The following is a 57,671-nucleotide window of genomic DNA, read 5'->3' as shown; positions in this document are numbered from 1 at the left end:
TAATTTAAAAGCAATTCTAGTTAATGATTATAAAACTAATATATCTTTAGGTGTTGGAAAAAATATAAATCCAACATTATATTCCATTTTGGATAAGAGAATAAATGCACTTAATAAAGATGAGTATTCAGAAATTATTGCAAAGCATACAATTTTTCAAGACTATAAAATTAGTTTATCACAGTATATTCATCAGCATCCAGTTCAAACAGTTTTAATTTCTTTTTGTTTCTTTTTAGTTATAATAGCAGTACTTTCTTATGTTATTGCAATCAACAAAAGACATTCCAATCATATTTTTGATTTGGCATTTAAAGATGTAGAGAATGGAGTTTGGAATTACAATGGATTTGAAGATCAAGCACCACGAATTCTAGAAAAGCATAGAGAAAAATTTTATACAGTAATTGCTTTTGATATATCTAAGTTTGCTATCATAAATGAAAATTATGGTAGAGATTCTGGAGATATGATTATAAAAGAAGTTGCATCAGTTTTGAATAGAGTTATTGGAGACAGGGCATTAATAGCTCATGTAAAAGCAGACCATTTCCTTTTACTCCTACCCTATGATTTAAAAGAAGATTTGGAATTAACTCTTATTGATATAAGTAAAAGTATTTCATACTTTGAAGTTAAGGGGATTGGCATTAAAGTAAAGGCAAATTTTGGAGTATATATTATCAAAGAGCAAGACATTGTTATTACAAAGGCTATTGATTATGCTGAAATTGCTAGAAGAAAAGCAAAAAGAAGTAATTCATCTATTATATATTTTGATGAATCTCTTAGAGAAAGTCTTAACAAAGAAAAAGAGATTGTTGATAGGATAGATTATGCATTAGAACATAATGAATTTCAGATTTATTATCAACCTAAGTTTGATATGAGAACAAATAACATTATTGGTGCAGAAGCACTTGTTAGGTGGAATCATAAAGAACTTGGATTTATGAATCCAGGAGAATTTATACCTATACTTGAAAAGAGTGGTGGAATTATAGATGTTGATTTTTTTGTGTTAGAAGAAGTATGTAAGTTGACAAGATTTTGGATAAGTTCTGGAGTTAAACCCATTTCAATCTCTGTAAATCAATCAAGAGTACATTTTCAGAAAAAAGATTATATAAATAGATTACAAAGTTTGCTTACTAAATATGATATACCTAAAAGCATCATTGAACTTGAGATAACTGAAAGTCTATTTGAAAATGATAGTATATCAAATGATATGATAAATGAGATTAAGGAACTTGGTTTTTTAATTTCTGTTGACGATTTTGGTTCTGGATATTCTTCATTACATCTTCTTAATCAAGTTTCTGTAGATATTCTTAAAATAGATAAATCTCTCTTAGATAATTCTGAAGGAAAAGGTAAGGTAGGTAAGATTATTAGTAAAGTAGTTGAGATGGCAAATGACTTGGGATTAGAGGTGATTTGTGAGGGTGTTGAGAGGATAGAACAAGCAGAATTTTTAATGAGTATTGATTGTTACTATGCACAAGGTTATTTGTATGCAAAGCCTATGCCAAAAGATACATTTCTTAAAGAAGTAGATAAATTTAAAGGTATGTAAAAGGATACATATAATATATGTATATAGAGAAATACATATATTATTAATACTAAGTAATGATTGTAATTTTATAAATATATAAATTATAATCATTACTTTTTTTATAAAATAAAAAAGTTTGTTACTATAAAATAATAATTCGAAGAGTATTAGCTTTACACTTAGAAAAATTTAGTTGATATACAATAAAAATACTAATTTTAATTTAGTTTAAATATTTTAAGTGTGTCATGTATGTTGTATTTAATTAGTTTAAAAATTTAATGATAAATACTATATTTCATTAAATTTTATTGAAATAATTTAAATTATTTACTTATTTTAAATTATTAGATAAAATCATATTAAATAATTAAGGAGGTGAATAGACATAGACGAGATAGATTTAAAAATAATTAATTCTCTAAAAAAGAACAGTAGAGCCTCAACTTCTGAAATAAGTAGACAAGTTAATCTATCAATACCAGCAGTTTCAGAGCGTATAAAGAAAATTGAACAGTCAAATATAATTCAAAAGTATACTATTCAAATCAATCGAGAAAAAACAAAGTATAAACTTTTAGCTTTCGTATTTATCAATACAGATTTATCTAAAAGTATAGAAGAGTTTAAGAAGACTATGTTGGAGTATGACACTGTATTAGAATGTCATCACATTTCAGGAGAATATGATTATTTAATAAAAGTATTAGCAGAGGATACAAATGAACTTGAAGAATTTATATCAATAACTTTGAAAAAAATTAGAGGAATCCAGAAAGCTAATACAACCATTGTTTTATCAACAATTAAAGAGGAAATTAATACAATCAAAGATATTTTTTAGATAAGCATATACTAAAATATTGATTATATTAATACCTACTTTCTTACATATTTTTAGGAGGAAAATACAATATGAAAGTTTTAGTTTTTTTAGCAAAAGGTTTTGAAACTATGGAATTTAGTGTATTTGTAGATGTTATGGGATGGGCTAGAAATGATTATGATTACGATATAGATGTAGTAACTGGTGGATTTAAAAAGCAAGTTGTAAGCACATTTAATGTTCCAGTATTAGTTGACAAAACAATAGATGAAATATGTGTAGATGATTATGATGCATTAGCTATTCCTGGAGGATTTGAAGAGTTTGGATTTTATGACGAAGCATATGATATATCTTTTTTAGACTTAATAAGAGAGTTTGATGCAAAAGGGAAGATAATTGCTACTATTTGTGTAGCAGCTTTACCTGTTGGTAAAAGTGGTGTTTTAAAAAATCGTAAAGCTACTACATATCATTTAAAAGATGGTCAAAGACAAAAACAGTTAAGTAAATTTGATGTAAATGTAGTCAATGAGCCAATTGTTGTAGATAGAAACATTATAACTTCATATTGTCCAGAAACCGCACCACATGTAGCTTTTAAGCTTTTAGAAATGTTGACATCTAAGGAACATATGGAAGTTGTAAAATTAGCTATGGGATTTAAATTATAATAAATTAAAGATTATTTAAGTAATCAGAACCCCAATCACACATAACATCTAAAATAGGAATAATGCTTTTTCCAAAATCAGATAATGAATATTCAACTTTTGGAGGTACAACAGGATAAACAACTCTTACAATTAAGCCATCTGTTTCTAATTCACGTAATTGTTGAGTTAGCATTTTAGCAGTTGCTTTAGGTATTAATTTTTTAAGTTCATTAAACCTTAATGTGGTATCTTTAAGATGCCAAAGAATAAGTGTCTTGTATTTACCACCAATCAATGCAAGGGTTGCTTCTATAGGACAACTGTAATTACTTGAACATTTTTTCATTTTTTTAGACCTCTCAATATATTTTGAAGTACCCTTTTTGGTACTATGTTACAAAAAAGTACATTATTGTAATATATAATTATAGTGATAAGATTATAGCATAGGTTAAATAAATCATCAACTTAGCCTAATAAAATGATAGGGGGGAAATAAATGAATTTTGTTGAAATCGCAAAAAAAAGATATTCTTGTCGTAATTATCAGGATAAAAAGGTTGAAAAAGAAAAACTTGAGAAAATTTTAGAAGTTGCTAGAGTAGCTCCAACAGGGGGGAATCGTCAGCCTCAAAGATTAATTGTAATACAAGAAAAAGAAGGTCTTAATAAAGTTTCTAAGGCTGCGAATATATATGATGCACCATTAGCAATTATCGTATGTGGGGATAAGTATAAAGCTTGGACAAGGCCTTTTGATGGTAAACAACTTACAGATATTGATACAAGTATAGTTACTGATCACATGATGTTACAAGCAACTGAACTTGGATTAGCGAGTGTATGGGTATGCTATTTCAATCCAGATGTAATTAGAGAAGAATTTAATTTGTCAGATAATATTGAGCCAGTAAATATATTACTAATAGGATACGAAGTTGGAACACCAGAAAGTCCAAATAGACATGATAAAACTCGTCTTCCTTTAAATGAAATTGTTTCTTATGAAACTCTTTAGATATAAAATTAAACTATCTATATGAGATATATAATGAGTTATTTTTTTAAATAAAGTTTTAAAAAAAGTTAATACTTATATAAAATTAATTTTAGTGAAGTATATATCTAGTTGAACAATGATGTATACTTCACTATTTTAATTACTTAGAATACCCACTAATACTTTGAATATCTGCTAAGCTTAAATTTTCATTATATTAACTAAAATACATTGATATTAATTAAAATATATTTATATTAATTAAAATACATCAATTAAATCAATTTTCGAGTCTGGAAAACCACTTAAAATATAATCCTTTATATCACTTAGGTGGTTATAAATTTGTTTTTCATAAATTCCATCAGGAGCATATACAAAGTATAGAATATTTTTAGTTTTTTTTGTAATTTGTGTACGATTATCTGGTCCATTAAGAATACTAGATAGTATACCAAGGTTATCTGATAAAAATAAATCGTCTTTTGTTAGAGTTTGCTTTCTTTCTCCTATACCATAAAAATGTTCATTTTCATTTGCTAAATCTATTTTTAAAGGCAATTCTATCTTATCAAGGTCATGTCCTGCTGTTAGAAGAAGATTTTTTAATTCTGCTAAAAACATTGCTTGAATAGGCAGATTTACATTTGGAATACCTTTTGATTTTAGTAAAAGGGATTCTAATTGAAGTAATACAGGATAAGTTTTTTTAAATTTTTTATAATACTTTATGTAGTTGGAAAGAGGCTCTGTTTTAATTTTTTCTTTGCGATTGTATTCAGGGTTTTGTGCAATAATATTTTCAATTTCAGAGTTTTTAAGAAGTAAAAAATTTTCTTCATTAGGTGTTGAATAGGTCATATTTACAATCATAACTCCAAATTTAATATTGGGATAAATTTCCTTTGTGTTACTTGATATTTCTAACATAATTTAGACTCCTTTTAATTTTTTGTTTTATGGTATAATCTTAGCAAGTAAAAAATGGATTTTGTAGTTCCATTTTTATAGTAATTTTATAGAACCACTTTTGGAGGTATTAAAATGTGGATTACAATTAATAGAAATAGTGGCATATCATTGTCAAGACAAATTTATTGTGAGATAAAAGACATGATTTTAAGCGGGAGCTTAAATTTTGAACAAAAACTACCTTCATCTAGAACTTTGGCAAAAGAACTTTCTGTATCACGAAATACAGTGTTAGATGCATATAATCAATTAATTGCAGAGGGATATTTGGAAACAAGGCATGGCTATGGCACAACTATAGCCAAAGTAATATTAGACCATCAAATTGACTTTAAGTTAGACTATACTTCTGAAATTAGAGATAGTTTACATGAGTATAAACAAAATAATTATATAGATTTCTGTTCTGGAATTCCAGAATTAAAGCTATTTCCACGCAAAGAATTATCAAAGTTATATAAACAAATACTACATGATTTGTCACACTTAGATTTTAGATATAATAGTACTGCAGGGGTGTGGAAATTGAGAGAAGAAATATCACAATATTTATTTCGTATTAGAGGAATTAGATGTAGTCCACGAAATATTATGATTGTTTCTGGTTCAACACAAGGGCTATCTTTAATATCACAAGTTTTATATAAAAATAATCAAAAAGTTATTGTGGAGGATCCTATTCACAAAGGATTGTTAAAGGTAATTTCTACTGTGGGATATTCAGTTGTTGGGATTCAAGTGGATGATAAAGGTATAAATACTAACCTAATAAAATCTATAAAGGATGTTTCTTTTATATATACAACACCTTCACATCAATATCCATTAGGTGGTATTTTACCAATTCAAAGAAGACTAGAACTTATTAAATATGCAGTAGAGAATAATTGCTATATAGTTGAAGACGATTATGACAGTGAATTTAGATATGAAGGTCAACCAATTAGTTCCCTCTATGAACTTAATCCAAATAAAGTAATTTATATAGGTTCGTTTAGTAAAATACTATCTCCAGCCATTCGTATGGGATTTATGTTGTTGCCAGATGATATAATAGATGATTATAAATCCTTAAAAATGTATTCTGATGTTCATACAGAATCTATATCTCAGTATGTTCTAGCTGAATTTATTAAAAATGGAGGTTTGGAAAAACATATATTTAAAATGAAGAAGTTATATAATAGAAAGCGTAAATATCTTATTGATATTTTGAATATTGAATTTATAAATGAATTTAAAATAAAGGGTCAAGTAGCTGGGCTTCACATAGTTGTTCATTTTTATAATGTTATTTTTACTGAAAAACTAATCAATCAAATTTATAAAGCAAATATCAGGGTTTATCCTATACAGCAATATGCAATTGAGAATAAAGCAGAATATGACCATGAAGTTGTCCTAGGATATGCTCATCTTAATTTTGATGAAATTGAACAGGGAGTAAGAATGCTTAGAAAAATAATACATACAAATTAAGATGTATTAGGAAAGGTTTTTTACAATATCTTATTTTTAGGTATGTATTTTACTTTAGTTTTTTTACAACTCACATATTCATTTATACTACATACTTCCAGTTGTATTGTGTGGACAAATTACTTATTGTATTCTGAAATCATCAATTAAGGAAGGTAGATGAAATGTATGAATAAGATAATAGAAGTAATTAATTTGCAAAAAAGCTATGATACTTTTAAAGCTGTGAAAGGGATTGATTTTTATGTAGAGGAAGGGAATTTGTTTGCATTACTGGGAGCTAATGGTGCTGGAAAATCTACAACAATTGATATTCTTTGTACGTTATTGAGTTATGATAGCGGAGAAGTGATTATAGATGGGCATAAATTAGGTGTAGAGGATAATAAAATTAAAGAAAAAATTGGAGTAGTATTTCAAGAAAGTATACTAGATTCACTTTTGACAGTAAGAGAGAATCTTACAATTCGTGCAAAATTTTATATCAAGAATAAAGATAAAGTAAGACAAATTGTGCATAAATCTGCTTTATCTGTAGGAGCTATGGAATTTATAGATAGACCATATGGTAAATTGTCTGGAGGTCAAAAGCGTAGGGCCGATATAGCAAGAGCTCTTTTAAATACTCCTAAAATACTGTTTCTAGATGAGCCTACAACAGGGCTTGACCCAGAATCTAGAAAATGTGTATGGGATACTATATTAAAATTACAAAAACAATATGGTTTTTCTATAGTTCTTACAACCCATTATATGGAGGAGGCTTCAAAAGCTGATTATATTGTAATGCTTGACTATGGTGTTATAACAGCAAAAGGTTCACCTCATGAACTAAAATATAAATACAAAGCAAATAATTTAGATGATGTATTTTTGAATATAGTTAGAAATAGAGGTGAAAAAAATGTTTAATATAGCACAAAGAAATATAATGATTTTTTTAAGAAATAAAAGAGGAGTATTTTCATCTTTTTTAGGTGCAATAATTGTAATCGGCATCTATGTTATTTTTTTAGGAGAAAATTTAAAGGAAGGTTATCCAAATATTAAAGATATAGACATATTAATGAATAGTTGGGCAATGGCAGGAATTATTTCTGTTGTTTCTGTAACTACAACAATGGGTTCTTTTGGAGTTACAGTATTGGATAAGGAGTTAAAAAGAAACAAAGATTTTTATTGTTCACCTGTTAAAACAAGAGAGCTGGTAGGAGGATATATTTTAAGTTCATATTTAATTGGTGTAATTATGAGTATATTTACATTTATACTTGCAGAGATATATATTGTATCAAGTGGGGGACAATTTTTACCTATGCTTTCTATTATAAAGGTTATTGGTGTAATTTTATTAACCGTTTTATCATCTAGTGCAATGATATTTTTTATTGTAAATTTGTTAAATAGCATAGATACATTTTCAACTGCTTCTACGATTATAGGTACTCTTATTGGATTCTTGACAGGAATTTATATACCTATTGGAAGCTTACCTCAAGCAGTGCAAACCCTTATAAAGTTATTTCCAATTTCACATGGGACTGTATTGCTTAGACAAATTATTACGGAGCCTCCATCAAAAGTAACATTTGTGGATTCAACAAATGCATTAACTGAATTTAATGAGCATATGGGAGTAACATTTGGTGGTATTGGAAGTTTGTCTGAAAATTCAATTCATATTATGTTTCTAGTTATTTCTGCAATAGTATTTTATTTTGTTACTATACTTATGGTATCAAGAAAAAAAGCTAGAAATTAATAGTAGGAAAATATACTATAGTCTTTTTATAGAAATCAAAAGAAAGGATGTGTTAGAGTGAAGGTAATAATTGAAACTCCCTTAGACGGAGAAGAGGATGAAATTATAATAAGATGCAGAAATATTGATGATGAAATACTTAAATTGATTTTTAACATCAAGATGCAAAGAGAGTCTCTTATAGCATATAAAAATGAACAACTCTATCGTATCAATCCTTTAGATGTCTATTACTTCGAATCTGTAGATAACCACACTTATCTTTATTGTAAAAATGATGTTTATGAGTTTAAGAAGAAGCTTTATCAGATTGAGGAAATTTTTTTTAATAGTGACTTTCTTAGAATATCTAAGTCTGTAATATTAAATCTTACAAAAATAGACTCAATTGTACCAGCGTTTAATGGTAGATTTGAAGTAATACTAGATAATGGTGAAAAGACAATTATTTCACGCCAATATGTACCAATGTTGAAGAAAAAACTAAAGATATAAAGGAGTTGATTGAATATGAATTTAATAAATACACTAAAGTATGTAGTTCGTTATTTTTGTATGATAACTACAGGAGTTTTAATATCTGTTTTTACTTCTTGTTTAGTATTTAGCCCTGATGAGACATTTAGTATAAATATTTTCCAACAGATTTTATTAATTGCATTGGTCACATCTCTATCCACATTAATTTTTTATTCAAAACGAGAACTAGGTAGAAAAGAGTTACTAATTCGCCAAGTAATTCATATAATTTTTCTATTTGTTTTCGTTCTGTGGTTTTCATTTAAAAGTAATTGGATTGATAGTGGTCATATTTTTCAAACTCTGTTTATAGCACTATCTATATTTATTATCTATCTTTGTATAACACTTGCTACTTGTAAAAGAGATAAGGAAGAATCTATTTTATTAAATAAAGGTTTGAAAGAATATAGGAAAAATAAAATTAGTAAATAATAGCTAAGACAATTCAACAAATTATAAATTTATTATTAATTGAGTTTTTATATCAGTCATTAATTTAAGATAGCAATTTATATTAAGAAGAAAATTCTTGTATGAGTTATAATACTTAAAAGGAGATGATGAGGTTGAAAACAAATACAGATGTAATTATGGAAATCATTGATTATATAGAAGAACATCTTACAGAAAATCTAAATCTAGATAAAATGGCTGATGTTGCTAGTTATTCAAAATATCACTTACACAGAATGTTTACAAACATTGTGGGATGTACTATGTATCAATATATTAAAAGAAGGAGACTTACTGAAGCAGCTAGACAACTTGTATTTACAGATAAATACATTATAGATATAGCTCTTACAGTTGGATATGCTACACACCAGTCTTTCACATTAGCATTTAAAACTTTATATAAAGAATCTCCACAAGTATATAGAAGTAAAGATGAATTTTATCCTATTCAACAAAGATTTGTTTTAAATCCAAATCATCAAATCCAAAATGTAGATTGTATTTCTTATACAAGTATTAGTTATGAACGAAGAAGAGATGAAATCAATTCTTATCTCAACTTTAATATTAATTGTGAGGTGAAAGTAGCATGAGTTTAGTACCACATGTAATTGAACAGACAGGTCAAGGTGAAAGGTCTTATGATATATATTCAAAACTATTAAAAGATAGAATTATATTTATAGGCGAAGAAATTAATGATGCTATTGCAAGTTTAGTAGTAGCTCAATTACTATTCTTAGAATCAGAAGACCCAGATGCAGATATAACTATATATATAAATAGCCCAGGAGGGGCTGTAACATCAGGGTTTGCTATATACGATACTATGAACTATGTAAGATGTGATGTATCAACTATTTGTATTGGTATGGCTGCAAGTATGAGCGCTTTTTTACTTTCTGGAGGTACAAAAGGAAAAAGATATGCCTTACCTAATGCAGAAATTATGATACATCAACCTATGGGTGGAGCTAAAGGGCAAGCAACAGATGTAAAAATAGCAGTAGATAATATGTTGAGAACAAAGGAAAAATTAGATAGAATTCTTTCTGAGAATACTGGAAAATCAATAGAAGATATTAGAGTAGATACAGATAGAGATAATTTTATGACTGCAAAGGAAGCTAAAGAATATGGATTGATTGATCATATAATGGAGAAGTGTGAGTAGAGTATTATTTTAAAAGCTTAATTTATAGTATATAACTAATGTCAAAATAATCATGTTTAAATGAACATGATTATTTTTTTGTTTAAAAAAAGAAGTTTTTTAAAATGTCAAGTAAATAAGTAATAAATAGTAATTTTACGTATCAGTTTAGAGATTTTCTAGAGATATTAACCAATGTGGTTGCAATGATATGATAACTTATAGACCACACTGGTTAATTTGCATAAGGGGTTAATTTAGATGTAAATCCTATGAACTTATGATAAAAGATAAAGAAGATTATAAATATAAGTTTATAATATATAATTGCATACTATTATGCAGATAATAAATACAAAAAATTGATATAAAAAGTTCAGTAGAAAATATTAATTTTTTTAATCAACTAATAATAAGCCAAAGTGGTTTTGAATTTCTCCTTTTTCTCGTAAAGTATTTATTTCAAGTCCATTTGACCTTACTGTAGCAAAAACATCAATACCACATGCTTCCATTGATGGAGCAGTCTTGTTAGGAAAACTACAAGTATCAGGATTACATTTAGCACACTTTGTACAAGGGCCACTTCCAAAAGCAATTGATTTATAATATCCATCTAAAAAAAGTTCTCTTGCTATTTCAACAGCTAAAGGAGTAACAATACTCATTTTATGACATCGAAATAAAATAGCTTTTTTGTAACAATCTATTATTGCTTGCGTCTGTTGATAGGTTGGAGTATTGGGTGGACAACAATGACTATGACCATATGTATTACAACCAAACTGACACTTATAAATTGTCCATGCTGCTGTGACAATCGTTTTAGGGTCTATTGAAACTGCAATGTCAGCTCCACTAGATTTTAATATTTCAAAGTATTTTTTCATAATTTACCTCCTATCAAAAATAGTTTTATTTTTTATCTTGTATGAATGGTTAAATTTTACGTATTCTTATACTTATGGTAACGCAAAAATAAATATCAATCAAATCGATATATTTAAATTATGAATTAAATAAAAATGAACTATAAACATATATGATAAATAAACTTACCTACTAATTTTTTGTCGTTAAAAATTTTCCATATTTCAATAACAAAATAAGAGTAAATACCATATATTACTTATGTCTGTAATATATAAAAGACAAAGGAGTTGTACATTATGATTACAATAAGTTTGTGCATGATTGTTAAAAATGAAGAAGAAGTTATAGGCAGATGTTTAGAGTGTGTAAAGGATCTAGTAGATGAAATTATAGTTGTAGATACTGGTTCCACAGATTCCACAAAAGAAATAGTTTCAAAATATACAGACATGGTGTACGATTTCGAATGGATAGATGACTTCTCTGCTGCGAGAAATTTTTCATTTTCTAAAGCTTCTAAAGACTATATAATGTGGCTTGATGCAGATGACATAATTTTAGAAGAGGATAGAAAAGAACTATCAAAAGTTAAAGAAAATTTAGATACTTCTATTGATATGGTCATGGCAAAATACAATGTATCATTTGATGAAAACGGAAAACCAACTTTATCATATTATAGAGAACGCTTATTTAAGAGAAGTTCTAATTATAAATGGGTTGACCCTATTCATGAAGTAATACCTCTTGTTGGAGAAATATTTTATTCTGACATTGCAATATCACATAAAAAACTTCATAGACAGGACCCTTTAAGAAATCTCAGAATTTTTGAAAAAATGATTTCAGAAGGTAGGATATTGGAGCCAAGACATCAGTTTTATTACTCAAGAGAATTGTATTATAATGCAAGATATAAAGATGCTATAGAAGGTTTTACTAAGTTTTTAGACTCTTCAAAAGGGTGGATTGAGGATTGTATAAGTGCTTGCAGAGATTTAGCCACATGTTATTACTTAATTAATGATGAAAAAAGTGCCTTATATTCTTTATTTAGAAGCTTTGAATTTGATGAGCCAAGAGCAGAAGTTTGCTGTGATATAGGAAAGCACTTGTTTGATAGACAAAGATATAAAGAAGCTATTTTTTGGTATAAAGTAGCATTAACTAGAGATAAAAATGACATTAATGGAGGATTTAAGTCAAATGATTGTTATGGATACTTACCATATATACAATTAAGTGTATGCTATGACAAACTAGGAGAAATGGATAAAGCGATATCTTATCATGAAAAAGCAAAAGAAATCAAACCTAACGATAGTGCTATTTTGTACAATGAAAATTATTTTAGTAAATATAAAAGTTATTGATAAGTCACAATAATACTAATTTTGACATATTATATAGAGAGCATGAAAGCTCAAATATATTAGGAGGTGCTTTAAGTAATGAGTAGAAATAAATATTTTGGCCCATTTGATGGTAATAACCATGATAACAACTATGATGATTGCAATAGCAGTTGTGATAGTTGTAATAGTTGTGACTGTCATCATGGTTGCCCACCATCATGTATAGGTCCAACCGGACCAATGGGTCCAAGAGGTAGAACAGGTCCAACAGGCCCAACAGGTCCAACCGGACCAATGGGTCCAACAGGCCCAACAGGAAACACAGGAGTAACAGGAAACACAGGAGCAACAGGGTTAATAGGTCCAACAGGTCCAACAGGGTCAGTAGGTCCAACAGGAGCAACAGGAGCAACAGGATTTGGAGTAACAGGCCCAACAGGTCCAACGGGAGCAACAGGAAATACAGGAGCAGATGGAGTAACAGGCCCAACAGGTCCAACAGGAGTAACAGGAGCAAATGGAATAACAGGTCCAACAGGGATAACAGGAGCAACAGGATTTGGAGTAACAGGCCCAACAGGTCCAACAGGAGCAACAGGAGTAGGAATAACAGGAGCAACAGGTTTAATAGGTCCAACAGGAGCAACAGGAACACCTGGAGCAACAGGTCCAACAGGCCCAACAGGAGCAACAGGAGCAAATGGATTGATAGGCCCAACAGGAGCAACAGGAAATACAGGGGCAGATGGAGCAACAGGTCCAACAGGTCCAACAGGAGCAACAGGAGATACAGGAGCAAATGGATTAGTAGGTCCAACAGGTCCAACAGGAGCAGCAGGAGCAGCTGGAGCAACAGGTCCAACAGGTCCAACAGGAGCAACAGGGGTAGGAATAACAGGAGTGACAGGAGCAACAGGAGCAACAGGCCCAACAGGAGCAGATGGATTAGTAGGTCCAACAGGAGCAACAGGAAACACAGGAGCAGATGGAGTACCAGGTCCAACAGGTCCAACAGGAGCAACAGGAAATACAGGAGCAGATGGAGCAACAGGCCCAACAGGAGCAACAGGAAATACAGGGGCAGACGGATTGGTAGGTCCAACAGGAGCAACAGGAAATACAGGAGCAGCTGGAGCAACAGGAGTAACAGGCCCAACAGGAGCAACAGGAAATACAGGAGCAGATGGAGCAACAGGCCCAACAGGGGCAACAGGAAATACAGGAGCAGATGGAGCAACAGGCCCAACAGGAGCAACAGGAAATACAGGAGCAGCTGGAGCAACAGGAGTAACAGGTCCAACAGGAGTAACAGGTCCAACAGGAGTAACAGGTCCAACAGGAGTAACAGGTCCAACAGGAGCAACAGGTCCAACAGGGGCAACAGGAATACCAGGAGCTAGTGCTATAATACCTTTTGCATCAGGTATACCACTAGCACTTACAACTATAGCTGGTGGATTAGTGGGTACACCAGGATTTGTAGGTTTTGGAAGTTCAGCTCCAGGCCTAAGTATAGTTGGTGGAGTAATAGACCTTACAAATGCAGCAGGAACATTGACTAACTTTGCATTTTCAATGCCAAGAGCTGGAACAATAACATCTATTTCAGCATATTTTAGTACAACAGCAGCGCTTTCACTTATTGGTTCAACAGTCACAATTACAGCTACACTTTATGAATCAACTGCACCAAACAACTCATTTACAGCTGTACCAGGAGCAACAGTTACACTGGCTCCACCACTTACAGGTATATTATCACTTGGTTCAGTTTCTAATGGAATTGTAACAGGATTAAATATATCAGTAACAGCACAAACTAGATTCTTACTAGTATTTACAGCGACAGCGTCAGGACTTTCATTAGTTAATACTGTAGCAGGATATGCAAGTGCAGGAATTTCGATTAACTAAATTATATAATTAAAAAAAGGCTTCTAGTATCTGATTGATATTAGAAGCTTTTTTATATTAATTGATGAGCAGAATATAGCATACTATTATATAATATAAAATAATAGTATTAAATTAGAAAGAGATACTTTTTTGGGGGGATATTATGAAAAATAGAATTGAAAAATTAATGAATAACTTTGTAAAAGATTATTATAATTCAAATGATGTGACTCAAAAGTGGCAAGAGCTTTTATTTGCCTATGCTTCTGCTGAAGATGAAATGTTTTATCAGTTAAAAAATATTGTAGGAACATCTCATGCTATGCCAAAAGATTTTTTAAAAGATGGTAAGACTATAATTACATATTTTATACCCTTTGATAAAAACATAAATAATAGTAATATTGGAGGGCTCGAATGTTCAGAAAGTTGGGCAAGAGCTTATATAGAAACTAATAAATTGATTTCCGATTTAAATAATTTTTTATGTGAAGAGCTAGGCAACATGGGATTTGACTCCTATGCTATTCCTGGGTCATATAATTTTGATAATGATAAATTGATTAGTGATTGGTCACAAAGACATGTAGCATTCATAGCAGGTCTTGGAACTTTTGGTCTAAACAATATGCTTATTACAGAAAAAGGATGTTGTGGAAGGATAGGAAGTATAATCACAAGCTTAAAGTTAGAACCAACTAAAAGACCAGAAAAGGAATACTGCTTGTATAAACAGAATAATAGTTGTAAAAAGTGTGTAAGTAAATGTGTGAAAGAAGCTTTAAAAGAAGATGGGTTTGATAGAAATAAGTGTTATGAAATGTGTATGATAAATGAGAAAAAATATTCTTATATAGGTGGATGTGATATCTGTGGAAAATGTATAGTTGGAGTTCCATGTTCAGTAATAAACCCATCAATGTAAAAGTTTCTTTTAATTAACAATTCTAATTTGATATATAATAAACTACAAATATAAATAAAAAATAAAGAAATTATGTTGATTGACAACTATTTGTGCTATTGATAGACTTATATGTATCGCTGTGATATAAGGAGGGGTGAGACTTTATGCTTGATTTAATCTTTATTTTTGCATAGCAAGGGCTATTGCAACTATAAAATTTAATATACAGATAGCCCTTTGCTATTCCTAATAAAAAATTACTGTTTAATAGGAGAGCAAAATGAGCTATAAAAAAGCAATACATATATTACCAGAAGAATTACTTGAATTGATACAAGAATATGTGGATGGAGAATGTATTTATATTCCCAGAAAATCAAACAATAAAAGAGAATGGGGAAGTAATACATCTACTCGTGAAGATTTAACAATTAGAAATATGCAAATTTATGAAGATTATCAAGTTGGTCATGATTTGCAGTATTTATCAGAAAAATATTATCTGTCTTTGAAGAGTATTCAAAGAATTATATTACAAGAAAAAAGAAAAGATATTTAAATGTAAGCCAGTATAGTTCTATAACTATACTGGCTTATTTTCTTTTGTTAAAAATGTTTAAGGTATAGTTTTTTTTTAGTGGATGCTATAATTTAATTAATTTCAGAAGCTTATATAATAAGAAAATTCAGCAGTAGTGTCGATATTAAGAGAAAATAATTTATTATATAAGTGTGTAATTGAAATTTAAATTTATTAAAAATTAGGAGGTACTGTTTTGAAAAAAATGCTTGATTATATTCCACCTTTTCACGACTTTCTATTTTAGCAATATTATAGAAAGGAAAATGTATTTATGCAAAAAATTACTTGGGAGATTGAGTATAAATCCCAATTGCCAGTAATTAGGTACTGTAAAAAATGTGGGAAAAAGACTGAATACATTTGTTCAGATTTATTTAGAGTGAATGCCCAACATAAGTATTTAGATATTTGGTTAATATATAAATGCTCAAATTGTGATTCAACATGGAATTCAACCATATATTCTCGTATTAATCCAAAAAACTTAAATCCAGAGATATTAGAACAATTTTATACGAATGATTATAATCTTGTTAAACAATATGCTATGAATGTTGAGTTTTTACATAGAAATGGGGCGAAAGTTGGCATCCCAGAATATAAAATAGTAGGTCAAGATATTTGTATTGATGACTCTACACAAATTCGTATTGCAAGTAAGTATCCATGTCAATTAAAGGTATCCACGTTATTACGTGAGAAGCTTGGCATATCTAGAAAGGTCTTTGAAGACATGTTAGACTGTGGGATGATAAAAAGTATATCTGGAGTTGACCTAAGGAGAAGTAAGTTAAATTATGAGATTGTGTTACAAATTGGAAAGAGTAAACAATAATATTTAAATCGGTTAGACCAGCCAGTTTAACATGTTTTATGTAACATCATTTTAAATAAGTATAGCAGCTTTAAAAAATACAAAGAAGCTATACTTATTTGTGTATAATAACATTATCTTTTTTCTAGATTTTCTAATATCTCATAGTAGTGTGTTGTAGCTAGTGTACTTGGCTTACCTTATCTGATAAATATTGATTTTCTACGTTCATTTCTTAATTCCATTTCATATTAGATTCTGACTAAATTTATCAAGAATTCTACTACAATAGTATCAATGTTTATAATTGATTTACTTTATTCAAAATTGCATCTATAGCTGTGTCAGGAACAACTGCTAAGTCTTCTGCATTAAAATAATAAATTATATTAGAGTCAAATAATATATTTGAATTTGGTGGAAATTCATCATCTCCAAACCAAAGTATAAATATCATAGAAGTATTACCTATGTATGTAAACTTATAAGCTAGGTCACCCATCTTTACTTTTTCAGCTCCAATATTCTCCATGACCAGTTTATATTTATCTATTTTAGATGTAAAGATTTCTGAAAGTCTTGCTAGAGTTCTATTTAGAAAGTTAGGATAATAGACATTGCCTCCAGGAACTTCTTTAAAAGTTATATATTTATTTGTAAGAGGTATACCTTTAGAATTACACAAATACCTAAGCATTAGAATCTTAAGTTCGAAATTTTTACAGAGACTTCCATTACTATTCCAAACTTCTCCACTCGGATAATCAACTATATACTGTCTATCAAAAAAATCAATAGTAAATTTGCTTGAATCACTATTAAAGTCAATATTACTTAAATTACTAATTGTATGAGGGTCCAATTCTTTGAGTTTTTTTCGTGCATAATCAAATGGGACATTATAATTACTTGTTTTGATATTTTTATCCATAATATTTTCCTCCGATTTAAAGACCTATTTATATATTTATAAAAAGTTTTCTTATTATTGATTTTATTATATATCCAGAATATTACAATATTAAATTAATAAATAAATTTTGCTATTTAAAGGAATCTATGTAAAATAAATATTAAGTGTTTAAAATATAAATTTTTTATGTTTGAAGTGTTAAAATGATTCTACTATAAAATATTAATTAATTGCTTTAAGTTATAATATAATAGTATGAGATTTTATATAAATTTATAAAGATATAACTAAATATATAAATTAAGGTGTCATTAAATATGTAATGGAGGTGTTAGTATGTCTAAGATACTAGTAGTAGATGATGAATTAGATATGTTAAAGTTAATTGAAAATATATTAAAAAGAGATGGGCATGAAGTAAAGGTAATTAGTGATGTAGAAAACATTTTTGATATTGATTATAATCCTTTTAATCTAATAATATTAGATGTAATGATGCCCAAAATGGATGGTTTTGAAGTATGTAAAATTATAAGAAATAAGGTTGATTGTCCAATATTGTTTTTGACAGCTAAAAATATGGAAAGTGATGTTATGTATGGTCTTGGTATAGGGGCAGATGATTATATTACAAAGCCTTTTGGTGTAGGTGAGTTAAGAGCCAGAATAAATGCTCATTTGAGAAGAGAAAATAGAGAGAAAAAAAATTCATTAACTATATCAAATGTTCAATTTAATTTTTTGGGAAAAGAAATTTCTGTTGATAATAATAAGATAAATTTTACTAAGAGTGAGTACCTAATATGTGAATTTCTAGCAAAAAATAAGGGACAAGTCTTTTCAAAAGAAAGAATATATGAGCATATATATGGATTTGATGGAGAAAGTGATATAAGTGTTATTACAGAACACATAAAAAATATACGAAGCAAGTTGAAATCTTATGATATTTATACAATAGAGACTGTATGGGGGATAGGATATAAGTGGATATAATAAAGTATTACTCAGTGCAAATACATTATATATCTACAAAATGTTTGTAAAATATTAATCTATATATTAAAATTTAATTTATAGATTAATATTTTTTGTAAATTACAAAATTGTAAGGTATTTTGTTATAAAATATTAATATTAGTAGTGTATACTAATAATATGGTGTTTAATATAAATCTTGAGCAAAGGATGGTTTTTCTAATGGATAAACTAAAAAATATTAGAAAGAGTCTACTACAGTATACATTTTTATTTTTATTAATAGGTATAACAATTTACTTGGTATTTAAAACATTAGATATTAAGATGTTATCAAATGTTATAACTATGGTAGATAAAAAGTTTTTATTTGTAGGGGCTTTGGCAATAATGTCTCACATAATGCTTGAAGGATTAGTAATGAAGATAATTATAGAAAGTACTCACAAAGTCAATATTAGATTTATTGGTTTCAAGCTAGCCATTATGGGATTTTATTATAATCTAATAACTCCATTTGCTTCAGGAAGCCAACCAGTACAAATATATGTACTTAAAAAATGCAAAATGCCACTTAGTAAAGCAAGTGCAGTTGTTACAAATAAGTCTATTATTTTTCAAATAGTAGTTACTGTTTATTGCACAATATTAGTATTAATGAATCTAGCTATGCTAGAAAAACAAATGAAAGTAATCATGCCCTTAGTGTTTCTAGGAATAGCAATTAATTCATTTGTTTTAATTATGATAATTTTAGTTATTTTAAATCCTCAAAAAATAAAATATTTTATGAGAGTTTCAGTAAAATATTTATCAAAATTTAAGTTTTTAAGATTCCTAGAGAGTAAAGTAGACTCTATAGAAAATTTTATAGATGATTATAGTAAAGCAATAAGTTTTTTTGCTAAAAATAAAAAAGTATTGATTTTAACTATTATAGTGACTTTTATTCAATTAAGTGCTTACTTTAGTGTATCATTTTGGATATATAAAGCATTTAATTTACAAGGTTATAGTTATATTTATATATTAACACTACAAGCTTTTTTATATATGGCAATATCTCCAATACCAACACCTGGTAATGTAGGAGCTAATGAATTAGCATTTTTCACTATATTTAAATCAGTATTTCCTCAACCTCTAATGGGTTATGCAGTATTTTTATATGGTGGATTTATGTACTATTTGATTCTGATTGGAAGTGGTATCTTTACTGTAATCACTCACTATAGAATGAAAAATAGAATTGGTAGAAATGCCATTTTAAGTGAAAATTAGATAAATCTAAATAAGCATATAGTAAAAAATATGTCATAAGAACTATAATATTTTAATTAGGCGATTAAAATATAAGGATTGTTATGACATATTTTTTTTAAAATTTAAAAGGAATTGTGAGAAAATTGTTGAATTTAATAGATAATATTGCAAAATATTTGTAAATTTTGCATATTATAAAAGTACTTTATTATCTTTAAGGTAAATTTTACTCATCAGGGGATAAATCTAAGGGGGGAAATGTATGGAGAAGAAAATTTTAACAGTTTGTCCATACTGTGGAGCTGGATGCCAATTATATCTAGTAGTAAAAGATAACAAGATATTAAAAGCGGAGCCAGCTGATGGTAGAACAAATCAAGGAAGTTTATGTTTAAAAGGTCGTTATGGATGGGATTTTCTAAATGACCCTAAAATTTTAACACCTAGGCTAAAAAAACCAATGATAAGAAAACAAGGTGTGTTAGAAGAGGTTGAATGGGATGAAGCTATAAGTTATACAGCTTCAAGATTAAACGAAATTAAAGAAAAATATGGTCCTGATTCTATTATGGGAACAGGCTCTGCAAGAGGGCCTGGTAATGAAGCAAATTATATAATGCAAAAATTTATGAGAGCTACAATAGGAACTAATAATGTTGACCATTGTGCTCGTGTCTGACATGCACCATCTGTAGCCGGTCTGGCTTACTCATTAGGTAGTGGTGCAATGTCTAATTCTATACCAGAAATAGAAAACGCAGATGTTTTATTCATATTTGGATATAATGGAGCAGATTCACATCCAATAGTTGCAAATAGAATAATTAAAGCTAAGAAAAATGGAGCTAAGTTAATTGTTACTGACCCTAGATTAACTGAGTCTGCAAGAATTGCTGATATACATCTACCTATAAAGGGTGGAACAAATATGGTTTTAGTAAATGCTTTTGGAAACGTTTTAATAGAAGAAGGTCTTTACAATAAAGACTTTGTTCAAAACCATACACAAGGATTTGATGAGTACAAAGAAATTGTTAAACCATATACAGCTAAATATGCTGAGAAGCTGACAGGAATTCCAGAAGAACTTATAAGAAGAGCTATGAGAGAATATGCAAAAGGTAAGAAGGCAATGATACTTTATGGAATGGGTGTCTGCCAATTTGGTCAAGCTGTTGATGTAGTTAAAGGGCTTGCATCAATTGCTCTACTTACAGGTAATTTTGGTAGAGAAAGCGTTGGAATAGGACCTGTACGTGGACAAAATAATGTTCAAGGAGCTTGTGATATGGGGGCTCTTCCTAATGTATATCCTGGTTATCAAAATGTAACTGATGATAAGATAAGAGAAAAATTTGAAAATGCTTGGGGAGTAAAGTTATCTCCTAATAATGGATATAGTTTAACTCAAGTTCCAAATTTAGTGTTAAAAGAGAAGAAGCTTAAAGCTTATTATATATTTGGGGAAGACCCAGTACAAAGTGACCCAGATGCATCAGAAGTTAGAGAGGCTTTAGATGAGTTAGAGTTTGTTGTTGTTCAAGATATATTTATGAATAAGACAGCACTTCATGCTGATGTTATACTTCCAGCTACTTCTTGGGGCGAACATGATGGAGTATATACATGTGCAGATAGAGGATTCCAATTGATGAGAAAAGCTATAGAGCCACAAGGAGATGTAAAACCAGACTGGCAAATTATAAGTGAAATTTCTACAGCAATGGGATATCCTATGAACTACAAAAATACTAGAGAAATATGGGATGAACTAAGAGCATTATGTCCAAATTTCTTAGGCGCTACTTATGAAAAAATAGAGGCTCAAGGTTCTGTTCAATGGCCTTGTAAGAGTGAAAGTATGGAAGACAAAGGAACTATGTATCTATATGAAGGACAAAAATTCTCTACTCCTAATGGAAGAGGTAATTTATTTGCTGCAGAATGGAGACCTCCTATGGAAGTTGAAGATGATGAGTATCCATTTAGTTTATGTACTGTGAGAGAAGTTGGTCACTATTCAGTAAGAACTATGACTGGTAACTGTAGAACACTTAGTTCATTAGAAGATGAGCCAGGTCGTGTTCAAATAAATTGTAATGATGCAGATAGATTAGGAATTGAAGATGATGAACTAGTTAGAATTAGTTCAAGAAGAGGAAGTGTAATAACAAGAGCAACAGTAACTGACAGAGTTAAAGAAGGAGCAACATATATGACTTATCAGTGGTGGGTTGGAGCTTGTAATGAGCTTACAATAGCAAACTTAGACCCTATATCTAAAACACCAGAATACAAATATTGTGCTGTTAAACTTGAAAAACTTGATGACCAAGAGTTAGCAGAGAAATGTGTAAGAGAAGAATATCAAAGTCTTAAAGATAAAATGACTGCCACAAATGTTTAGTAGTTATTAGATTAAAGATTTATAAAAAGCGGAAGGGCAAATATCTTATGGAGAATATATACTCAAAAACTAAGTCCCAAGAAAATAGTAAAGGTGAAGTTTTTGAAAACAGTTATAGTTTAGTAGATTATGAATACATGAATTCTTTTAAATTAGAAATAAGCAAAATAAATGAACATGATTTATCAAATGAATATGAAGAAATAATTGCAGAATATCCACTTAGCTTTATTTTAAATGATAAATACATAAATACATTTTTATGTACACCATATAATTTAAAAGAGCTTGTAGTTGGTTTTTTGAGAACAAAGGGATATATAGAAAATAAAAAAGACATATTAGATATAGAAATAAATGATAAGGAACGTGTTACAAAAGTAACTATTCAAGAGAGACATAAGGATGAAGAGGAACAAATTATATTTTTAAACTCACTAGACTATATAAGTTGTGCTCCTGTAGAGAGTAATATAAAAATAAATTATGATGCGATTTACAGTATAATGGATAAAAACTTAAATTCGTCAGAATTATTTAAAAATACAGGTGGAGTACATAGTGTATCCATATTTGATAATGATAAAAAAATAGTGACCTGTGAAGATGTAGCAAGGCATAACGCAATGGATAAAGCAATAGGGTTTTGTGTTTTAAATGAAATATCACTAAAAGATAAAACTGTAGTTGTAAGTGGGAGAATATCTTTAGAGATGATACTAAAGGCAGCTATGACTCAAATTCCTATTGTAATATCAAAATCAGCACCAACTAATTTATCAATAGAGCTTTCTAAAAAATTAAATATAACTCTTATTGGATTTGTAAGAGGAAGACGAATGAATATCTATGCAAATTCACAGAGAGTTATCAAAAAGTGAGACTGAAGCGTATGTATGCTAATAAAGAAGAAAAAAAATATTCAAGATGTGAAGTGTGTGGAGTAGTAATTGATGATACTGACAAAGTATATGCCAATAAATATAATTTGTGTAAAAAATGCAAGCGAAATATAAGTATTGAAAAAACACTAAAATATATAAATATATATAATAAAAATAACTAGGGACTTAGAAATATACAAATTGAAAGGTGGGATAATATGAATAATAAAATAGGCTCTTTTGTAATAGCAGACCCAAGTAAATGTACAGGTTGCAGATCTTGTGAAGTAGCTTGTTTTACAATGCATAACCAACATAATAATGTAGGATATACGGTTGGGACAGTTGACATACCAGTTATACCTAGACTCTATTTAGTAAAAGGTGATACTTTCTGTATGCCAATACAATGTAGACATTGCGAAGATGCTCCTTGTCTAAATTCATGTCCACAAAAAGCTATAAACAAAGAGAACAATGTCATGTTTGTTAATGAAGAAAAGTGTATAGGGTGTAAAACTTGTCTCCTAGCATGTCCTTTTGGAGCTATAGATTTACTTCCACAATATAAAGATGGTAAAGAAGTAGAACAAGTAATTTTGGAAGAAAATAAAAAAATAGCGTATAAGTGCGATTTATGTAAAGACAATGAAAAAATAGCTTGTATAAGCGCATGTCCTCAAGATGCATTAAAACTTGTTACTCCAATAGATGACAAAAAAGCTAAGAATAGACAAGCTGCACTTAGTTTATTGTTGACAAATAAATAAAGGATAAAGGGGTGACGTTTATGATAATAAATATAGATAAAGATTTATGTACTGGATGCAGAGAATGTTCAAAGGTATGTCCAGTAAATGCTATTGAGGGGGAAGAAGGAAAACCACAAGAGATAAACCTAGATAGATGTGTTATGTGTGGTCAATGTGTTCAAACTTGTAAATCGTATGCTTCAGTTATAGATGAAGGATTTGAGTTTTTGAAAGATAAAAAACAAGAACGAAAAATACCAGAATCAATAAATGAACCTATATTCGCAGCACATAATGTATGCGATGTAGATAGGGTAAAAAAAGCTTTAAGTGACCCAGATGTATTTACTATGGTTCAATGTGCACCAGCAGTTAGAGTAGCTTTGGGAGAGGATTTTGGATACTATCTAGGATATTTAGGTGCTGGAAAAATGGCAGCAGCGCTTAGAGCATTAAAATTTGATAGAGTTTATGATACTAATTTCGCAGCTGATTTAACTATAATGGAAGAAGGTAGTGAGTTAATTAAGAGGGTTACAGAAGGTGGAACTCTTCCAATGTTTACATCTTGTTGTCCAGCTTGGGTTAAATTTATGGAAAAAAATTATCCTAAGTTAACTAATCACTTGTCTTCTTGTAAATCACCTCAACAGATGGGTGGCGCAATATTTAAGACATATGGCGCAGAAATAAATAATGTGGATGTATCTAAAATATTTAGTGTTTCTATAATGCCATGCACATGTAAAAAGTATGAATGTGATAGAGAAGAGATGGATTCTAGTGGATATAGAGATGTAGATGTAGTGTTAACTACTAGAGAACTAGCTTACCTAATAAAAGACATGGGAATTGATTTTAAAAATTTAAGAGAAGAAAAGTTTGACAGCCCTTTAGGTAGTTACAGTGGAGCTGGAACTATATTTGGTGTTACTGGTGGAGTTATGGAAGCAGCTATAAGAACAGGTTATGAGCTTATAACTGGAGAAAGCATACCTAATGTAGAAGTAAAACAAGTACGAGGAGAAAGTGGTTTTAGAAAATCAACTATTAAGGTAGGAGATTTAGACTTAAGAGTTGGTGTAGTAAGTGGACTGCAAAATGTAATACCAGTACTTGAAGATTTAGAAAAAGGAAAGTTGGATATAGATTTTATAGAGGTTATGACTTGTCCTGTTGGATGTGTAAGTGGTGGAGGTCAGCCAAAAATTTTACTAGAAGAATATAAAGAATTAGCCTATGAAAATAGAACAAAAGCAACATATGTGCATGATGAACACTTGGCAATTAGAAAATCTCATGAAAATTCTGACATTAAAAAATTATATGATGAATATCTAGTGGAGCCATTAGGAGAAAAATCTCATCATTTATTACACACTACATACTGTATAGGAAAGGAAGTGGCTAAGTAATGAATTATTTTGTTATAGCAGACCCTGATAAGTGCATAGGATGTAGAACTTGTATGATAGGATGTGTGGTTGCACATTCAGATGAAGATATTTTTTACAAAAGTCCAGACGAGATAAACTTTAATCCAAAACTTTCTGTCATAAAAACAAAGGAAGTTAGTGCTCCAATACAATGTAGACATTGTGAGGATGCTCCTTGTGCAAAGGCCTGTCCAAATGGTGGTATAGTTAGGGTGGGTAATACAATAAAAATAAATGAAGAAAATTGTATAGGATGTAAGACTTGTATGCTGGCATGTCCTATAGGAGCAATAGATATAGTTACACTAAAAGATATAGACAAAGGAAAGCTTTGCTTTAGAGAAAGAATGACAGCAAACAAATGTGATTTTTGCATAGATTCACCAGAAGGACCAGCATGTGTAAATGTATGTCCAACAAAAGCATTTACTATAGTTAAAGATGAGGATATAGATAATACTGTTAAAAATAAAAGAAAGTTAGCTATATTATAATATAATTAATAAAAAGATGGAGTTCTAGTTGTTATTAGAGTCTCCATCTTTTTTGTATAATTTTTATAGGGATTAAGAATTAATTATTGTGCCAATTTATCTAACCTTTTCTTATTTAACTTTGTCATTCCCATAGAAGCTGTGATAAGTAAAGCATAGGCGACTATAACTGATAAAATTATAATAGACCAAGAGAATTTATAGCCAAAATTATCAACGAGTAATCCAAATAATGTTGAACCAAGTGCAAATCCAATTGCAAAAATTAACTGAACAATGCCAAAAATACTGCCAAACTCCTTTTGACCAAAAAAAGCACCAGTTAAATAAGCAGGTCCTATCATATAAGCAAATACAGAAAGACCCTTTAAAATAGCAAATACAAATGCAAGATTAGAAGATTTATCGACAAATAGTAATGATAAAGTAGCTATAAGTACAAATATAAAAGATATAATCAGTGGTTTTATTTGACCAAATTTATCAAACAATAATCCTCCAAATAAATTACCAATAAGAGCAAATAATGCAAAAGTGGAACCTACTGTTCCTATTAAAATTGGATTTATATAATTTCTAAGGTAGGTCGGATATTGTACAGATAATGATGAAACATATATACCTACAAAAGCAAATCCAATTGTCATAATCCAAAAATATTTATTCTTTTTAGCCTCTTTTAACGTATAACCCCATACTGAAGGGGATATTTTATTAGGTGTTTCATCATTTTTTATTTTAGAGTTTATTTTCTCATTAGTATCTTTAGGCATTTTAAGCATAAATAATGTCACAGGTATACCAACTATTAGTGCTACAATTCCAAATGTTAGATAAGAACGGCTATATCCTTGAGATGCTAATGAACGAACTACAAGTTGTTGTAGAAATATACTACCAATAGAGCCACCAGCAAAAGCAAAGCCCATAGCTTTTCCTTTACTTTTTTCATCAAACCAAGCACTTATTAAAATTGGTATTCCTATCGCAGATATAATTGTAGCTCCAATTTGTACGATGCATGATACTGTATAAAATTGCCATAGTTCAGTACATATAGAAAATGTAGCAAAACCAATGCTAGAAATTATACAGCCTAATAAATATAATATCTTAACATTGACCTTGGAAAATAATTTACCTATAAATGGTGAAGCAATTGCTGAAGCAATAGTACCAAAAGTAAATATTAGAGAAAAAGATGCTAATCTAAAACCTTCTCCTTCTACAACATAACTTATAAACTGAGGCTGTATACTTGCTACAATACTAAATGGTATAGCTTGTATCAACATGCAACCAAGTACTATAATCCAAGCAGATGAAAAGTTTTTAATGCTAAAATTTTTGTTTAGTAGTATCTTCATGGTATGATATCTCTCCTTTAGATTATAATTTGTAAATATTAATCTAATTATTCTAAATTTATATATTAGTTTTGGATAGATGAATTAGTTGTATGTAATTTGGGGTATTAATATAAAAATTATCTGTAAAAATTGATTATTTTAAATAGATAGGGTAAATTAAAATATATAGATAAATGAAAGGATGGATAAAATGTCATTTGAAAAAATAAATAATAATAATCTAGATAAAATACACAGCAGGAAATGTATTATGTTTGTAAATTTTAATCAAAAAGAATTATCATTAATTAAAAATGTTAGTAATTTTGCTGGAATAAGAGACCATATCATTTTAAGTGATAAAAATGGTGAAAACATAGTAAGAGATATTTTGGATGGGAATATATCAAGTGAATGTGATAATGGAATTAAAAGTAAGTCTGTAATATTTAATAATATTTCCAGCACACAAGTAAATGCATTTTTAGAAGGATTGAAAAAAGTAAGAATAAATAGACCTTTTACAGCAATGGTAACAGAGACATCTATTGATTGGACATTAAATAATTTAATAGAAAATTTAGTTCAAGAACGCAATGCTATGTCTTCAGGAAAAACAATTGAGCATAAGTAAATTAGTTTTTAGAACCATCTTCTAATAAATTTAACTAATATGTGTTAAGTATCATATTATACTGTAAGATATAAAAATCTTAATATAAGTGGATGGAGGAAAGTAAAATGAAAGTATTATTTACAATAAATTATGGAGAAGAAAAATTTAAAAAAATAAATGAATTAGGATATGATGTTATACATTATTCTGAAGATAGTATAGAAAATAATGAAGATGTAAACACTGCAGATGTGCTAGTTACATATAATCCTTTTGACAGACTAGATATTTCCAAAATGGAAAATTTAAAATATATACAAACAACAAGTGTAGGTATAGACCAAATACCAAAAGAAGATGTGTTAAAAAGAGATATCAAAATAGCTAACAATAGAGGCGGGTATAGTATACCTATTGGTGAAAGCATTGTTATGTATATTTTAGAAATTTATAAAAATAGTGCAAAATTTTTTAAACAACAGAAAAATAAAGAATGGAAAATGGATTTTTCTGTATCAGAATTATATGGTCAAAGGGTTGGATTTCTTGGAACAGGAACTATATCATCAGAAGCAGCTAAAAGGTTAAAGGCCTTTGGTGTAGAAATATGGGGAGTCAATACTGATGGAAGTAATAAAAAATACTTTGACAAGTGTTTTTCTACTGAAGATATGGATGTTGTATTTAAGGAATGTGACATAATAGTCGTAGCAATGCCTTCTACAAAGAGTACAGACGGAATAGTAAATAAAGATATGTTTAATCTTATGAAAGAAGGTTCTGTATTTATTAATGTAGGTAGAGGAAACACCATTAATCAGAAAGATTTAGAAGATTGTGTAGAGAAGTTTAGAGGTGTAGCGTTAGATGTATTTGAAAGTGAGCCTTTAAGTAAAGATAATAAACTATGGGAGCTTGAAAATGTTATAGTAACTCCTCATAACTCTTGGGTGTCTGATAAAAATAAAGAGAGAACATTTAATATGGTCTATAATAATTTAAAACATTATATAATAGAAAATAAACCTGTAGATAATGTTGTAGATATATCAAAAGGTTATTAAATATATAAAAATTCTAATGAAAATAAAAAACTCTTATTGGTATTGTTAGAGATACTATAAGAGTTTTTTTTGTAATAAATTTAAAGTCAAAAAAGTGATATACTAAAAAATATATAAATAGGAAATAATTAATTATAGGGAAATTTTAAAATGATTCAATTTAAAAAATATGAAGAGGTGCTAAGAGTGAGCGTTAAAAATGAAATTAATAAACTTATAGAACAAATAAACTATCATAATGAAAGGTATTATAACCAAGATAGCCCAGAAATATCGGACTACGAATATGACAAGCTAATGAAAGAACTAATATCTTTGGAAGAACAAAATCCAGAACTAAAGAGAGTTGATTCTCCAACAAATAGAGTAGGAGGTAAGCCATTAGATAAATTTAATCAAATTGTACATAAAACTCCTATGCTAAGTTTATCAAATGCTTTTTCAGAACAAGATTTGAGAGATTTTGATAAGAGAGTTCAAGATTATGTGGGAGACAATGTTGAATACGTTGTTGAATTTAAAATAGATGGGCTTTCAGTAGGTCTTACCTATGATAATGGAGCGTTTGAAAAAGGAGCAACTAGAGGTGATGGGATTGTGGGAGAAGATATTTCTCAAAATTTAATGACGGTCAAAAGCATACCTCTTAAAATAGATGAAAAAAAAGAGTTAATAGTTAGAGGAGAAGTCTATATATCAAAAGATAACTTTAGAAAAGTGAATGAACAACAAGAAGAACAGGAACAACCACTATTTGCTAATCCAAGAAATCTTGCAGCAGGTTCATTAAGACAATTAGACTCAAAATTAACTGCAAAGAGACCACTAGATATATTTGTATTCAATATGGAAAATATAGAAGATTATGACTTAAAAAGTCACAGCGAATCCTTAGAATATTTAGAAAAGCTAGGCTTTTCAGTAAGTCAAAATTATAAAGTTTGTAAAAATATAGATGAAGTTATCGAACATATTGAACATTGGACAGAAAATAGAGGTAATTTAGAATACGAGATAGATGGAATGGTAATAAAAGTAAATAATATAAAACAAAGGGAAGAGATGGGATATACGGCAAAGAGCCCAAGATGGGCAATTGCATATAAATTTCCAGCAGAAAAGAAAAAAACTAAAATAGTAGATATAATAGTAGAAGTTGGAAGAACTGGTACAATAACACCATCAGCAGTACTTGAACCAATTAGACTTGCTGGTACTACTGTAAGTAGAGCAACACTTCATAATGAAGACTATATAAAAGAGAAGGACATAAAAATAAATGATACAGTATTGGTTCAAAAAGCAGGAGATATAATACCTCAAGTTTTAGAAGTTATAAAAGAAGCTCGTACTGGGGAGGAAGTAGATTTTAAAATGCCAGAAAAATGCCCTGTTTGTTCAGAACCAACAGTAAGATTAGAAGGAGAAGCTGCTGTAAAGTGTATAAATATGTCTTGTCCAGCTCAAATAAGAAGGGGAATTATACATTTTGTATCAAGAGACGCGATGAATATAGATGGTTTAGGAGAATCTATAATTACATTGTTGCTAAATGAAAAAATAATTCAAGATGTGTCTGATTTATATTATATAAAACAGGAAGATGTAGTTGATTTAGAAAGAATGGGTGAAAAATCTGCTGATAATTTAATAAATTCAATAGAAAAGTCAAAAGAAAATGATTTATGGAGACTTATAAATGGTTTAGGAATTAAATTTATAGGCGTTAAGGCAGCTAAGATACTTGCTTCAAAATTTAAAGATTTAGATGATGTGATTTCTGCAACAATTGAGCAATTAGAAGATTTAGAGGAATTTGGGAGTATAATGGCAAATAGTGTTGTTGAGTTTTTTAAGGAAGATAAAAATATAAATGTCATAGAAAAACTAAAAAGTGTAGGAGTAAATACAAAATCATTAGAAAATACAGGTGAAACAGTAGAAAGAATATTTGAAGGAATGAAAATAGTATTGACTGGTACACTTCCTACATTAAAAAGAAATGATGCAAAAGATATGATAGAAAAAAGAGGTGGAAAAGCTACATCTAGTGTAAGTAAATCGACAACTTTTGTTTTAGCTGGAGAAGAAGCTGGCTCTAAACTTACAAAAGCAAATGATTTAGGAATTAAAGTTATAGATGAAGAGAGATTTTTAGAATTATTAACTTTATTATCGAAAGATGAAGTAAAAGCTGTATTAGAGGGCTAAAAAGTCACTTAATTTAGTAGAAAACTACTATAATTAATGATAGAATAGTTCAGTAAGCTATCGAATTATGAAAAATGACATTATATGAGATTAATAAAATTAAAACTTATAAAAATAAATTTATAAAATATATAAGGATTAGGAAAGGATATAAAAAATGACCAGAAGTTATGATAGAACTAATGAACAGATAAGACCTGTAAAGATTACTAGAAATTATACAAAGTACGCAGAAGGTTCTGTTCTTATAGAAATGGGAGAGACAAAGGTTATATGTACTGCATCAGTGGAAGAAAAAGTACCTCCTTTTTTGAGAAATAGTGGTACTGGGTGGATAAATGCTGAATATTCAATGTTACCAAGGGCAACTCAACAGAGAAAAATAAGGGACGCATCTAGAGGAAAAATCGACGGAAGAACTCAAGAGATACAAAGGTTAATAGGAAGAGCGATAAGGTCTGTTATAGACTTAAATAAATTAGGAGAAAGAACTATTTGGGTAGATTGTGATGTGATTCAAGCTGATGGTGGAACTAGAACTGCATCTATAACTGGGGCGTTTGTAGCAGTTGCAGAAGCAATCTATAAATTATATAAAGCAAAAACATTAAAAGAAATGCCAATAACAAATTTTGTATCTGCAATTAGTGTCGGAATAGTAAATGAAACTCATATGCTAGATTTATGTTACGAAGAAGATTCTAAAGCACAAGTAGATATGAATATAATAATGACTGATAAGTGTGAGTTTGTAGAAGTACAGGGGACTGGTGAAGAGAAACCTTTTTCAAGAAAAGATTTAAATTTATTGTTAGAGTTAGGAGAAAAAGGGAATAAAGAACTAATAAGGCATCAAAGGGATGTTTTAGGTGAAATAGCAGATGATATATTAGGTATGGATTATGGCAATGAAGTTGTTATTGCTACTAATAATGCTCATAAGTTAGAAGAAATAGGTGCAATCTTAAAGGACTTTGAATATACTGTATATTCTCTAAAAGATGTTGATTTAGCAGGTATAGAAATAATAGAGGATGGAAAAACCTTTGAGCATAATGCATTGATAAAAGCTAGAACAATAGCTAGAAAAACTAAACTTATAGCTATAGCAGATGATTCTGGTTTAGAGGTAGATGCATTAGGCAAAAAACCAGGTGTTTATTCAGCTAGATATGCAGGAGAGCATGCTACAGATGAAGAAAATAGAGAAAAGCTATTAAAAGCCATGCAAAATGTGCCAATGAGTAAAAGAAATGCAAGATTTGTCTCTGCAATAGCAGTAGTTTTTCCAGATGGAAAAGAATTTGTAGTAAGAGGAATTTGTGAAGGAATGATAGGCTTTGAAGAAAAGGGCAAAAATGGTTTTGGATATGATAGCTTGTTTATAGTAAAGGGATATAATAAAACTTTTGGTGAAATACCTAGTGTTATAAAAAATTCAATCAGCCACAGAGCAAATGGACTAAAGATTATGAAACAAGAGTTTATGAAAAGGGTAGTGAAGTAATGAGAATAGGCATAATAAGTGATACACATATGATGATTAAAAATATGGAAAAGACAATACCATATTTAGAAGAATGTGACTTAATAATTCATGCAGGAGACAACTTTACAGACTCAAGATATCTTCATAATATGACTAAAGTGGGAATTATTGCAGTTAAAGGAAATTGTGATTTTGATGCTATAGAAGAAGAACTTGTCTTTGAAGTAGCAAATAAGACTATATTTTTATGCCATGGTGATAAGTATGGTGTAAAATATGGAACACAAATGTTAGAAAATAAAGCTACTGAAGTTAATGCTGACATAGTTATATTCGGTCATACTCATACTCCATTTAGAGAAATTAAAAATGGTGTGCTTTACATAAATCCTGGAAGTACTTCACTTCCAAGAGGAGTATCGTATAAGAGTTTTGTAATTATGGAGATAGAAGAAGATGATATAAATATAGAGGAAATACGCATATAAAGGTGTATTTATCTAAAAAAATAGCAAAAAACACTCAAAAAATTAAATTTTATCAAATAAGTACAACGATATTAATGGAACACTTGTAAATAAAAAAACTTATGTGATATAATTAAGTGGTTGAATTATAAATAGAATGAATTATGATACCATTATCGGGTATTACATAAATATCACTAGGAGGATTAGAAGGATGAAAGCAGAACTAATTAAAAAAGAGGGTAATAAAGTTACTTTAAAAATAACAGTAGATAACAATAAATTTGAAGCAGCAGTAAATAAGGCTTATAATAAAAGCAAAAGCAAATATAATATACCTGGATTCAGAAAAGGTAAAGCTCCAAGAATTGTTATAGAAACTCAATATGGAAAAGGTATCTTCTATAATGATGCTATAGAAGTGTTATTCCCAGAAGTTTATCCAGAAGCTATCAAGGAATTAGATATAGATCCAATAGACAATCCAGATTTAGATATAGAAGAAATAAGCAAAGACAATGGATTAGTTATGGTTCTTAATGTTGAAGTTAAACCAGAGTTTGAATTAGGAAACTATAAGGGTATAGAAGTAGCTAAGGTTGAGAATACTGTAAGTGATGAAAATGTTGAAGCTAAATTACAAGAAATGGTTGAAAAAAATGCTAGATTAGTAAGTGTTGAAGACAAAGCTTTAGAAGATGGAGATACAGCTATAATAGACTTTGAAGGTTTTGACAATGGTGTAGCTTTTGATGGTGGTAAAGGTGAAAATTATAACTTAGTTATAGGTTCAAACACATTTATACCAGGATTTGAAGAGCAATTAGTAGGTAAAAAAGCTGGTGAAGAAGTTGAAGTTAATGTTACTTTCCCAGAAGAATACCACTCAGAAGATTTAGCTGGAAAGCCAGTTGTATTTAATGTAAAAGTAAATGATGTAAAAGTAAAAGAATTATCTGTATTAGATGATGAATTTGCTAAAGATACTAGTGAATTTGATACTTTAGATGAATTAAAAGCAGATGTAAGAGCTAAATTAGAAGAAGAAGCTAAAAATAAAGCAGATGCAGAAATTAGAAATTCAGTAGTAGAAAAAGTTGCTGAAAATACAGAAATAGAAATACCAGAAGTTATGGTAGAACATCAAATAGATAATATGTTAAACGAACTTAACTACCAATTACAATATCAAGGATTTGGATTACAACAATTACTAGAGATGACTGGTAGAACTATGGAAGAATTAAGAGAAGAAAGAAAAGAAGATGCTAAAAAATTAGTTAAATCTTCTCTAGTATTGGAAGCAATAACTAAAGCTGAAGGAATTGAAGCAACAGAAGAAGAATTTAAAGCTGAATTAGAAAAAATGGCTTCTGCTTACAATATGGAAGTAGAAAAAATAGAAACTACTTTAAGAGATGCTGATAAGGAAGATATAAAAGGACAAATAAAAATAAGAAAGACAATAGACTTATTAGTTGAAAGTGCGACAATAGCTTAATAAAATAACCGCTATAACTAATATAGTTGACGTTATAGAATGTTTAGTATATAATGTTGTGCAAATATAATTTAGTTAAATGCGTAAAATAATTTACAGTAGCTTAAAAAAGCTACTGTAAATTATATAGAATAAAGGGGGTATGAAACCATGGCATTAGTACCTGTAGTTGTTGAACAAACAGGAAGAGGAGAAAGATCTTATGACATCTTCTCTAGACTATTAAAGGACAGAATAATCTTCTTAGGAGATCAAGTTAATGATGCCACAGCAGGGCTTATAGTAGCACAGCTATTATTCTTAGAAGCTGAAGACCCAGACAAAGATATACATTTATATATAAATTCTCCAGGAGGAAGTATAACTTCTGGAATGGCTATATATGATACTATGCAATACATCAAACCAGATGTAAGTACTATATGTATAGGTATGGCTGCTTCTATGGGAGCATTCTTGTTGGCAGCAGGAGCAAAAGGAAAAAGACTAGCACTACCAAATAGTGAGATAATGATACATCAACCACTAGGTGGAGCTCAAGGTCAAGCAACAGATATAGAAATTCACGCAAAGAGAATTTTAAAAATAAAAGAAACTTTAAATGAAATATTATCTGAAAGAACTGGTCAGCCATTAGAGAAAATCAAAATGGATACTGAACGTGATAACTTCATGAGTGCATCAGAAGCTAAGGAATATGGCTTAATAGATGAAGTATTTACAAAGAGACCGTAGATAGAGAGAGGTGTTAATATGTCTAAATACGAAGAGAAACGACAATTAAAGTGTTCATTCTGCGGTAAAAATCAAGATCAAGTAAGAAGATTAATTGCAGGTCCAAATGTATACATTTGTGATGAGTGTGTTGAACTTTGTGACGAAATTATTCAAGAAGAAATAGAAGATACTATAGATGAAGATACTACATCTTTACCAAAACCAAAAGAAATGATGAATATCTTAAATGATTATGTAATAGGTCAAGAAAAAGCTAAAAAAGCTTTATCAGTTGCAGTTTACAATCATTACAAGAGAATATATAGTAAAAAGTCTAGTAGCAAGGATATAGAAATCCAAAAGAGTAATATACTTTTATTAGGGCCTACAGGTTCTGGTAAGACATTATTAGCACAGACTTTAGCTAGAACTTTAAATGTACCTTTTGCAATGGCAGATGCTACATCACTAACTGAGGCTGGATATGTTGGAGAAGATGTTGAAAATATACTTTTAAAACTTATTCAAGCTGCTGATTTTGATATAGAAAAAGCTGAAAGAGGTATAATATATATAGATGAGATAGATAAGATTGCAAGAAAATCTGAAAATCCATCTATAACTAGAGATGTTAGTGGAGAGGGTGTTCAACAAGCTCTTTTAAAAATATTAGAAGGTACTGTTGCAAATGTCCCACCACAAGGAGGAAGAAAACATCCTCATCAAGAATTTTTAAAGATAGATACTACAAATGTATTATTTATATTAGGTGGAGCTTTTGATGGGCTAGAAAAGATAATCCAAAAACGTGGTGGAGATAAGACACTAGGATTTGGAGCTAAGATAGAAAGTAAAAAAGAATTAGATTTAGGGAAGTTATATGAAAAAGTACTTCCAGAGGATTTATTAAAGTATGGTATAATACCTGAATTTATAGGAAGAATACCAGTTTTAGCTACTTTAGAATTGCTGGATGAAGATGCACTAATGCAAATACTACAACAACCTAAAAATGCTCTAGTAAAACAATATAAGAAATTATTAGAGTTAGATGATGTTGAACTAGAATTTGAAGATGATGCTCTTCGTGCAATAGCTAAAAAGGCTATAGAAAGAAATACAGGAGCTAGAGGACTTAGAAGTATAGTTGAAAGTGTAATGATGGAAACTATGTTTGAAGTACCATCTAGAGATAATATAAAGAAGGTTATAGTAACAGAGAAATCTGTGAACGAAGACTCAGTAAATCCTATCATAGTACTTAAGGATCAAGAGGAAAGTGCATAAGATGATGAAAAGGAGCTTTAAAAGGCTCCTTTTTTTATGCTAATATGAAATTAGGTATTATTATGATAAAAATGTGAGTAGAATACCTATAATACCAAAGACGAATACAATTGCAATAGAGCCAATTTTTCCCTTATATAGAAGATAGAATGATGCTGCAAATGCGATTATTCCATATAAGTCCCAATTAACTTCTTTTGCAGATGAAAAAGCGGCTGACAGTATAAAACCTAGAGTAATTGGTCTAAGTACCATTAATAAATTCTCTACCTTTTTATTATTTTTGAACTTAGCAAATAACTTTGATATAATGGTTAAACCTACTAATGCAAATACTGTAACACCGATAGTTGCAGATAAAGAACCAAAAAAACCAGCAGTCTTAAATCCAACAAATGTAGCACTATTTATTGCTACAGGACCTGGCGTAGATTGTGATATAGCAAGTAAATCTAAGAACTCTTGATTAGTTATAAGGTGGTATTTAGATATAAATTCTTGTTGAATAAATGGTAGCATAGCATAACCACCACCAAAACTAAAGGCTCCTATTTTAAGGAATATTAAGAAGAGTAGTGTTATTTCTGACATAGACTATATACACCTCCTCCAATTATTAAATAAATAGGACTTATATTGAATACACCAACAGATAAAACTGCTATAATTAATAGTAGTATGTTAGTTTTAGACTTTGGCAGTTTCTTAAACATGCTTGTAAAAGAATACAATATAAGAGCTATTACTACAGGCGCAACTCCTTTAAAAAATCCATCTAGAATTTTAGATGAGGAATTTTTAAAGTATAAATATGACAATACTAAGACTATACAAAATGACGGTAGAGCAGAGCCTAGGGTACATATAAGAACTCCTGGTATACCATAAAGCTTATATCCTAATAATACAGATATATTAATTGCTAGTACTCCAGGATAACTTTGAGCTATGGATAGATAATCGATAAATTCTTCCTGCTCTAAAAGTTTTTGTTTGTTTACAAGTTCATCTTGTATAAGAGGAACCATAGCGTATCCACCACCAAATGTAAACGCACCAATTTTTAAAAAGGTTAAAAACAATTTCAACATAATAGAAACCTCCAAATGATAAATAACATCTAAGTATACTAACATTAATATTATATCATAATAAAATAATAATATAATATGCCAAGAAGTTATTGTTAATGTTGAAAATTAACATGTGCAAATATATAATATAAAATGCAAAATAATTAAACTAGAAAAGGAGTAATGTTGATGGAACAAAATTATACTAAAATAGATCATGAATTACCATTAATCCCTTTGAGGGGATTAGCAATATTTCCATATATGATATTAAATTTTGATATAGGAAGAGAAATATCTCTTAAAGCTTTAGACCAAGCTATGATGGATGAAGAACTTATATTTTTAACATCTCAAAAAGAAGCAGATGTTGATGAACCAGGTGAAGAGGATTTTTATCATGTAGGAACAATTTGTAAAGTTAAACAAATGATAAAATTACCAGGAGATACAGTTCGTGTTTTGGTTGAGGGTGTATCAAGAGGTAGAGTTAAAAAAATAGAGCAAGAAGAAGGATACTTTAGAGCAGTAATAGAAGAAATTGTTTTTGATAGTGATAATTTAGATAGTGAAACAGAAGTTGAAATTGAAGCATTTGTAAGAAATGTATTTGATGCTTTTGAAGAGTATATAAATATTGGAAATAGAGTATCACCAGAAATATTGATATCTTTAGCTGATATAGAAGATGTAGATAGATTTATAGATACAATAGCTGCAAATATTTATCTAAAATCAAGTCAGAAACAAGAAATATTAGAAGAATTTGATATTAAGAAAAGACTTGAACTTATATATTCTATATTACTAGAAGAGATAGATATATTAAAAATAGAAAAAAAGATAACTTTAAGAGTTAAAAAACAAATGAATAAAGTTCAAAAGGAATACTATCTTAGAGAGCAATTAAAAGCTATACAAAAGGAATTAGGTGAGGAAGAAGACATAAATTCTGAAGCAGATGAGTATAGAGAAAAGCTTAAAAAAATAAAAGCACCTAAAACTACTAAAGAGAAAATAGAAAAAGAAATTGATAAATTTTCAAAGATATCTTCAATGTCTCCAGATGTATCTGTAAGTAGAAATTATTTGGATACTATATTCTCATTACCATGGAATAAAGAAACAAAGGATAAACTAGATATAGTTAAAGCACAAGCTATACTAGATGAGGACCATTACGGGCTGGAGAAGGTTAAAGAAAGAATATTAGAATATTTAGCCATAAGAACTCTTGCTAAATCACTTAAAGGTCCTATAATATGTCTAGTTGGACCTCCAGGGACAGGGAAAACATCTATAGTCAAATCAATAGCAAGAGCATTAAATAGAAAATTTGTAAGAATATCTTTAGGTGGCGTTAGAGATGAAGCCGAAATAAGAGGACACAGAAGGACTTATGTAGGTTCTATTCCAGGAAGAATAATTAATGGAGTCAAAGAAGCTCAGACTAAAAATCCTGTGTTTTTATTTGATGAGATAGATAAAATGGCAGCAGATTATAAAGGTGACCCAGCTTCAGCTATGCTGGAAGTATTGGACCCAGAGCAAAATAAGGATTTTGTGGACCACTATTTAGAAATACCTTTTGATTTATCAAAGATACTATTTGTTACAACAGCAAACAGTTTAAGCAATATTCCAAGACCATTATTGGATAGAATGGAAGTAATAGAAGTATCTGGATATATAGAAGAAGAAAAGTTAAATATAGCAAAACAATACTTACTTCCAAAACAAATTAAAGAGCATGCTTTAAAAGAGAATTTTGTAAAAATGGATGATGAAACTTTAAGAAGCATAATAAATCATTATACAAGAGAAGCTGGAGTAAGAACATTAGAAAGAACTATTGGTAAAGTTTGTAGAAAAATTGCCAAAAAATATGTTGAGGACCCAACACTTGAAGAAGTTGTTGTAAATAAGTCTGACTTAGAAAAATATCTTGGAAAAGATATGTTTAAATACCAACTTGCAGAGCTTAATCCTCAAATAGGGCTTGTAAATGGACTTGCATGGACAGCAGTTGGTGGAGTTACCCTTGAAGTAGAGGTAAATGTGCTTAAAGGAAAGGGTGAAATTGTATTAACTGGAAAACTAGGAGATGTTATGAAAGAATCTGCTAAGACAGGTATTTCTTATATAAGATCAATAGTGGACAAGTTTGATATAGACCCTGATTTTTATAAAACTAATGATATTCATATACACATTCCAGAAGGTGCTGTTCCAAAAGATGGACCATCAGCTGGTATAACTATGGCACTTGCAGTGATTTCAGCACTTACTAAGAGACCTGTACCAGGTAATATAGCTATGACAGGAGAAATAACTTTAAGAGGTAGAGTGTTAGCTGTAGGAGGAGTTAAGGAAAAACTATTAGCAGCTCATAGAGCTGGCATAACAAAAGTTCTAATTCCTAAAGAGTGTGAAGCTGATTTAGATGAGATACCAGAAAATGTAAAAGAAAAGATGGAGTTTGTACTTGTAGAGCATATGGATGAAGTATTAGAACAAGCTTTATTAAAGAGTGGTGAAAAAAATGAAAATTAGAAGTTCAGAGATAACTATGAGTGCTGTGAATAAATCACAGTATCCAGCAGAAGGTATCCCAGAGATAGCTCTGGCTGGTAGGTCAAATGTTGGAAAATCATCAATAATAAATACATTACTTAATAGAAGAAACTTTGCTAGAACTAGTCAAACACCAGGAAAAACTAGAACTATAAATTTTTATCTTATAAATAACGAATTTTATTTTGTAGACCTTCCAGGATATGGGTATGCTAAAATAGCCAAATCTGAAAAAGAAAAATGGGGAGGTATAATGGAACGATATCTAGAAAGTAGACAAGAATTATGTTCTATATTCCTACTTGTAGATATTAGACATGAACCTACAGCAGACGATAAACTTATGTACGAATGGATAAAACATTTTGGATATAACTGTGTAGTTATTGCAACTAAGGCAGACAAAATATCTAGAGGACAATATCAAAAGCATATAAGTATTATAAGAAAGAAATTGCAAATGGAGAGTAGTGAAAAAGTAATTCCTGTTTCTTCGCTAAAAAAGACTGGTGTTGAAGAACTTTGGGAAGAAATTGTAAGTCAATACAATCAACATGGATATGAAATAACAGTAGATTAATTTTAAGTGTTTATATATATTAAAATCAAATAAAGGATGCCTCAAAATGTTTTTAAGGGAAATTTTGTGGCATCCTTGTTGTTTATAAGCAATAAATATCGGTAATTATTGTTAGAAATTAATAAAATTAATAAAATTAATAAAATTAGTGTAAATTAGTTTGTTTAAAGATTTACTGACTTATATAATTAGTAATGAATTTTGACTAAGAAGTAGATTTTTCTGTCTTTCTCATAAAGCAAACGGTAAGTATGAGTCCTATAAAGCATACTGATGCTGCAATCCAGTAAGATTGATTACTAGCCGCAACATAAGCTAGTGTATGACTTGTAGACTTTTGATGATATGTAAGTCTTTGTGCAAAGAAACTACTGAAAAAGGCTGTTCCAAGAGCAAATGACAAATTACGAACAGTTGCAAGAAAACTTCCCCCATATCCTTGTTTTTGAGGAGGAACGTCTGCCAAGATACTACTATTGTTTGGTGAACTAAAAGAACCTAATCCAAAGCCAAAAATAATTAAGCATAGAATCAAAAGATATAATGGAGAATCAGCTTTTAAAAGTGCCATTCCAACCAGAGCAATAGTCATAAATGAAAAAGATACAGTCAGAATATTTTTTGCACCATGTTTGTCAGAAAGAGAACCGGAAATAGGTGCTATAAGTACCATAATAAGTGGATGAACAGTCATGACAGAACCAGCCATCATAGGAGATAAATTTTTTAGTTGCTCTAGATAAAAAGGAAGTAGAAAAGATACTGCCATTTGAGGAAAATAACAAGCTATTCCAATAATATTGCCTATAGTGAAATTTCTATTTTTAAACAAAGGTAAATCAATAAAACTTTGTTCAAATTTTACTTCTCTTAATACCAACATTAAAAATGCTATAATTGCTACTATTCCTAGATACCATTTTGTATTTCCTTCTCCATTCATTGCAAGTAAGATAAGTGTGGTACAAGATGCAAATAATAGAAGTCCTGGAATATCGAAACTTTTGTTTTGTTCATCTAAAATAGGTTTTGGTAGAAATTTTATTCCAAGAAAAACTGCTATAATACCAATAGGTATATTGATTATGAAGATAGAAGGCCATCCAAAGTGCTCTAAAAGTATTCCACCAATTACAGGACCACTCATATTCCCTATCCCAACTACTGCTCCAGTAATTCCTATAGCCTTTCCCTTCTCATTTGCTGGAAATGCATTAGAAACTATACCAAGTCCAGTTGCCATTAAAATACTTGCTCCAATTGCTTGAAATATTCTTGATAAAATCAATGTTGTTAGGTTATTAGATATACTACATAGAAAGGAACCTATTGTAAATACAAAAAATCCTAACGTATATAGATAATTTGAACCCACCTTATCGCCAAGTTTCCCAAAAAACAACATAGTAGCTGTTACAACCAACATATAAGCTGTAACTACCCATTGGATTTGCGACATATTAATTTTAAAGTCGGCAGCAATTGTAGGATTTGCGATATTTAGTATACTTCCATCAAGAGTAGACATAAATACACCAATACAGATGATAATTAATACTATCCATTTTTGTTTCACTGATAACACCCCAATCTTTTACATAGTAGATTTTGTTTTATAAGTACAGTATAGTTACAAAATAAACAACAAAAAAGCACCTATGTTTTAGGTACCTTAGAATATGTTTATTTTCATGAATAAATGCGGTAGTTGAAGGATTTGTATAGATTACTCATGTAAAATTACATAAAGGTACTCGTATACTATTTTCTTCTACCATCCAGATTTTACTGTCGGCTTTGGAATTTGACCAAATTCTGCCATAAGGCTCGCGGGCTTTTACCGCCGATAGGGAATTTCACCCATTTCTGAAGAAAAACAGATGTATTTTTTAATTTTATTTTAACATAAAATAACAATCGAGACAATTAGATTTAAGCAATACAGACAGCTACACCACAATATAGAAGGTTTTATTATACTTTTGGACAAAACCTAAATTAGAGTATAATAATAGATTGAAATTAAGTAAAATAAGTTATTGTCATTGCTGAATGATAAGTTTTATATTTAGTAAAAGCATAAAGCTGTAACAAAACTCGTATAATATTAATATCTTAATTAAGAGGTATGGTAAATTATGAGGAGGCGCTAATATGGAAGGAAAGATAAAAAAGGCATTTCCAGGTGGAAACACATCACAAGGCTCATATTCTTTTTTTGACTATATAATTCCGGAAAATGTAAAAAGAGTTTTTTGTTTAAAGGGTGGACCTGGAGTAGGAAAATCCTCACTAATGAAAAAAATTTATAAAGAGTTTTTGCATAGAGGATATGATATTGAATTATATCATTGCCCTTCTGACCCAAGTTCGTTGGATGGTGTAGTTATAAAGAAACTAGGCGTGGTACTTATGGATGCAACTGCTCCACATACTGTAGACCCTAAACTCCCAGGTGCTTTGGACGAAATAATTAATTTAGGAGATTACTGGAATACAGAGGAGTTAGAAAAAAATAGACAAGAAATTTCAAACTATGATAAAGATATTAGTAATGCTTTTAAAAGAGCATTTAAATTTTTAAAATCAGCAGAGCCAATTTTTAGAGATATCGAGGAAAAATATTCTGACTGTATGGACTATGGAAAAGTAAATTTAGTTACAGAAGAATTCATAAAAAGATTATTTGATGGAGTAGATAGTACAGGAAAGTTAAAGAAAGAAAAGCATTTATTTGGCTCAGGGATAACTCCTGTAGGATGCTTAGATTATACAGAACATATTTTAAAGGATGTAGGGAAGGTTTATTATTTATCAGGGGAAATAGGCTCTGGGAAAACTACACTTTTGAGTAAAGTGTACAAAAAAGCAATTGAGAAAGGTTTGAATGTAGAAGTTTATCACTATCCGCTTATTCCTGAAAAAATTGAAACTATATTATTAACTGATTTAGATATAGGAATAACTATAAGCAGTACTTTTAAAGATGAAGATACAATTGATTTGAATCAATTTTTAAATAGAGAAAAATTACTTAAATACGAAGAAGATATTAAATTTGATGAGAAAGTTTTAGATGACTTAATTTGTTGGTCAATTTTAAATCTTAAGAGAGCTAAATCAAAACATGATATTATAGAAAGTTACTATAGTCCGAATATGAGATTTGATGAAGTAGGAAAATTGAGAGATGAATTAGTTAAGAGAATCTCAAAATATGAGGAAAATATATAAAGTATGTCTGTTTAAAATTAATATTAACTAGTATATATAATCAACAGCAAACTGCTATGGCTTTGAAGCTATGGCAGTCTGCTGTTTTTTGCTATAATTTAAACAGATAAATCTTTGCACAAAAAGACAAGAAAATTTAGAAAATTTATTATAAAATATGGGGGTACATATGAAATGGCTAGATGGATTACAACAATCTATTGATTATATTGAAGAAAATATTTTAGAAAAGTTAGATTATGAATATTTAGCAAGGTATACAAATATGTCAGTGTTTTATTATCAACGAATGTTTAGTGTATTAGTAGGTATATCTGTTGGTGAATATATTAGGAATAGACGATTAACACTAGCTGGGCTTGAATTAACTACTTCAAATAGTAAAATCATAGACATAGCTTTTAAATATGGTTACGAAACAGCAGAAAGCTTTACTAAAGCCTTTGTTAGATTTCATGGAATAACGCCATCTATTGCTAGAAAAGGAAATTCAAGCCTAAAATCATTTAGCAAGATAACATTAAAAATATCTTTAGATGGAGGAAATATTTTAGATTACAAAATTGTCGATGAGGGAGAATTTTCAGTAATTGCTTTAAAAAAACAATTTTCGAAAGATGAAGATGTATTTAGAAAACAAATACCAAGGTTTTGGCAAGACTTGTTTAAGAGTAGTTTGTATAGAGAACTAATTTCTTATGTAAAAGAAAACACTATTACAAAAGGTGGGATTTTAGGAATAGATGAAATGGCAGTTTCACAAAACAAACAATTATTTAATTATTATGCAGCTGTTGAGACAGATGAAAAACCTAAAAATGATAAATTTACCTTATTTAAAATACCTTCTCATAAGTGGGCTATTTTTAAGTGTACAGGTGCCATGCCAAATTCTATTCAAAACTTATGGGTAAAAATATATAGTGAGTTTTTCCAATGCTCTAGCTATGAACCAGTTGCTGATTTCAATTTTGAACTTTACCTTGAAGGAGATAGTAATAAAGATGATTATGTTAGTGAAATTTGGGTTCCAATAAAAAATAGGAGGAGTTTATGAAAAAATGTAGAGTATCTGAGATAACAGCTTATTTTAATGCAGATGTGGAAACAGTTTGGAATATAGTTACAGACAATCGTGATTATAAATGGAGAAGTGATATAAGTAAAATTGAAGTATTCGATGATGGAAGTACTTTTATTGAGTACAATAAGGATGGAAACAGTACAAAATTTACTGTTACAGAAAAAACTAAAAATAAGCTTTATAAATTTAACATGGAAAATAAATTTTTCTATGGTAATTGGCAAGGTGAATTTTTTGAAGAGAATGAAAAAACTAAAATAGTGTTTATAGAAAATATATATGTTAAAAATCCTATTATAAAAATTTTATCTTATCTCTTTATGAACTTAAAAAAAATACAAATGCAATATGTTGAAGACTTAAAAAGAAAATTAAATGAGATGTAAAATATTAATACTTTGTATACATATAGATTTATTATAATTAAATTATATTGGAGAAATATTTTAATTTATAAATAAAAAGGAAATGAACTAGTAAAAACTCATTTCCTTTTTCTATTTTAGATTTTAATAGATTTATATTTACAATTACATTTTCTAAAGCATTAATTTTATTATATTTAAAAATTGGAAATAGAAAAAACTATTTTTAAGGCGACTTAAGTTATTTTTTTCTTCTACAGCAAAATCCAATGTACCCATATATTCGATGTTAGTAGGGTAGGGGCATAAGTATAATGTATGATATTATATACTAAAGATGAATTTTAACATATAACTCTGATATAATAAGCATATGTAAATGTTTAATATTTAATTAAAGAAAATTATCATATAAAAATAAATTTGTAAGGAGTAATACAGTATGAAAAAACAATATGTGTTTATAATACTAGCAAGTACTATTTTAGGTATGCTTGTTGGAACCATATTTAGAGATTATAGCAATGAAGAAACAGTTTATACAAGTAAGGATAAGTCAATAAGAAAAGAAATAAGAATAACAAGAAAATCTATAAAAGAACTGGCAAAAGAGAAAGATAAATTAGATAAAGAAATTAATTCAATGAAGAAAAATCAAAAGAATTCTGATGAAATCTCTAAAATAGAAAGTCTTAGGGAGAGTCTTTCATATTCAGATGTAAATGGTAGCGGAATAGTATTAAGTATAGATGCCATAGATGAAAAAACAGGAAACATTGCCAATAGCATAGACTACAATAAAATCCTTGTGAAAGTCATAAATGAATTAAAAGCAAATGGAGGAAAATACATAGAAATAAATGGTCAAAGAATTAATCAGTACTCAGAAGTTGTACTTGCAGGTAGCCATATAAATATAAATGGAGTTCCAGTGGCACAACCCTATGAAATAAAATGTATTGGTGATAAAGATAAACTATCTAGTTACGTAGATAAAGGTAGTAAATATTTAGATAGTATACAAAGTACTTATCCAATGAAAGTTAGTATAAAAGCTGAAGAAAATATCTCTATGAAAAAACTAAAAATACCTAATAAATTAAAGTATATAAAGGGTGAGTAAGATTATATTAGAGGAAAGCAGTTTACCAATGTTAATACCAGAAAAACTTGCAAAAAAATATAATGTATTTCCAGTGGAATTTCAAGATGATAATCTAGTAGTAGAAATAGAAGATGAAGACATATATGCACTACAAGACTTGAGACTAGCAACAGGGAAAGAAATTATATTAAAAAAAGAAAGAAGAGAACTTATAAGTGAGAAGATAGAAAAATATTACAATAGCTTTGAACTTGATGAAAATTATGCAAAAAAATTATTTGAAAATCTTATAGAGAAAGCTATAAAAGAGAACGCAAGTGATATACATATAGAACCATTTAAAGAGCATTTGATAGTTAGAATGAGAGTTGATGGAGAGTTAAAAGAAATATCAAAATTTTTAATAGATGTTTATCCAGCATTAGCTACAGTTGTTAAATTAAAAGCTTCAATGGACATAACAGAAAAAAGACTTCCTCAAGATGGAAGAGTAGACATAAAGCTAGATGATAGCTTAATTGACATTAGAGTTTCATCAATCCCAACTGTATATGGTGAAAAAATTGTTTTGAGAATCCTTAATAGAGATACTTTTTTAAAAGATAAATCAGAACTTGGATTTTCAGAAGAAGCGATAAATTCTATAAATCGTATAATAAGTAAAAGAGCCGGAATATTATTAGTAACAGGGCCTACAGGGAGTGGAAAGACTACTACAGTATATTCCTTATTAAATGATTTAAGAGGGATAAACAAAAATATAATGACTATAGAAAATCCAGTAGAATACAAGATGGATGGAATAAGTCAAATACAAGTAAATTCAAAAGTAGGGTTGAGTTTTGACGTAGGTCTTAAAGCTATATTAAGACAAGACCCAGATATAATAATGGTTGGAGAAATCAGAGATGCAGAAACAGCTAAGATAGCAGTAAGAGCCGCTATAACAGGCCATTTAGTTATAAGCACTTTGCATACTAATGATGCAGTATCTTCTATAGCTAGACTATTGGAAATGCAAATCCCACCATATCTTTTAAATGCATCTCTTATAGGTGTAATATCTCAAAAACTAGTTAGAAAGGTTTGTAATCATTGTAGTCATGAGATTATGATAAAAGATGATTTTAGTGGAGATGTAAATACTAAAGTAGCTGTAGGCTGTGAAAAATGCAATGACAAAGGTTATTTTGGTAGAACAGCAATTTATGAAATTCTAGAAATCAATGATGATATAAAAACATGTATAAGGGATATGAAGGATTCTAGTATTGTTAAAGAAGTAGCACAAAAAAATGGAATGATAACATTTGAAGATAGCTGCCAAAGGCTAATAAATGAAAAAATAACAACATTAGAAGAATGTTTAGTAGTAAACGAAATAATTTAATTAAACAGTGTAATCAAACTTCATACAATCGATTTTAATAAAAATTCTCGATTGTAAATCATATCTAGATAAAATAAAATTAACATATTAAATTAGAAAATATCGAGATTATTTAATTGTAATTAATATAATTTGGAAGGAATTATAATACATGAAATTATCTAAAAATATATTTTATAATTTAGACAAGATTCATTTACTCTTAAACAAGATTCGTGATAAAGAGCTTAGAATAATTTGCAAAGAAATAGGTATTTTACTAGAATCTGGATGTGAAATTACAAAGATATTTCAAGTTATTGAAGGACAATCTAGTAAAAAAGTAAAAAGTTTGTTTAATACAGTATCAAATCATATTCAAAAGGGGAATTCCATAGCAGAATCATTTCAAATCACAGGAACATTTTCTAAATTTTTTATAAGTATGATAAAAGCGGGTGAAACCAGCGGAAACTTAGATATAATAATGAGCGATTTATCTAATTATTACGATAAAGAATATAAATTAAAAACAAAAATAATAACTATTTTAATCTATCCAATAATACTTATCATATTATCTGTAATATCAATAGTATTTATCTTTATATTTGTGATACCAAATTTTCAGGTGGTTTTTGCCAGTAATGGAATTGAACCACCTTTCATAACTAAGGTTTTAATAGGAATTTCTATAATAGTTACAAATCATCTAGGTTATTTAATATTTAGTCTTATATTGATTTCAATAGTAACTATTTATTTTTTTATAATAAATAATAAACTAAAGAAATTAATTAATTTATTTAAGTTCAAAATACCTTTTTTAAAAGGAGTTAATCAATTAATAGCTACAACTAGATTTTCAAGGGCATTATCTATTTTACTTAGTAGTGGGATACAAATAGTGGATGCAATAGAGATGTCAGCAAGTGTCATAGATAATGAATTCATTTATGAAAGACTAAAGATTTCTAATAATTATATAAAAAAAGGAAATAGTATAGGTAAGTCTTTGAATCTAGCAAATATATTTCCTAAGTTATTTGTTTCAATGGCAAATACAGGTGAAGAAAGTGGAAAACTCGATAAGAGTCTAGATGTAATAAACAGATTTTATGAAAATGAATTAAATAATAAAATAGAGCAGATAATGAAATTTGTAGAGCCTGTAATAATTGTATTCATGGGATTGATTGTTGGAGTTTTTGTTTTATCAATGGTTATTCCAATGTTTGATGCAATTACTAGTTTCTAATATAAAAATAAATTTTACTAAATAAAACTTTTAAAAAGGAGCGAAAATTTAATTGATAAATAAAAAACGAAAAGGATTTACACTTGTTGAGATGATTGTAGTAGTAACAATTTTAGGCGTCATATCTAGTATAGCATTAGTTAAATATGGTAAGGTCCAAGAAAGTGCTAAGATAAATGCTGATTATACAAACGCAGCTAATATAGTAACCGCAGCGAGTATGGCTATTAATGATGATGAAAATATAGTTGAATCTCTAAGTGTAGAATCACTTAAAGAAAAAGGTTATCTAAGTACAGTTCCAGTTCCTCAAAGTACATCAGGTAAGTTTGAACTTGTTATAAGTGATAATGGTACAGATATAAGTGTAAATGTAAACTCAAAACAATTTTATCCGAGATAATATTTGTTTTTATACGTTTTTAGTGTCAAATTATAAAGATATTTTTAGTATTAAATTATAATGAATTGTAGATATATTAAGTTTAATTCAAAACATAATTAAATGATTTAAATAGGTATTGATTATTTAAAGTTAATATATGCATAAATAAAAGATTAAGTATTTATATAATTAAAATATGGCTATATAAATACTGTATAGGCTTTGTAAAAATCAAATATACTGTGTAAAATTTAAAAGCTATTATCACCTAAGGAGGAGATGGTTATAATTAAAAAATTTTTAACTTTAGAAATAAATGACGATTATATAAGGGTTGTACTTTTAAGAAAAAACTATAAAAAAATATTTATAGATAAATCTATTATAAAAGAAGTTAGCTTTAATATTAAAAGTGATATTGATGAGATTGAAAAAACTGGATATGTAGAAAATGTAGTAAAATTAGTAAAAGATGAAATAAATAATATAAAAAAATCATACAAAAATTTGTACTTTAATATTCAAACTCAAGACATAGTTATTAGAAATATTGAGATATTGAATACTAAGAAAAAAAGAGACATATTAAACATGATAGAATTTGAGATAACACAATATATTCCAATAAATATAAATAACTATTCAATAAAATATAAAATTATAAACTCTAGTAAGGATAAGTTAAATATACAAGTAATTCTTTTTCCTAAAAATATTATCAAAGTAATTAAAATCATTTCAGAAAGTCTAAATATGAACCCAAAAGCGATAAACATAAATTTTGATATACTACAAAAACTTATAAGTTTAAATTTAATAGATAATTTTATAGAAGATGGAGTGTTTATAGAATGCAAAAAAAATCAATTTATTATAAACATAACAAAAAATAAGAAAATAGAAGAAACATATCTGTTGTCAAAAGAAATAAAATCCTATGACTCAGTAAAAAAAATAATAAGTAGATTTAAATATGTTTATTATTATGGTATAGAAAATTGTTTTATAGAAGAGTATTTTAAAGATACAGAAAAAATTGCTGAAGTAAATCCATTGAGATTAAAAAAGAAAGTAAGGGTGGAAAATAATTTTGATAAGGGCTTAAGAGATACTAGTATAATTTATATAAGCAGTATAGGAATGATTATTTAAATGAAAGCTTATAAAACAATAAATTTTTTAAATGGATTTAAAGAAACTAAGCAATATAATAAAATCTATAAAATAACGATAATATCAATTTTAATATGTGTTTCATTAAAAATGTTTATGTATATGAAATCTATAAATGAATTAGAAAATTATATAAGTCACAATAAACCCATAAATGAGTCTAAATATACTGTACCAAATCTGGAAAAAACAAAAGAAAAGTTTTCTAGAATAAAGCTTGATGAAATTAAAAAAATATATGAAACAGTTGGAACAGATAACATTACTAAAATATCTATAGATAAAAACAAAATGGAGATGGAAGGAGTATGTGATAATCTAGATATTTTAGATAATTTAAAAAAAATAAATTACATAAAATATTACTATATAGACAGCATTATAAGAGATGGAGAATGTTATAAATTTAGAATAAAAAGTTAGACAGGTGATTAATTTTGAAATTAAATAAGAGAGAAAAAAATCTGATGAAAATATTGCTAATATTAATTATTGTATTAGTAGTTAATGTAATGTCCAGACCTCTAGAAGAGAACCTAACTAATTTGAAGAAAGAAAAACAAAATATAGTGAATGAAATAAAACGACAAGATAATTACAAAATTAAAGGTAATGGGTACAAAGATGATAGATATGTAAAAAATGTTGAATTAGATAGTAATACAAAATTAAAAAATAATTTTAATAACTCATTTTTAGATAAAAAAACAAATAAAGATATAGTATTATTAGTAGAAAATGAATTGAGAGATATTGTAAATGTGGAATACATCAATCAAGAAAGTAGCTTAGACAACTACAGTAAAAAACAAACTAATTTAGAAGTAAAAGTTAATGGAGAACTTGAAAATGTGTTGAAACTTGAAGGTGTAATGAAGAACTTAAGGTTACATAATAAAATTGAAAAAATAGAAATTAATAAATTAAAAACAAGTAATCTTGAGGCCAAAAACATTTCAAACGAATATAAACAAGAAAAAAACAATCTTGTAGAATGTAAAATGACAATTAGAGTCACATAACAAAAAAGAATAGATAAAGTAAAAAACTATTATCAGTTCATAAAACTTTATAGAAGAATTAGTTTTACGATAATCCATTTCTGTAAGAGGGATTGTTAATGATTTTATCGAAATCCTAATTAAAGTGAATATATTATACCAAAATATAAGTAAATTTGAGATAATATTTGCTTATACTATAGATTGATTGATAAAAAAATGGTATAATAACAAATTGTACTTTAATTTAATAATAAGGGAGTGGAAGTCATATTGTTAGGGAGAAATGAGCTATGCCCTTGTGGAAGTGGCAAAAAATACAAGAAATGTTGTTTAAATAAAGATATTGTTTCAGAAAGAGCAAGCAGAAAAACTGAACTTTCACAAAAGCAATATACAGATTTATATTCAAAATTATATGATTATTCAAGACAGGATAGATTCAAAGATGAATGTGAAAAAGCTAAAGAAATGTTTTATATAATGCAAAATGATACTGTAAATGAAAAGTTCGAAAGATTTTTTAATACGTATTTAATACAAGACCACATAATGGAAAATAAAAAGGTCATGACGGTTGGATTTCTTGAAGAGAATGGTGCAAACCTAAGTCAATCAGAAATTTCAATATTAAAAAGTTTGTTTGAATCCTATGTAAGCATTTACGAAGTAAAAGAAATTTCTACAGGAAAAATAGTTTTAAGAGATTGTTTAAGTGGGAAAGAACTTTACACAGAAGATGTAAAACTTCTAAGAAGCTTTAAAATCGGAAGCTGTATGATAGCTAGAATAATTGATGTTGAAGGAACTAATATATTAATAGATGTAACTATAAGTATATCAAATGAAGTTAAAGATATAATTTTAAATGATGTTATGAATTTATTTAATCAATATAAAGACCTATATAAAGATATGAAGACGTTCTTAATTTATCATACACATGTATTATATAAATATATACAACAGCTTTTAGACCCAAGTATAGCCGAATATTTAAAAAGAGAAAGAGATAAAAATGATAGTAAAAAAGTTAATTTAGAAGGTGAATTAGCTGAAGTAGAATGTAAAGTTTTAGATACTCTTAAAGAAAATGTGGAAAAAGAAAATATAGATGCATGTATAGAGTTCTGGAATGAATATAAGAAAAGTCATGAAAATATAAAAGGAGCTGAAAGTGGTTGGGCAGCTGCTGTTGAGTACTATGTTAAGAAAGAAGCAGGACAACCTATAACTCAAGTGCAAATATCAAAAAAATATGATATAAGCTCTAGTACATTAGGAAAAAGATACAAAGATTTAAAAATATCTTAATTAATTATAAAAAGCTTTAAGTCATAGATAAAGAATCTATAGTATAATATATGTATAATGTGTAGAAAGAGGTATTAATAATGAGTCTTAGTTTAGGAAATGCAATTGCTGTATCAACAAACTTTATAAAATCTAACCCAGCAGTACCTGTATACGATGGAGAAGAAATATATGCAGTTATTTATCATATAGAAATAGGATATAATAACGGTGTATCACCTGATACTAAACAATATATAATAATAGACTATAAAGAGTTCGATTTATCTATGGATAGAAAAAATGAACTAGTAGAAGTTGCTAAGGAGTACTGCAAATCTAAAAATATTGTAGAAAATGAAAATCTTGAAATAAATCTTTTGGATAATGAAGAAGCAGAAAACTTCTTAGAAAAGGTATTTAATAACATGAAAGTTATAAGAGGCCTTATAACTAAAAGAGGATAAGTTAATGGAGTTTATTGGTATAGAAAATATAACACCATATGAAAACATATATGAATTTAGTGTATATAAATACGATGATGAAATCACTTTAGGTAGTGAAGATTTATATATATGTGAATTAAGGGTTATATTAATTAAAGTTAATTCTTTATACGTTGAAAGATTGAATAAATCAGTTGAAGCAATGGTTTTAGTAAAAAATCTAAAAAAAGATTTGGATAAAGAACTTATTGTAGACAAAATAAAGAAATTTGTGCTAGACGAAATTTGGGTAGAAAATCTAGTAAAAGAGAATATAGAAGTTATATTTGTAGAAAGCTAGGAGTAACCCTAGCTTTTTTATATTATAATCTAAGAGAGGAAAACAATATGTTAAGGGTATCTAATATAAAACTTGGAATCGATAAAGATATATCTTTATTAAAAGATATTGTACTTAAGAAATTAAGAATAAAAGAAAAAAACTTAATAAAATATAGTATATATAAAGAATCTATAGATGCTAGAAAAAAAGGGAAGATGGAATTTGTTTATTCTGTAGATGTAGAAGTTAGAGATGAAAGTAAAATACTAAACTCAAAAATAAAAGATGTAACAAAAATAAAAGATATAAAATATGTGAATGTAGCTATGGGTCATAAAAAATTGAATAATAGACCTTTAGTAATTGGAAGTGGACCAGCTGGTCTATTTGCAGGGCTTATTTTGGCTCAAATGGGTTATGAACCAATTATACTTGAAAGAGGTCTTGATGTTGATAGTAGAACCAAGGATATAAGTAATTTTTGGACGACTAGAAAGTTTAAAAATAATTCAAATGTTCAATTTGGAGAAGGTGGAGCAGGAACTTTTTCAGATGGGAAACTCACAACTAGAATAAAAGATATACGATGTAGAAAAGTGCTAGAAGAATTAGTTCAGTTTGGAGCACCAGATGAAATATTATATTCACATAAGCCACATGTTGGTACAGATATATTAAAAAGTGTAGTTAAAAATATAAGAAATGAAATAATAAATCTAGGTGGACAAGTTAAATTTGATTCAAAAGTTACAGATATAGTTGTATTAAATAATTCTATACAATCTGTAATTGTAAATGATAGTGAAAAAATAGATACAGATGCAGTCATATTAGCTGTTGGGCATAGTGCAAGAGATACTTATGAGATGTTGCATTCAAGAGGTGTAAAAATAATTCAGAAACCATTTGCAATAGGAGCTAGAATTGAACATCCTCAAGACTTGATAAATAAAGCACAGTATAAGGAATTTTATAATCACCCTCGACTAGGAGCTGCTGATTATAGACTTATAGAACATGTCTCAAATGGAAGAACAGCATATACTTTTTGTATGTGTCCAGGAGGCAGTGTCATAGCATCTGCATCAAATGATTTTGAAATAGTTACAAATGGAATGAGTGAACATGCAAGAGATAAAACAAATGCTAATAGTGCATTTCTAGTAAATGTACTTCCAGAAGATTTTGATAGTGATAATCCACTAGCAGGGGTTCATTTTCAGCAAAAATATGAGAAATTAGCTTTTGAATTAGGTGGTAAAAATTACAATGCGCCAGTTCAACTTGTTGGAGATTTTATTAATAATAAGACTTCTGAAAATTTAGGAAGTGTTGAACCATCATACAAACCTGGATACAAGCTTACAAATTTGAATGAATGTTTGCCTAGTTTTGTGGTAGAAACTATGAGAGAAGCATTTATATCTCTTGATAAAAAATTAAATGGATTTGCAATGCATGATGCAGTTTTAACAGGTGTAGAAACTAGGTCATCATCACCAATAAGAATAGTAAGAGATGAAAACAGTTTGGAGTCAATAAGTATTAAAAATTTATATCCTTGTGGTGAAGGTGCTGGATATGCAGGTGGAATAGTCACAGCAGCAGTAGATGGTATAAAATGTTCAGAAAAAATAATACAAAAATATGCTAATAACACAAAAATTTAACAGAAACTTAATGAATTTTTAATATTTAACATGAATTTAACATTACTACTCCTATAATTTGATAAAATACAATAGGTTATAAAATTTTTAAATATAGTAATCTCTTTACAAGGAGGAAATAATTTGAACATTATAATAAGTCTAATGGGTGGATTAGGGCTGTTCTTATATGGTATGAACCTTATGGGAGAAGGTCTGCAAAAATCTGCTGGGACAAAATTAAAAAAGATAATAAAATTACTTACTAGTAATCTATTTATGGGAGTTTTAGTAGGTACAGGAGTTACAGCAGTAATACAAAGTTCAAGTGCTACTACTGTAATGGTTGTTGGTTTCGTAAATGCAGGCATAATGACTTTAAAACAAGCAATAGGGGTTATAATGGGTGCTAATATAGGTACTACTGTTACAGCCCAATTAGTATCTTTTGATTTAGCTGGAATGGCTCCAGTAGCATTAGGTATAGGTATTATACTTTATTTATTTGGAAATAAACCTAGAATAAAAAATATAGCCGAGATACTTATAGGTTTTGGGATATTATTTACAGGTATGGATTTTATGAAAATGGCAGTTGAACCATTAAAGGACTATCAAGGGTTCACGGATTTACTTGTTACATTTGGTAATTATCCGCTACTTGGACTATTATTAGGATTTGGTATTACAGCAATAATACAGAGTTCAAGTGCATCTATGGGTATGTTGGTTGCATTAGCAGCAGAAGGTTTAATACCACTAGCAGCAGCATTACCAATTCTTTATGGTCAAAACATTGGTACATGTGTAACTTCATTGCTATCAAGTATTGGTGCTAATAAAAATGCACGAAGAGCAGCTATGATGCATTTAATCTTCAATGTTTTGGGAACAGTAATATTCTTATTGTTGTTGAATAAACCAATTGTAAATTTAGTTACAAGTTGGGACCCAAGTAATGTTGCAAGACAAATAGCTAATACACACACATTGTTTAATATTATATCCGTCTTAATACTTCTACCATTTACAAAGGTTATCATAAAACTAGCCATTAAGCTTGTTCCTGATAAAGCTGGTGATGCAGATGAAGATGAAGCTAAGACTATTAAATATATAGATGATAGAATGATAGAAACTCCTTCCATAGCTCTTGCCAATACGATAAAAGAAGCACTTCGTATGGGAGAAAAAGCTAAGGAAAGCTTAAATGCATCTATGGAAGCGTTAGTAGAACATTCAACTGAAAAAATAGATAAGACATACAGACGTGAAAAACTAATAAATGATTTACAAAAAGCTATCTTAAATTACTTGCTTAAACTTTCAAAGGCGCCTTTAGATGATAATTCTAGAGAAGTTGTAGACACCTTATTTAATACAGTTAATGATATAGAAAGAATTGGTGACCATGCTAAAAATATAGCTGAATTATCTCAAGTTGCAATAGATTCAAATATTTCTTTCTCTGAAGAAGGACAAGCTGAACTTGATATTATGTACAATAAAGTTGTTTCAGCTTATACTTATGCTTTAGAGTCAATGAGAACTGATGATGTGGATTTAGCTTGTAAGGTTATAAAAATTGAAGAGCAAGTTGATATAATGGAGAAATCTTGTAGAGCTAATCATATGTATAGATTGAATAACAATTTATGTAGTATAGAAAATGGAGTTATTTATTTAGATGTAATAAGTAATCTAGAAAGAATATCTGACCACGCTGTTAATATAGCACAACAAGTTATAGCTAAGAGATTGGGAACTGATTAAAAATGGTAATTTAAAATAAAGTAAGAATTAAAATAGATAATGAACAAAAAAGAAGGAGTTGTCTTAAAATTGATTTTTTCTAATCAAATTTTAAGTTCAACTCCTTTAAAATTTAGGCTAATTATTCTTAATGAATCATCATAAAGAATAATTGTTTCAATGTCTAATGGCGATACCATTTGTTTATAACACTGTATATTTTATAATCAAAATGTTAAGCTATTTCTTTAATTTGTTTAAATGAATTTTCATTTCCATTTCCACCAATTTGTGTTACTGATTTAAATCTCATAGTTTTAAATAGTTCTTTTTGACTATAGTCTAGTAAATTTCCTACTAGT

57 protein-coding genes and 1 riboswitch (1 of these 58 running past the window's edge) are annotated in these 57,671 nt (G+C 28.7%); of the genes, 49 read left to right on the top strand and 8 right to left on the bottom strand.

All coding sequences use genetic code 11. The features are described 5' to 3' along the window. The 3 genes from IC214_RS13670 to IC214_RS13660 form a co-directional block, all read left to right on the top strand. Nucleotides 1-1,579: the 3' portion of an EAL domain-containing protein gene (locus tag IC214_RS13670; protein ID WP_227863317.1), read on the top strand. It extends 1,301 nt beyond the left edge of the window; only the last 1,579 of its 2,880 coding nucleotides appear in the window; its start codon lies beyond the left edge, outside the window; the stop codon is at nucleotides 1,577-1,579. 364 nt (nucleotides 1,580-1,943) lie between these two features. Then, nucleotides 1,944-2,405 carry an Lrp/AsnC family transcriptional regulator gene (locus IC214_RS13665; RefSeq protein WP_413926665.1) on the top strand — a complete coding sequence of 154 codons (462 nt, stop codon included), beginning with the start codon at nucleotides 1,944-1,946 and terminating at the stop codon, nucleotides 2,403-2,405. 71 nt (nucleotides 2,406-2,476) lie between these two features. Continuing rightward, nucleotides 2,477-3,061: a DJ-1/PfpI family protein gene (locus tag IC214_RS13660; RefSeq protein WP_227481826.1), complete on the top strand. Its 585-nt coding sequence runs from the start codon at nucleotides 2,477-2,479 to the stop codon at nucleotides 3,059-3,061. Nucleotides 3,062-3,065: 4 nt separating this feature from the next. On the opposite strand, the gene IC214_RS13655 is transcribed toward IC214_RS13660, so the two are convergent. After that, nucleotides 3,066-3,389, bottom strand: coding sequence for a winged helix-turn-helix transcriptional regulator (locus IC214_RS13655; RefSeq protein WP_227435669.1), 324 nt, complete (start codon nucleotides 3,387-3,389; stop codon nucleotides 3,066-3,068). A gap of 153 nt (nucleotides 3,390-3,542) precedes the next feature. Here IC214_RS13655 and IC214_RS13650 point away from each other — a divergent pair, with 153 nt between their 5' ends. Continuing rightward, the gene (locus IC214_RS13650; protein ID WP_227863318.1) at nucleotides 3,543-4,061 is read left to right on the top strand and encodes a nitroreductase family protein; all 519 of its coding nucleotides are present in this window, start codon (nucleotides 3,543-3,545) and stop codon (nucleotides 4,059-4,061) included. A 243-nt stretch (nucleotides 4,062-4,304) separates the two neighbouring features. Here IC214_RS13650 and IC214_RS13645 read toward each other — a convergent pair whose 3' ends face one another. Further along, a complete protein-coding gene (locus IC214_RS13645) occupies nucleotides 4,305-4,973 on the bottom strand; it encodes a phenylalanine--tRNA ligase beta subunit-related protein (RefSeq protein ID WP_227824514.1) in 669 nt (222 codons plus the stop codon). Between the two features lie 114 nt (nucleotides 4,974-5,087). On the opposite strand from IC214_RS13645, the gene IC214_RS13640 reads away from it, so the two are divergent. From IC214_RS13640 to clpP (IC214_RS13610), 7 genes are all read left to right on the top strand, one after another. Continuing rightward, entirely contained in the window at nucleotides 5,088-6,494 is a 1,407-nt protein-coding gene (locus tag IC214_RS13640; protein WP_227481828.1) for a PLP-dependent aminotransferase family protein, read from the top strand. Nucleotides 6,495-6,662: 168 nt separating this feature from the next. Continuing rightward, nucleotides 6,663-7,406: an ABC transporter ATP-binding protein gene (locus tag IC214_RS13635; protein ID WP_227481829.1), complete on the top strand. Its 744-nt coding sequence runs from the start codon at nucleotides 6,663-6,665 to the stop codon at nucleotides 7,404-7,406. Further along, on the top strand, nucleotides 7,399-8,256 hold the full coding sequence (locus tag IC214_RS13630) for an ABC transporter permease (RefSeq protein ID WP_227481830.1): 858 nt from the start codon (nucleotides 7,399-7,401) through the stop codon (nucleotides 8,254-8,256). The genes IC214_RS13635 and IC214_RS13630 overlap by 8 nt, the downstream gene beginning before the upstream one ends. Before the next feature lie 57 nt (nucleotides 8,257-8,313). Next, complete coding sequence (locus IC214_RS13625) at nucleotides 8,314-8,751, top strand: LytTR family DNA-binding domain-containing protein (protein WP_227435684.1); 438 nt, start codon at nucleotides 8,314-8,316, stop codon at nucleotides 8,749-8,751. A gap of 15 nt (nucleotides 8,752-8,766) precedes the next feature. After that, on the top strand, nucleotides 8,767-9,210 hold the full coding sequence (locus IC214_RS13620; RefSeq protein ID WP_227481831.1) for a DUF3021 family protein: 444 nt from the start codon (nucleotides 8,767-8,769) through the stop codon (nucleotides 9,208-9,210). 134 nt (nucleotides 9,211-9,344) lie between these two features. Further along, nucleotides 9,345-9,827, top strand: coding sequence for a helix-turn-helix domain-containing protein (locus IC214_RS13615; RefSeq protein WP_227824512.1), 483 nt, complete (start codon nucleotides 9,345-9,347; stop codon nucleotides 9,825-9,827). Beyond that, nucleotides 9,824-10,408, top strand: a complete 585-nt coding sequence (gene clpP / locus IC214_RS13610; protein WP_227435691.1) for an ATP-dependent Clp endopeptidase proteolytic subunit ClpP — start codon at nucleotides 9,824-9,826, stop codon at nucleotides 10,406-10,408. Before IC214_RS13615 ends, clpP (IC214_RS13610) begins: the two co-directional genes overlap by 4 nt. Before the next feature lie 377 nt (nucleotides 10,409-10,785). On the opposite strand, the gene IC214_RS13605 is transcribed toward clpP (IC214_RS13610), so the two are convergent. Beyond that, complete coding sequence (locus tag IC214_RS13605) at nucleotides 10,786-11,277, bottom strand: DUF2284 domain-containing protein (protein WP_227435693.1); 492 nt, start codon at nucleotides 11,275-11,277, stop codon at nucleotides 10,786-10,788. Nucleotides 11,278-11,556: 279 nt separating this feature from the next. Here IC214_RS13605 and IC214_RS13600 point away from each other — a divergent pair, with 279 nt between their 5' ends. The 5 genes from IC214_RS13600 (at nucleotide 11,557) to IC214_RS13580 (ending at nucleotide 16,836) form a co-directional block, all read left to right on the top strand. Continuing rightward, nucleotides 11,557-12,633: a glycosyltransferase gene (locus IC214_RS13600; RefSeq protein WP_227435695.1), complete on the top strand. Its 1,077-nt coding sequence runs from the start codon at nucleotides 11,557-11,559 to the stop codon at nucleotides 12,631-12,633. Nucleotides 12,634-12,711: 78 nt separating this feature from the next. Further along, nucleotides 12,712-14,529, top strand: a complete 1,818-nt coding sequence (locus IC214_RS13595) for an exosporium glycoprotein BclB-related protein (protein ID WP_227866739.1) — start codon at nucleotides 12,712-12,714, stop codon at nucleotides 14,527-14,529. Nucleotides 14,530-14,674: 145 nt separating this feature from the next. Then, nucleotides 14,675-15,436, top strand: coding sequence for an epoxyqueuosine reductase (locus tag IC214_RS13590; RefSeq protein WP_227481833.1), 762 nt, complete (start codon nucleotides 14,675-14,677; stop codon nucleotides 15,434-15,436). Between the two features lie 262 nt (nucleotides 15,437-15,698). Further along, complete coding sequence (locus IC214_RS13585; protein ID WP_227435701.1) at nucleotides 15,699-15,977, top strand: CD3324 family protein; 279 nt, start codon at nucleotides 15,699-15,701, stop codon at nucleotides 15,975-15,977. A gap of 295 nt (nucleotides 15,978-16,272) precedes the next feature. Continuing rightward, on the top strand, nucleotides 16,273-16,836 hold the full coding sequence (locus IC214_RS13580; protein ID WP_227435703.1) for a DUF1062 domain-containing protein: 564 nt from the start codon (nucleotides 16,273-16,275) through the stop codon (nucleotides 16,834-16,836). Between the two features lie 280 nt (nucleotides 16,837-17,116). Here the strand turns inward: IC214_RS13580 and IC214_RS13575 are convergent, their stop codons facing one another. After that, nucleotides 17,117-17,746, bottom strand: coding sequence for a DUF3786 domain-containing protein (locus IC214_RS13575; protein ID WP_227481834.1), 630 nt, complete (start codon nucleotides 17,744-17,746; stop codon nucleotides 17,117-17,119). A gap of 318 nt (nucleotides 17,747-18,064) precedes the next feature. On the opposite strand from IC214_RS13575, the gene IC214_RS13570 reads away from it, so the two are divergent. The 8 genes from IC214_RS13570 (at nucleotide 18,065) to IC214_RS13535 (ending at nucleotide 25,942) form a co-directional block, all read left to right on the top strand. Beyond that, nucleotides 18,065-18,724, top strand: a complete 660-nt coding sequence (locus IC214_RS13570; RefSeq protein ID WP_227481835.1) for a response regulator transcription factor — start codon at nucleotides 18,065-18,067, stop codon at nucleotides 18,722-18,724. A gap of 204 nt (nucleotides 18,725-18,928) precedes the next feature. Beyond that, the gene (locus IC214_RS13565; protein WP_227435711.1) at nucleotides 18,929-19,987 is read left to right on the top strand and encodes a lysylphosphatidylglycerol synthase transmembrane domain-containing protein; all 1,059 of its coding nucleotides are present in this window, start codon (nucleotides 18,929-18,931) and stop codon (nucleotides 19,985-19,987) included. 244 nt (nucleotides 19,988-20,231) lie between these two features. Then, a complete protein-coding gene (gene fdhF / locus IC214_RS13560) occupies nucleotides 20,232-22,376 on the top strand; it encodes a formate dehydrogenase subunit alpha (protein ID WP_227481836.1) in 2,145 nt (714 codons plus the stop codon). Nucleotides 22,377-22,423: 47 nt separating this feature from the next. Continuing rightward, the gene (gene fdhD / locus IC214_RS13555; protein WP_227435717.1) at nucleotides 22,424-23,257 is read left to right on the top strand and encodes a formate dehydrogenase accessory sulfurtransferase FdhD; all 834 of its coding nucleotides are present in this window, start codon (nucleotides 22,424-22,426) and stop codon (nucleotides 23,255-23,257) included. 11 nt (nucleotides 23,258-23,268) lie between these two features. Then, on the top strand, nucleotides 23,269-23,442 hold the full coding sequence (locus tag IC214_RS13550; RefSeq protein WP_227435728.1) for a hypothetical protein: 174 nt from the start codon (nucleotides 23,269-23,271) through the stop codon (nucleotides 23,440-23,442). Between the two features lie 36 nt (nucleotides 23,443-23,478). Continuing rightward, nucleotides 23,479-24,030, top strand: a complete 552-nt coding sequence (locus IC214_RS13545) for a 4Fe-4S dicluster domain-containing protein (protein WP_227435731.1) — start codon at nucleotides 23,479-23,481, stop codon at nucleotides 24,028-24,030. Between the two features lie 20 nt (nucleotides 24,031-24,050). After that, nucleotides 24,051-25,427: a [FeFe] hydrogenase, group A gene (locus IC214_RS13540; protein WP_227481837.1), complete on the top strand. Its 1,377-nt coding sequence runs from the start codon at nucleotides 24,051-24,053 to the stop codon at nucleotides 25,425-25,427. Continuing rightward, complete coding sequence (locus IC214_RS13535; RefSeq protein ID WP_227435736.1) at nucleotides 25,427-25,942, top strand: 4Fe-4S dicluster domain-containing protein; 516 nt, start codon at nucleotides 25,427-25,429, stop codon at nucleotides 25,940-25,942. Before IC214_RS13540 ends, IC214_RS13535 begins: the two co-directional genes overlap by 1 nt. Before the next feature lie 83 nt (nucleotides 25,943-26,025). On the opposite strand, the gene IC214_RS13530 is transcribed toward IC214_RS13535, so the two are convergent. Next, the gene (locus IC214_RS13530) at nucleotides 26,026-27,309 is read right to left on the bottom strand and encodes a conjugated bile salt MFS transporter (RefSeq protein ID WP_227481838.1); all 1,284 of its coding nucleotides are present in this window, start codon (nucleotides 27,307-27,309) and stop codon (nucleotides 26,026-26,028) included. Between the two features lie 193 nt (nucleotides 27,310-27,502). Between IC214_RS13530 and IC214_RS13525 the strand changes: the two genes are divergently transcribed. The 8 genes from IC214_RS13525 (at nucleotide 27,503) to clpX (ending at nucleotide 36,643) form a co-directional block, all read left to right on the top strand. After that, nucleotides 27,503-27,925 (top strand): DUF3783 domain-containing protein, encoded by a 423-nt coding sequence (locus IC214_RS13525; protein ID WP_227481839.1) that lies wholly within the window; start codon nucleotides 27,503-27,505, stop codon nucleotides 27,923-27,925. A 107-nt stretch (nucleotides 27,926-28,032) separates the two neighbouring features. Then, nucleotides 28,033-28,971, top strand: a complete 939-nt coding sequence (locus IC214_RS13520; protein ID WP_227435742.1) for a phosphoglycerate dehydrogenase — start codon at nucleotides 28,033-28,035, stop codon at nucleotides 28,969-28,971. 186 nt (nucleotides 28,972-29,157) lie between these two features. After that, entirely contained in the window at nucleotides 29,158-31,182 is a 2,025-nt protein-coding gene (ligA, locus tag IC214_RS13515) for an NAD-dependent DNA ligase LigA (RefSeq protein ID WP_227481840.1), read from the top strand. A 157-nt stretch (nucleotides 31,183-31,339) separates the two neighbouring features. Continuing rightward, a complete protein-coding gene (gene rph / locus IC214_RS13510; RefSeq protein ID WP_227481841.1) occupies nucleotides 31,340-32,689 on the top strand; it encodes a ribonuclease PH in 1,350 nt (449 codons plus the stop codon). After that, nucleotides 32,689-33,159, top strand: coding sequence for a metallophosphoesterase family protein (locus tag IC214_RS13505; protein ID WP_227435747.1), 471 nt, complete (start codon nucleotides 32,689-32,691; stop codon nucleotides 33,157-33,159). The genes rph and IC214_RS13505 overlap by 1 nt, the downstream gene beginning before the upstream one ends. Before the next feature lie 193 nt (nucleotides 33,160-33,352). After that, complete coding sequence (gene tig, locus IC214_RS13500; protein ID WP_227435749.1) at nucleotides 33,353-34,639, top strand: trigger factor; 1,287 nt, start codon at nucleotides 33,353-33,355, stop codon at nucleotides 34,637-34,639. A 150-nt stretch (nucleotides 34,640-34,789) separates the two neighbouring features. Continuing rightward, the gene (gene clpP / locus IC214_RS13495; protein ID WP_227435751.1) at nucleotides 34,790-35,374 is read left to right on the top strand and encodes an ATP-dependent Clp endopeptidase proteolytic subunit ClpP; all 585 of its coding nucleotides are present in this window, start codon (nucleotides 34,790-34,792) and stop codon (nucleotides 35,372-35,374) included. 18 nt (nucleotides 35,375-35,392) lie between these two features. Next, nucleotides 35,393-36,643, top strand: coding sequence for an ATP-dependent Clp protease ATP-binding subunit ClpX (clpX, locus tag IC214_RS13490; protein ID WP_227435752.1), 1,251 nt, complete (start codon nucleotides 35,393-35,395; stop codon nucleotides 36,641-36,643). A gap of 60 nt (nucleotides 36,644-36,703) precedes the next feature. Here the strand turns inward: clpX and IC214_RS13485 are convergent, their stop codons facing one another. After that, a complete protein-coding gene (locus tag IC214_RS13485; protein WP_227435754.1) occupies nucleotides 36,704-37,234 on the bottom strand; it encodes a chromate transporter in 531 nt (176 codons plus the stop codon). Further along, nucleotides 37,222-37,734 (bottom strand): chromate transporter, encoded by a 513-nt coding sequence (locus IC214_RS13480; RefSeq protein WP_227435756.1) that lies wholly within the window; start codon nucleotides 37,732-37,734, stop codon nucleotides 37,222-37,224. Before IC214_RS13480 ends, IC214_RS13485 begins: the two co-directional genes overlap by 13 nt. A gap of 171 nt (nucleotides 37,735-37,905) precedes the next feature. Between IC214_RS13480 and lon the strand changes: the two genes are divergently transcribed. Both lon and yihA read left to right on the top strand, forming a co-directional pair. Beyond that, nucleotides 37,906-40,269, top strand: coding sequence for an endopeptidase La (lon, locus tag IC214_RS13475; RefSeq protein ID WP_227435758.1), 2,364 nt, complete (start codon nucleotides 37,906-37,908; stop codon nucleotides 40,267-40,269). Continuing rightward, nucleotides 40,259-40,870, top strand: coding sequence for a ribosome biogenesis GTP-binding protein YihA/YsxC (yihA, locus tag IC214_RS13470; protein ID WP_227435760.1), 612 nt, complete (start codon nucleotides 40,259-40,261; stop codon nucleotides 40,868-40,870). The genes lon and yihA overlap by 11 nt, the downstream gene beginning before the upstream one ends. Before the next feature lie 205 nt (nucleotides 40,871-41,075). On the opposite strand, the gene IC214_RS13465 is transcribed toward yihA, so the two are convergent. Beyond that, a complete protein-coding gene (locus IC214_RS13465; protein ID WP_227835066.1) occupies nucleotides 41,076-42,446 on the bottom strand; it encodes an MFS transporter in 1,371 nt (456 codons plus the stop codon). Between the two features lie 186 nt (nucleotides 42,447-42,632). Beyond that, nucleotides 42,633-42,748: riboswitch (FMN riboswitch) on the bottom strand. Nucleotides 42,749-43,024: 276 nt separating this feature from the next. On the opposite strand from IC214_RS13465, the gene IC214_RS13460 reads away from it, so the two are divergent. From IC214_RS13460 to IC214_RS13390, 15 genes are all read left to right on the top strand, one after another. Beyond that, nucleotides 43,025-44,104: an ATP-binding protein gene (locus IC214_RS13460; RefSeq protein WP_227481844.1), complete on the top strand. Its 1,080-nt coding sequence runs from the start codon at nucleotides 43,025-43,027 to the stop codon at nucleotides 44,102-44,104. A gap of 169 nt (nucleotides 44,105-44,273) precedes the next feature. Continuing rightward, a complete protein-coding gene (locus IC214_RS13455) occupies nucleotides 44,274-45,161 on the top strand; it encodes an AraC family transcriptional regulator (protein ID WP_227481845.1) in 888 nt (295 codons plus the stop codon). Continuing rightward, nucleotides 45,158-45,574, top strand: a complete 417-nt coding sequence (locus tag IC214_RS13450; protein ID WP_227481846.1) for an SRPBCC family protein — start codon at nucleotides 45,158-45,160, stop codon at nucleotides 45,572-45,574. Before IC214_RS13455 ends, IC214_RS13450 begins: the two co-directional genes overlap by 4 nt. A 421-nt stretch (nucleotides 45,575-45,995) precedes the next feature. Continuing rightward, nucleotides 45,996-46,676: a DUF881 domain-containing protein gene (locus tag IC214_RS13445; protein ID WP_227435794.1), complete on the top strand. Its 681-nt coding sequence runs from the start codon at nucleotides 45,996-45,998 to the stop codon at nucleotides 46,674-46,676. Further along, nucleotides 46,669-48,048 (top strand): GspE/PulE family protein, encoded by a 1,380-nt coding sequence (locus IC214_RS13440; RefSeq protein WP_227835067.1) that lies wholly within the window; start codon nucleotides 46,669-46,671, stop codon nucleotides 48,046-48,048. The genes IC214_RS13445 and IC214_RS13440 overlap by 8 nt, the downstream gene beginning before the upstream one ends. A gap of 151 nt (nucleotides 48,049-48,199) precedes the next feature. Further along, nucleotides 48,200-49,285, top strand: coding sequence for a type II secretion system F family protein (locus IC214_RS13435; RefSeq protein WP_227835068.1), 1,086 nt, complete (start codon nucleotides 48,200-48,202; stop codon nucleotides 49,283-49,285). 52 nt (nucleotides 49,286-49,337) lie between these two features. Further along, nucleotides 49,338-49,688 (top strand): type II secretion system protein, encoded by a 351-nt coding sequence (locus tag IC214_RS13430; protein WP_227435800.1) that lies wholly within the window; start codon nucleotides 49,338-49,340, stop codon nucleotides 49,686-49,688. Nucleotides 49,689-49,949: 261 nt separating this feature from the next. Beyond that, nucleotides 49,950-50,822: a pilus assembly protein PilM gene (locus tag IC214_RS13425; protein WP_227835069.1), complete on the top strand. Its 873-nt coding sequence runs from the start codon at nucleotides 49,950-49,952 to the stop codon at nucleotides 50,820-50,822. Next, nucleotides 50,823-51,266 carry a hypothetical protein gene (locus IC214_RS13420; RefSeq protein WP_227835070.1) on the top strand — a complete coding sequence of 148 codons (444 nt, stop codon included), beginning with the start codon at nucleotides 50,823-50,825 and terminating at the stop codon, nucleotides 51,264-51,266. Between the two features lie 14 nt (nucleotides 51,267-51,280). Beyond that, nucleotides 51,281-51,865: a hypothetical protein gene (locus IC214_RS13415; RefSeq protein ID WP_227481851.1), complete on the top strand. Its 585-nt coding sequence runs from the start codon at nucleotides 51,281-51,283 to the stop codon at nucleotides 51,863-51,865. Nucleotides 51,866-52,117: 252 nt separating this feature from the next. After that, a complete protein-coding gene (locus IC214_RS13410) occupies nucleotides 52,118-53,158 on the top strand; it encodes a YecA family protein (protein WP_227481852.1) in 1,041 nt (346 codons plus the stop codon). Between the two features lie 80 nt (nucleotides 53,159-53,238). Then, entirely contained in the window at nucleotides 53,239-53,604 is a 366-nt protein-coding gene (locus IC214_RS13405) for a hypothetical protein (protein ID WP_227435824.1), read from the top strand. Nucleotides 53,605-53,608: 4 nt separating this feature from the next. Next, entirely contained in the window at nucleotides 53,609-53,926 is a 318-nt protein-coding gene (locus IC214_RS13400; RefSeq protein WP_227435827.1) for a hypothetical protein, read from the top strand. A 47-nt stretch (nucleotides 53,927-53,973) separates the two neighbouring features. Continuing rightward, a complete protein-coding gene (locus IC214_RS13395; RefSeq protein WP_227835072.1) occupies nucleotides 53,974-55,578 on the top strand; it encodes an NAD(P)/FAD-dependent oxidoreductase in 1,605 nt (534 codons plus the stop codon). Nucleotides 55,579-55,701: 123 nt separating this feature from the next. Then, nucleotides 55,702-57,330 (top strand): Na/Pi cotransporter family protein, encoded by a 1,629-nt coding sequence (locus IC214_RS13390; RefSeq protein WP_227435832.1) that lies wholly within the window; start codon nucleotides 55,702-55,704, stop codon nucleotides 57,328-57,330. Nucleotides 57,331-57,671: the final 341 nt, after the last annotated feature.

Origin of the sequence: Clostridioides sp. ES-S-0190-01 (assembly GCF_020658275.1) — a bacterium.
Taxonomy (GTDB): Bacteria; Bacillota; Clostridia; order Peptostreptococcales; family Peptostreptococcaceae; genus Clostridioides.
The sequence above is the reverse complement of the archived record's forward strand: the minus strand, read 5'-3'. Positions and strand labels throughout refer to the sequence as shown.

Coding starts and splice junctions, on each gene's coding strand:
- clpP (WP_227435751.1), top strand. CDS start 34,790: ATGGCATTAGTACCTGTAGTTGTTGAACAAACAGGAAGAGGAGAAAGA.
- IC214_RS13590 (WP_227481833.1), top strand. CDS start 14,675: ATGAAAAATAGAATTGAAAAATTAATGAATAACTTTGTAAAAGATTAT.
- IC214_RS13550 (WP_227435728.1), top strand. CDS start 23,269: ATGTATGCTAATAAAGAAGAAAAAAAATATTCAAGATGTGAAGTGTGT.
- IC214_RS13605 (WP_227435693.1), bottom strand. CDS start 11,277: ATGAAAAAATACTTTGAAATATTAAAATCTAGTGGAGCTGACATTGCA.
- IC214_RS13645 (WP_227824514.1), bottom strand. CDS start 4,973: ATGTTAGAAATATCAAGTAACACAAAGGAAATTTATCCCAATATTAAA.
- IC214_RS13445 (WP_227435794.1), top strand. CDS start 45,996: ATGAAAAAACAATATGTGTTTATAATACTAGCAAGTACTATTTTAGGT.
- IC214_RS13505 (WP_227435747.1), top strand. CDS start 32,689: ATGAGAATAGGCATAATAAGTGATACACATATGATGATTAAAAATATG.
- IC214_RS13480 (WP_227435756.1), bottom strand. CDS start 37,734: ATGTTGAAATTGTTTTTAACCTTTTTAAAAATTGGTGCGTTTACATTT.
- yihA (WP_227435760.1), top strand. CDS start 40,259: ATGAAAATTAGAAGTTCAGAGATAACTATGAGTGCTGTGAATAAATCA.
- lon (WP_227435758.1), top strand. CDS start 37,906: ATGGAACAAAATTATACTAAAATAGATCATGAATTACCATTAATCCCT.
- IC214_RS13640 (WP_227481828.1), top strand. CDS start 5,088: ATGTGGATTACAATTAATAGAAATAGTGGCATATCATTGTCAAGACAA.
- fdhD (WP_227435717.1), top strand. CDS start 22,424: ATGGAGAATATATACTCAAAAACTAAGTCCCAAGAAAATAGTAAAGGT.
- IC214_RS13540 (WP_227481837.1), top strand. CDS start 24,051: ATGATAATAAATATAGATAAAGATTTATGTACTGGATGCAGAGAATGT.
- IC214_RS13630 (WP_227481830.1), top strand. CDS start 7,399: ATGTTTAATATAGCACAAAGAAATATAATGATTTTTTTAAGAAATAAA.
- IC214_RS13545 (WP_227435731.1), top strand. CDS start 23,479: ATGAATAATAAAATAGGCTCTTTTGTAATAGCAGACCCAAGTAAATGT.
- clpP (WP_227435691.1), top strand. CDS start 9,824: ATGAGTTTAGTACCACATGTAATTGAACAGACAGGTCAAGGTGAAAGG.
- IC214_RS13595 (WP_227866739.1), top strand. CDS start 12,712: ATGAGTAGAAATAAATATTTTGGCCCATTTGATGGTAATAACCATGAT.
- IC214_RS13455 (WP_227481845.1), top strand. CDS start 44,274: ATGAAATGGCTAGATGGATTACAACAATCTATTGATTATATTGAAGAA.
- tig (WP_227435749.1), top strand. CDS start 33,353: ATGAAAGCAGAACTAATTAAAAAAGAGGGTAATAAAGTTACTTTAAAA.
- IC214_RS13435 (WP_227835068.1), top strand. CDS start 48,200: ATGAAATTATCTAAAAATATATTTTATAATTTAGACAAGATTCATTTA.
- IC214_RS13580 (WP_227435703.1), top strand. CDS start 16,273: ATGCAAAAAATTACTTGGGAGATTGAGTATAAATCCCAATTGCCAGTA.
- IC214_RS13460 (WP_227481844.1), top strand. CDS start 43,025: ATGGAAGGAAAGATAAAAAAGGCATTTCCAGGTGGAAACACATCACAA.
- IC214_RS13575 (WP_227481834.1), bottom strand. CDS start 17,746: ATGGATAAAAATATCAAAACAAGTAATTATAATGTCCCATTTGATTAT.
- rph (WP_227481841.1), top strand. CDS start 31,340: ATGACCAGAAGTTATGATAGAACTAATGAACAGATAAGACCTGTAAAG.
- IC214_RS13450 (WP_227481846.1), top strand. CDS start 45,158: ATGAAAAAATGTAGAGTATCTGAGATAACAGCTTATTTTAATGCAGAT.
- IC214_RS13400 (WP_227435827.1), top strand. CDS start 53,609: ATGGAGTTTATTGGTATAGAAAATATAACACCATATGAAAACATATAT.
- IC214_RS13535 (WP_227435736.1), top strand. CDS start 25,427: ATGAATTATTTTGTTATAGCAGACCCTGATAAGTGCATAGGATGTAGA.
- IC214_RS13395 (WP_227835072.1), top strand. CDS start 53,974: ATGTTAAGGGTATCTAATATAAAACTTGGAATCGATAAAGATATATCT.
- IC214_RS13405 (WP_227435824.1), top strand. CDS start 53,239: ATGAGTCTTAGTTTAGGAAATGCAATTGCTGTATCAACAAACTTTATA.
- IC214_RS13420 (WP_227835070.1), top strand. CDS start 50,823: ATGAAAGCTTATAAAACAATAAATTTTTTAAATGGATTTAAAGAAACT.
- IC214_RS13585 (WP_227435701.1), top strand. CDS start 15,699: ATGAGCTATAAAAAAGCAATACATATATTACCAGAAGAATTACTTGAA.
- IC214_RS13570 (WP_227481835.1), top strand. CDS start 18,065: ATGTCTAAGATACTAGTAGTAGATGATGAATTAGATATGTTAAAGTTA.
- IC214_RS13520 (WP_227435742.1), top strand. CDS start 28,033: ATGAAAGTATTATTTACAATAAATTATGGAGAAGAAAAATTTAAAAAA.
- clpX (WP_227435752.1), top strand. CDS start 35,393: ATGTCTAAATACGAAGAGAAACGACAATTAAAGTGTTCATTCTGCGGT.
- IC214_RS13650 (WP_227863318.1), top strand. CDS start 3,543: ATGAATTTTGTTGAAATCGCAAAAAAAAGATATTCTTGTCGTAATTAT.
- IC214_RS13660 (WP_227481826.1), top strand. CDS start 2,477: ATGAAAGTTTTAGTTTTTTTAGCAAAAGGTTTTGAAACTATGGAATTT.
- IC214_RS13600 (WP_227435695.1), top strand. CDS start 11,557: ATGATTACAATAAGTTTGTGCATGATTGTTAAAAATGAAGAAGAAGTT.
- IC214_RS13620 (WP_227481831.1), top strand. CDS start 8,767: ATGAATTTAATAAATACACTAAAGTATGTAGTTCGTTATTTTTGTATG.
- IC214_RS13655 (WP_227435669.1), bottom strand. CDS start 3,389: ATGAAAAAATGTTCAAGTAATTACAGTTGTCCTATAGAAGCAACCCTT.
- IC214_RS13485 (WP_227435754.1), bottom strand. CDS start 37,234: ATGTCAGAAATAACACTACTCTTCTTAATATTCCTTAAAATAGGAGCC.
- IC214_RS13565 (WP_227435711.1), top strand. CDS start 18,929: ATGGATAAACTAAAAAATATTAGAAAGAGTCTACTACAGTATACATTT.
- IC214_RS13525 (WP_227481839.1), top strand. CDS start 27,503: ATGTCATTTGAAAAAATAAATAATAATAATCTAGATAAAATACACAGC.
- IC214_RS13530 (WP_227481838.1), bottom strand. CDS start 27,309: ATGAAGATACTACTAAACAAAAATTTTAGCATTAAAAACTTTTCATCT.
- IC214_RS13635 (WP_227481829.1), top strand. CDS start 6,663: ATGAATAAGATAATAGAAGTAATTAATTTGCAAAAAAGCTATGATACT.
- IC214_RS13425 (WP_227835069.1), top strand. CDS start 49,950: ATGGTTATAATTAAAAAATTTTTAACTTTAGAAATAAATGACGATTAT.